This is a genomic window from Azospirillum sp. UENF 112521, assembly GCF_058780665.1.
The window spans coordinates 600,336-657,319 of record NZ_JBSNCI010000005.1; the positions used below are offsets into that span (position 1 = coordinate 600,336).

At 68.7% G+C, this 56,984-nt stretch carries 47 protein-coding genes and 2 pseudogenes (2 of these 49 cut by a window edge); 19 read left to right on the forward strand and 30 right to left on the reverse strand.

The features are described from left to right. Positions 1-1,274, reverse strand: the start of a protein-coding gene (locus ACWPN8_RS27620) for a chemotaxis protein CheB (RefSeq protein WP_492243078.1). 1,756 nt of this gene lie to the left of the window's left edge; 1,274 of the gene's 3,030 nt are visible here — the first part of the coding sequence; it begins with the start codon at positions 1,272-1,274; the stop codon falls past the left edge of the window. 359 nt (positions 1,275-1,633) lie between these two features. Here ACWPN8_RS27620 and ACWPN8_RS27625 point away from each other — a divergent pair, with 359 nt between their 5' ends. Beyond that, entirely contained in the window at positions 1,634-3,679 is a 2,046-nt protein-coding gene (locus tag ACWPN8_RS27625; protein ID WP_492243079.1) for an NAD(+) synthase, read from the forward strand. 81 nt (positions 3,680-3,760) lie between these two features. Here the strand turns inward: ACWPN8_RS27625 and ACWPN8_RS27630 are convergent, their stop codons facing one another. From ACWPN8_RS27630 to lptF, 3 genes are all read right to left on the reverse strand, one after another. Next, positions 3,761-4,312, reverse strand: coding sequence for a flagellar biosynthesis regulator FlaF (locus ACWPN8_RS27630; protein WP_109095706.1), 552 nt, complete (start codon positions 4,310-4,312; stop codon positions 3,761-3,763). Between the two features lie 88 nt (positions 4,313-4,400). Beyond that, positions 4,401-5,411 (reverse strand): glycosyltransferase family 9 protein, encoded by a 1,011-nt coding sequence (locus ACWPN8_RS27635; RefSeq protein WP_492243080.1) that lies wholly within the window; start codon positions 5,409-5,411, stop codon positions 4,401-4,403. Beyond that, entirely contained in the window at positions 5,408-6,586 is a 1,179-nt protein-coding gene (gene lptF, locus ACWPN8_RS27640; protein WP_492243081.1) for an LPS export ABC transporter permease LptF, read from the reverse strand. The genes ACWPN8_RS27635 and lptF overlap by 4 nt, the downstream gene beginning before the upstream one ends. 150 nt (positions 6,587-6,736) lie before the next feature. On the opposite strand from lptF, the gene ACWPN8_RS27645 reads away from it, so the two are divergent. From ACWPN8_RS27645 to ACWPN8_RS27665, 5 genes are all read left to right on the forward strand, one after another. After that, positions 6,737-8,914 (forward strand): O-linked N-acetylglucosamine transferase, SPINDLY family protein, encoded by a 2,178-nt coding sequence (locus tag ACWPN8_RS27645; protein ID WP_492243082.1) that lies wholly within the window; start codon positions 6,737-6,739, stop codon positions 8,912-8,914. An 81-nt stretch (positions 8,915-8,995) separates the two neighbouring features. Beyond that, positions 8,996-9,880 carry a PQQ-dependent sugar dehydrogenase gene (locus tag ACWPN8_RS27650; protein WP_492243083.1) on the forward strand — a complete coding sequence of 295 codons (885 nt, stop codon included), beginning with the start codon at positions 8,996-8,998 and terminating at the stop codon, positions 9,878-9,880. Position 9,881: 1 nt separating this feature from the next. Further along, positions 9,882-10,361, forward strand: coding sequence for a PQQ-dependent sugar dehydrogenase (locus ACWPN8_RS27655; protein WP_492243084.1), 480 nt, complete (start codon positions 9,882-9,884; stop codon positions 10,359-10,361). Positions 10,362-10,423: 62 nt separating this feature from the next. After that, positions 10,424-11,566, forward strand: coding sequence for a cysteine desulfurase family protein (locus ACWPN8_RS27660; RefSeq protein WP_492243085.1), 1,143 nt, complete (start codon positions 10,424-10,426; stop codon positions 11,564-11,566). Positions 11,567-11,654: 88 nt separating this feature from the next. Continuing rightward, positions 11,655-12,326 carry a hypothetical protein gene (locus ACWPN8_RS27665; protein WP_492243086.1) on the forward strand — a complete coding sequence of 224 codons (672 nt, stop codon included), beginning with the start codon at positions 11,655-11,657 and terminating at the stop codon, positions 12,324-12,326. A 63-nt stretch (positions 12,327-12,389) separates the two neighbouring features. On the opposite strand, the gene ACWPN8_RS27670 is transcribed toward ACWPN8_RS27665, so the two are convergent. The 17 genes from ACWPN8_RS27670 to ACWPN8_RS27750 all read right to left on the reverse strand — a co-directional run bounded on the left by ACWPN8_RS27670 (position 12,390) and on the right by ACWPN8_RS27750 (position 28,343). Next, on the reverse strand, positions 12,390-13,154 hold the full coding sequence (locus tag ACWPN8_RS27670; RefSeq protein WP_492243087.1) for a porin: 765 nt from the start codon (positions 13,152-13,154) through the stop codon (positions 12,390-12,392). A 208-nt stretch (positions 13,155-13,362) separates the two neighbouring features. Then, a complete protein-coding gene (locus ACWPN8_RS27675; RefSeq protein ID WP_492243088.1) occupies positions 13,363-14,124 on the reverse strand; it encodes a LamB/YcsF family protein in 762 nt (253 codons plus the stop codon). 42 nt (positions 14,125-14,166) lie between these two features. Continuing rightward, positions 14,167-15,741, reverse strand: coding sequence for a methyl-accepting chemotaxis protein (locus ACWPN8_RS27680; RefSeq protein WP_492243089.1), 1,575 nt, complete (start codon positions 15,739-15,741; stop codon positions 14,167-14,169). Positions 15,742-15,787: 46 nt separating this feature from the next. Further along, positions 15,788-16,810, reverse strand: coding sequence for a 5-oxoprolinase subunit C family protein (locus ACWPN8_RS27685; protein ID WP_492243090.1), 1,023 nt, complete (start codon positions 16,808-16,810; stop codon positions 15,788-15,790). Then, positions 16,807-17,574: a 5-oxoprolinase subunit PxpB gene (gene pxpB / locus ACWPN8_RS27690; RefSeq protein ID WP_492243091.1), complete on the reverse strand. Its 768-nt coding sequence runs from the start codon at positions 17,572-17,574 to the stop codon at positions 16,807-16,809. The genes ACWPN8_RS27685 and pxpB overlap by 4 nt, the downstream gene beginning before the upstream one ends. A gap of 57 nt (positions 17,575-17,631) precedes the next feature. Beyond that, the gene (locus tag ACWPN8_RS27695) at positions 17,632-18,405 is read right to left on the reverse strand and encodes a substrate-binding periplasmic protein (RefSeq protein WP_492243092.1); all 774 of its coding nucleotides are present in this window, start codon (positions 18,403-18,405) and stop codon (positions 17,632-17,634) included. 87 nt (positions 18,406-18,492) lie between these two features. Beyond that, positions 18,493-19,281 (reverse strand): putative hydro-lyase, encoded by a 789-nt coding sequence (locus ACWPN8_RS27700; RefSeq protein ID WP_109095717.1) that lies wholly within the window; start codon positions 19,279-19,281, stop codon positions 18,493-18,495. Between the two features lie 54 nt (positions 19,282-19,335). Next, on the reverse strand, positions 19,336-20,109 hold the full coding sequence (locus tag ACWPN8_RS27705) for an ABC transporter ATP-binding protein (protein WP_492243093.1): 774 nt from the start codon (positions 20,107-20,109) through the stop codon (positions 19,336-19,338). Positions 20,110-20,113: 4 nt separating this feature from the next. Beyond that, positions 20,114-20,833, reverse strand: coding sequence for an ABC transporter ATP-binding protein (locus tag ACWPN8_RS27710; protein ID WP_247872749.1), 720 nt, complete (start codon positions 20,831-20,833; stop codon positions 20,114-20,116). After that, entirely contained in the window at positions 20,830-21,846 is a 1,017-nt protein-coding gene (locus tag ACWPN8_RS27715) for a branched-chain amino acid ABC transporter permease (protein ID WP_492243094.1), read from the reverse strand. The genes ACWPN8_RS27710 and ACWPN8_RS27715 overlap by 4 nt, the downstream gene beginning before the upstream one ends. Then, entirely contained in the window at positions 21,846-22,712 is an 867-nt protein-coding gene (locus ACWPN8_RS27720) for a branched-chain amino acid ABC transporter permease (RefSeq protein ID WP_109049546.1), read from the reverse strand. The genes ACWPN8_RS27715 and ACWPN8_RS27720 overlap by 1 nt, the downstream gene beginning before the upstream one ends. Positions 22,713-22,924: 212 nt before the next feature. Continuing rightward, positions 22,925-24,265 carry an ABC transporter substrate-binding protein gene (locus tag ACWPN8_RS27725; RefSeq protein ID WP_109095720.1) on the reverse strand — a complete coding sequence of 447 codons (1,341 nt, stop codon included), beginning with the start codon at positions 24,263-24,265 and terminating at the stop codon, positions 22,925-22,927. A gap of 148 nt (positions 24,266-24,413) precedes the next feature. Beyond that, entirely contained in the window at positions 24,414-25,340 is a 927-nt protein-coding gene (locus ACWPN8_RS27730; RefSeq protein WP_109095721.1) for a LysR family transcriptional regulator, read from the reverse strand. Between the two features lie 55 nt (positions 25,341-25,395). Beyond that, entirely contained in the window at positions 25,396-25,965 is a 570-nt protein-coding gene (locus ACWPN8_RS27735; RefSeq protein ID WP_109095722.1) for a hypothetical protein, read from the reverse strand. Beyond that, positions 25,962-26,624, reverse strand: coding sequence for a ParA family protein (locus tag ACWPN8_RS27740; RefSeq protein WP_098738091.1), 663 nt, complete (start codon positions 26,622-26,624; stop codon positions 25,962-25,964). The genes ACWPN8_RS27735 and ACWPN8_RS27740 overlap by 4 nt, the downstream gene beginning before the upstream one ends. A 148-nt stretch (positions 26,625-26,772) precedes the next feature. After that, entirely contained in the window at positions 26,773-27,423 is a 651-nt protein-coding gene (locus ACWPN8_RS27745; RefSeq protein WP_492243095.1) for a hypothetical protein, read from the reverse strand. Further along, positions 27,420-28,343, reverse strand: coding sequence for a helix-turn-helix domain-containing protein (locus ACWPN8_RS27750; protein WP_492243096.1), 924 nt, complete (start codon positions 28,341-28,343; stop codon positions 27,420-27,422). Before ACWPN8_RS27750 ends, ACWPN8_RS27745 begins: the two co-directional genes overlap by 4 nt. Before the next feature lie 681 nt (positions 28,344-29,024). Here ACWPN8_RS27750 and ACWPN8_RS27755 point away from each other — a divergent pair. After that, positions 29,025-30,257 (forward strand): plasmid replication protein, encoded by a 1,233-nt coding sequence (locus tag ACWPN8_RS27755; protein WP_109095725.1) that lies wholly within the window; start codon positions 29,025-29,027, stop codon positions 30,255-30,257. 4 nt (positions 30,258-30,261) lie between these two features. On the opposite strand, the gene ACWPN8_RS27760 is transcribed toward ACWPN8_RS27755, so the two are convergent. From ACWPN8_RS27760 to ACWPN8_RS27775, 4 genes are all read right to left on the reverse strand, one after another. After that, positions 30,262-30,897, reverse strand: coding sequence for a phosphatase PAP2 family protein (locus ACWPN8_RS27760; protein ID WP_492243097.1), 636 nt, complete (start codon positions 30,895-30,897; stop codon positions 30,262-30,264). 99 nt (positions 30,898-30,996) lie between these two features. After that, on the reverse strand, positions 30,997-31,812 hold the full coding sequence (gene hutG / locus ACWPN8_RS27765) for an N-formylglutamate deformylase (RefSeq protein WP_492243098.1): 816 nt from the start codon (positions 31,810-31,812) through the stop codon (positions 30,997-30,999). Then, the gene (gene hutH, locus ACWPN8_RS27770) at positions 31,809-33,347 is read right to left on the reverse strand and encodes a histidine ammonia-lyase (RefSeq protein WP_109095727.1); all 1,539 of its coding nucleotides are present in this window, start codon (positions 33,345-33,347) and stop codon (positions 31,809-31,811) included. Before hutH ends, hutG begins: the two co-directional genes overlap by 4 nt. Then, entirely contained in the window at positions 33,344-34,717 is a 1,374-nt protein-coding gene (locus ACWPN8_RS27775; RefSeq protein ID WP_492243099.1) for a formimidoylglutamate deiminase, read from the reverse strand. Before ACWPN8_RS27775 ends, hutH begins: the two co-directional genes overlap by 4 nt. 96 nt (positions 34,718-34,813) lie before the next feature. Here ACWPN8_RS27775 and hutI point away from each other — a divergent pair. From hutI to hutU, 3 genes and pseudogenes are all read left to right on the forward strand, one after another. After that, a pseudogene (gene hutI / locus ACWPN8_RS27780) lies at positions 34,814-36,068 on the forward strand (imidazolonepropionase). Further along, a complete protein-coding gene (gene hutC, locus ACWPN8_RS27785; RefSeq protein WP_109095730.1) occupies positions 36,065-36,793 on the forward strand; it encodes a histidine utilization transcriptional repressor HutC in 729 nt (242 codons plus the stop codon). Before hutI ends, hutC begins: the two are co-directional and overlap by 4 nt. Before the next feature lie 51 nt (positions 36,794-36,844). Next, positions 36,845-38,527, forward strand: coding sequence for a urocanate hydratase (gene hutU, locus ACWPN8_RS27790; RefSeq protein ID WP_492243100.1), 1,683 nt, complete (start codon positions 36,845-36,847; stop codon positions 38,525-38,527). A gap of 17 nt (positions 38,528-38,544) precedes the next feature. Here hutU and ACWPN8_RS27795 read toward each other — a convergent pair whose 3' ends face one another. Continuing rightward, on the reverse strand, positions 38,545-39,873 hold the full coding sequence (locus ACWPN8_RS27795) for a GH1 family beta-glucosidase (RefSeq protein ID WP_109095732.1): 1,329 nt from the start codon (positions 39,871-39,873) through the stop codon (positions 38,545-38,547). A 199-nt stretch (positions 39,874-40,072) separates the two neighbouring features. Between ACWPN8_RS27795 and ACWPN8_RS27800 the strand changes: the two genes are divergently transcribed. Beyond that, positions 40,073-41,098: a hypothetical protein gene (locus ACWPN8_RS27800; RefSeq protein WP_492243101.1), complete on the forward strand. Its 1,026-nt coding sequence runs from the start codon at positions 40,073-40,075 to the stop codon at positions 41,096-41,098. Between the two features lie 31 nt (positions 41,099-41,129). Here the strand turns inward: ACWPN8_RS27800 and ACWPN8_RS27805 are convergent, their stop codons facing one another. Beyond that, a complete protein-coding gene (locus tag ACWPN8_RS27805; protein ID WP_492243102.1) occupies positions 41,130-42,203 on the reverse strand; it encodes a transglycosylase SLT domain-containing protein in 1,074 nt (357 codons plus the stop codon). Between the two features lie 232 nt (positions 42,204-42,435). Further along, complete coding sequence (locus tag ACWPN8_RS27810; protein WP_109095735.1) at positions 42,436-42,897, reverse strand: hypothetical protein; 462 nt, start codon at positions 42,895-42,897, stop codon at positions 42,436-42,438. Between the two features lie 424 nt (positions 42,898-43,321). Between ACWPN8_RS27810 and ACWPN8_RS27815 the strand changes: the two genes are divergently transcribed. After that, positions 43,322-45,289 (forward strand): methyl-accepting chemotaxis protein, encoded by a 1,968-nt coding sequence (locus tag ACWPN8_RS27815; RefSeq protein WP_492243103.1) that lies wholly within the window; start codon positions 43,322-43,324, stop codon positions 45,287-45,289. 198 nt (positions 45,290-45,487) lie between these two features. Here the strand turns inward: ACWPN8_RS27815 and ACWPN8_RS27820 are convergent, their stop codons facing one another. Continuing rightward, a complete protein-coding gene (locus tag ACWPN8_RS27820; RefSeq protein ID WP_492243104.1) occupies positions 45,488-46,939 on the reverse strand; it encodes a catalase in 1,452 nt (483 codons plus the stop codon). 121 nt (positions 46,940-47,060) lie between these two features. On the opposite strand from ACWPN8_RS27820, the gene ACWPN8_RS27825 reads away from it, so the two are divergent. From ACWPN8_RS27825 to ACWPN8_RS27840, 4 genes and pseudogenes are all read left to right on the forward strand, one after another. Next, positions 47,061-48,098, forward strand: coding sequence for a LysR substrate-binding domain-containing protein (locus tag ACWPN8_RS27825; protein WP_492243105.1), 1,038 nt, complete (start codon positions 47,061-47,063; stop codon positions 48,096-48,098). Between the two features lie 41 nt (positions 48,099-48,139). Then, positions 48,140-50,506: a glycogen debranching protein GlgX gene (glgX, locus tag ACWPN8_RS27830; protein ID WP_492243106.1), complete on the forward strand. Its 2,367-nt coding sequence runs from the start codon at positions 48,140-48,142 to the stop codon at positions 50,504-50,506. A gap of 67 nt (positions 50,507-50,573) precedes the next feature. Continuing rightward, a pseudogene (locus tag ACWPN8_RS27835) lies at positions 50,574-51,416 on the forward strand (zinc-binding metallopeptidase family protein); the annotation flags it as partial. 139 nt (positions 51,417-51,555) lie between these two features. Beyond that, positions 51,556-51,645 (forward strand): hypothetical protein, encoded by a 90-nt coding sequence (locus ACWPN8_RS27840; RefSeq protein ID WP_492243107.1) that lies wholly within the window; start codon positions 51,556-51,558, stop codon positions 51,643-51,645. A gap of 14 nt (positions 51,646-51,659) precedes the next feature. Here ACWPN8_RS27840 and ACWPN8_RS27845 read toward each other — a convergent pair whose 3' ends face one another. After that, positions 51,660-53,351, reverse strand: a complete 1,692-nt coding sequence (locus ACWPN8_RS27845; RefSeq protein ID WP_492243108.1) for a diguanylate cyclase domain-containing protein — start codon at positions 53,349-53,351, stop codon at positions 51,660-51,662. A gap of 455 nt (positions 53,352-53,806) precedes the next feature. On the opposite strand from ACWPN8_RS27845, the gene ACWPN8_RS27850 reads away from it, so the two are divergent. The 3 genes from ACWPN8_RS27850 to ACWPN8_RS27860 form a co-directional block, all read left to right on the forward strand. After that, the gene (locus tag ACWPN8_RS27850; protein WP_109095742.1) at positions 53,807-54,913 is read left to right on the forward strand and encodes a TRAP transporter substrate-binding protein; all 1,107 of its coding nucleotides are present in this window, start codon (positions 53,807-53,809) and stop codon (positions 54,911-54,913) included. A gap of 362 nt (positions 54,914-55,275) precedes the next feature. Continuing rightward, positions 55,276-56,385 carry an ABC transporter ATP-binding protein gene (locus ACWPN8_RS27855; protein WP_109095743.1) on the forward strand — a complete coding sequence of 370 codons (1,110 nt, stop codon included), beginning with the start codon at positions 55,276-55,278 and terminating at the stop codon, positions 56,383-56,385. 67 nt (positions 56,386-56,452) lie between these two features. Next, positions 56,453-56,984: the 5' portion of an ABC transporter substrate-binding protein gene (locus tag ACWPN8_RS27860; protein WP_109095744.1), read on the forward strand. It continues 515 nt past the right edge of the window; only the first 532 of its 1,047 coding nucleotides appear in the window; it begins with the start codon at positions 56,453-56,455; its stop codon lies off the right edge, out of view.

Genomic DNA, 56,984 nt, shown 5'->3' on the forward strand with positions numbered 1-56,984 from the left:
TCGCGCGACACCACGTAGCTGTCGCCGCGCGCGGTGAAGAAGCGGCTCAGCCGCTCCTGCGACACGTCCTCGGCAATCGCGCGCGGATACTCGCCCAGGCTGGCGATCTCGATGCTGTCCTGGTCGATGTCGGTGGCGAAGATCTTGACGTCGAAGCTGCGCCCCAGCTTTTCCTGCGCCTCGGCGAACAGGATGGCGATGGAATAGGCCTCCTCCCCGCTGGCGCAGCCGCAGACCCAGACGCGGACCATGTCGGTCGGGCTGCGGTTGGCGAGCAGGCTGGGGATCACCCGGTCGGCCAGGACGCGGAAGGCCGCCTCGTCCCGGAAGAAGCGGGTGACGCCGATCAGCATCTCCTTGTAGAGGTTGACCGTCTCGGCGCTGTTCCGCCGCAGCAGGGCGGCATACTCGTCCATCGACTCCAGGCCGGCGCCCTGCATCCGCCGCTCGATCCGCCGCAGCAGGGTGGCGAGCTTGTAATGCGAGAAATCGACGCCGGTGACGGAGCGGATGACCGCGATGATCTGGGCCAGCGGGTCGTCGCCGTCCTCGCGCCGCTGGCGCGGCGGCATCGGGCGGGCGCGGGCCAGGGTCTTGCGCGCATGCTCGATCAGGCGGGCCGGCAGAGCGTCCGGCGCCAGGGTGGCGTCGATCTGTCCGGTGGCCAGCGCGCTGCGCGGCATGCCGTCGAACTGGGCGGTCTCCGGCTGCTGGACCGCGGTGAAGCCGCCGGCCGACTTGATCGCCATCAGGCCGCGCGTGCCGTCCGATCCGGTCCCCGACAGGATCAGGCCGATGGCGAACGGCCCCTGGTCGCGGGCGAGCGCGGTCAGGAAGATGTCGATCGGCAGGCTCATGCCGCCGCCGGCATCCTTGGCGGTCAGCCGCAGCCGGCCATCCTCGATGCTCAGATGCTTGCCCGGCGGCAGCAGATAGACGGTGTTGCGCTGGACCGGAACGCCGTCGGTCGCCTGCACCACATCCATGGCGGTGTGCTTCGCCAGCAGGTCGACCATCAGGCTCTTGTGCACCGGCGACAGGTGCTGGACCACGACATAGGCGAGGTCGCTGTCGCCGGGCACCGCGTCGAAGAAGCGCTGCAACGCCTCCAGCCCGCCGGCCGAGGCGCCGATGCCGACGATGCAGCAGGCCGGCTCCGGCGGCGCGCCGGTCTCCGCCGGAACGCCCGCTTCCGCCGGAACGCCCCCTGCGTCTGCATCGGGCGATGCGGCGGGCGTCGGGTCAGGATGCGTGGCGGGCGTATCCGTTGGCACGGTGATAAACGAGTCCTTCTGGCGTCGGCCTGCCGGTTGTCTGTGCAAGCCAGACCCTGCCTATATCCAACGCATTTGATTTGGTCAACTTGACTGTCGCAGGCCATCGTTCTTCGACATTGTGCATTTAACTGGAATGTCCATATCTTTCCATCGATTTGACTTTGGTTTTATAACGAATGTATCGTGTCTAAAGCATTGCTCCGGCACGCCGGCTCACCAGTCCGCACCGAATGCCGGAAAGCCGGGGATGGGGTTGGGACGGGGGACCTGACGCGCGCGAAATTCCTGCTATGTTTGCTGCCCCGGGGCGTCGCATCCTGGGGCGTCAATGGCATGCAAGGCAGCGGGAACGGGTCATGAGTTTCACCTCGATCTATCGCCACGGCTTCGCGCGGGTGGCCGCCTGCACCACGCGCAGCACCCCCGCCGACCCGACGGCCAATGCCGCGGCGGTGCTGGAGGCGGCGCGCGCCTGTCACGAAAAGTCGGTGGCGGTGGCGCTGTTCCCCGAACTCGCGCTGTCCGGCTACGCCATCGACGATCTGCTGATGCAGGACCCGCTGATCGACGCGGTGGAGCAGGCGATCCTCGATCTGGTGCAGGCGTCGGCCGGGCTGATGCCGCTGCTGCTGGTGGGGGCGCCGCTGCTGTATGACGGGCGGCTCTACAACACGGCGGTGGCGATCCACCGCGGCGAGCTGCTGGGCGTGGTGCCGAAGCAGCATCTGCCGAACTACCGGGAATTCTACGAACGCCGCCAGTTCGCGTCGGGCGCCGGCACCGAAGGCGGGACCATCCGCATCGGCGACCTGACCGCTCCCTTCGGCCCCGACCTGCTGTTCTCCGCCGAGGACCAGCCCGGTCTGGTCGTCCATGCCGAGATCTGCGAGGACCTGTGGGTTCCGGCCCCGCCCAGCACCATGGCGGCGCTGGCCGGCGCGACGGTCCTCGCCAACCTGTCGGCCAGCAACATCACCATCGGCAAGTCGGACACCCGCCGGCTGCTGGCGAAGTCGCAGTCGGCGCGCTGCCTAGCGGCCTATCTCTATTCCTCGGCCGGGACGGGGGAATCGACCACCGACCTCGCCTGGGACGGCCAGACCTCGATCTTCGAGAATGGCGAGAAGCTGGCGGAAACCGACCGCTTCCCCGACGGCTCCCAGATGGCGGTGGCCGACGTCGATCTCGACCTGCTGCGGCAGGAACGGCTGCGCCAGGGCACCTTCGACGACAACCGACGCCTGTACCCCGGCGCCACCGGCGGCTTCCGCACCGTCGCCTTCCGGCTCGACGCGCCGGAGACCGATGTGGGGCTGCTGCGCGTGGTGCCGCGCCTGCCCTTCGTTCCCGCCGCCGCCGAACGGCTGGAACAGGACTGCTACGAGGCCTACAACATCCAGGTCGCCGGCCTTGTGCAGCGGCTGCGCGCCACCGGGATCAGGACGGTGGTGATCGGCGTGTCGGGCGGGCTGGACAGCACCCATGCCCTGATCGTCGCCGCCCGTGCCATGGACCGGCTCGGCCTGCCGCGCACCGGCATCCTCGGCTACACCATGCCGGGATTCGGCACCAGCGAGGGCACCAAGTCCAACGCCTGGAAACTGATGACGGCGCTGGGGGTGACGGCCAGGGAACTCGACATCCGGCCGGCCGCCAACCAGATGCTCAAGGATATGGACCACCCCTACGCCCACGGCGAGGCGGTGTACGACATCACCTTCGAGAATGTGCAGGCCGGCCTGCGCACCGATTACCTGTTCCGCCTCGCCAACCAGCACAACGGCATCGTGCTCGGCACCGGCGACCTGTCGGAGCTGGCGCTGGGCTGGTGCACCTATGGCGTCGGCGACCAGATGTCCCATTACAACGTCAATGCCGGCGTGCCGAAGACGCTGATCCAGCACCTGATCCGCTGGGTCGGCCGCACCGGCCAGTTCCAGCAGGAGGTCTCGGCGACGCTGGACGCCATCCTGAAGACGGAGATCTCGCCGGAGCTGGTGCCGGCCGGTTCCGACAAGGCGCTGCAGAGCTCCGAATCCGTGATCGGACCGTACGATCTGCAGGATTTCACCCTGTTCTACGTGCTGCGCTACGGCTTCCGCCCGTCGAAGATCGCCTTCCTGGCCCGCCATGCTTGGTCCGATGCCGAAAAGGGCGACTGGCCGGAGGGCTATCCGCTGGAGAAGCGCCGCGCCTACAGCCCGGCCGAAATCCGCGACTGGCTGCGGGTGTTCCTGCGCCGTTTCTTCGGGTTCAGCCAGTTCAAGCGCTCGGCCATGCCGAACGGCCCGAAGGTGACCGCCGGCGGCTCGCTGTCGCCGCGCGGCGACTGGCGCGCCCCGTCGGATGGCAACGCCCGCATCTGGCTGGAGGAGCTGGACCGCGAGGTTCCGGCGGAGTGAGCGGACAAAAAAGGCCGGCGCCCCATCGGAGCGCCGGCCTTTCTCCTGTCGGTGGCGATTCCTGATCGTCCGCGATGGCGGTCAGATCGAGATGCGCAGGGACTCGCGGTTGACCGGGGCGGCGTCCGGGGCGGTCATCGGGCGCGGCGGCACGGCGGGGCGCATGCCGGCCGGCGGCTGTCCCGGCGCCGGCGCGGCCTGCGGGGCCTGGGGCGCTTGCGGAGCTGCCGCCTGCGGCGTGCCCGGATGCGGCTGGGTGGCCTGCTGGGCGGCGATGAACTGGCCCTGGGCGGTCAGGCCGCTGGCGACGTTGCGGTTGATGTTGACCAGCGTGTCGATCTTGCCGAAATCCAGGTCGATCAGACGGTTGGTGGTCTCGCGGTCGACCAGCAGCGACAATGCTGCGATGTTGGTGCGGACCTCCGGCGGATGGCCGCAATCCTCCTCCGTGATCGCCGCCTGGAAGATCGTCCACAGGCGCTGATTCAGCTGAAGAGCCTCGCGGTAGGCCTTTTCGTCCTTGGCATGGCTGGCGGCGATGATACGGCGCGCCGCTTCCGCCAGGGCCCAAGCCTCGACGTCGCGCGGATTGTCCGAGGTCGGCTTGTTGGCGTAGGTGGGAGTCGGCTTCATTCCAAACCCTCGGGGGAAAACCCATCCGGTGGGGGCGGACCTGCCCCTTTGCTTCGTCCCGGAAGTGTCGGTTATCCGACCGGCTTTGTCAACGCAACGGGGGTAGTTCGGCCGGCGCGGAGGACCCTGACGCAAACTGGTCACAAGTTCTATGCGTTTCGGAGAGGAGTGAGGCCGCCGTCTCCGCCACCCGGTCCTCGTCGATGCCGTCCATCAGCCCGCGGGCGTTGGGGTCGGCGGTGACGCAGGCCAGCAATTCCGGCTGCGGGACGCTGCTGACCACCACCCGGCCGCGCGGCCCCCAGGGGCCGTAGATGGCGGGATAGCCGGGACCGAACAGCCCGACCGTCGGCACGCCCGCCGCCGCGGCGATGTGCATCAGCCCGCTGTCGTTGCCGACATAGAGCGCCGCCCGCTCCAGGCAGGCGGCGGCGGCCATCGGGTCGGTGCGGCCGGTCAGGTCGATGGCCCGCGGCCCCAGCGCCGCCAGCACCGGCTGCGCCCGTTCCCGCTCCGGCCCGGCTGCCAGCACCGCCACCCGGGCGCCGGCCAGCGGACCGCCCTCCCCGGTCAGGCACAGGGCCAGCCGGGCGAAGCGCTCCGCCGGCCATTCCTTGCCCAGCCAGTTCGCCGTCGGCCCGATGGCGAGGACCGGCCCGGTCCCGGCGGGGATCAGGGCATCGGCCTGCCGCCTCGCCTCCGCGTCGATCCACAGGCGCGGGGCCGGCGGCGGCGACAGGCCCAGCACGGCGGCATTTTCCTCCACCTTGTGCATCGGGCGCGCCGCTTTGGCGTGGAAGACACGGCGCCGCGCCGGCACCAGCCGCCCGACCGCCGAATTGCGCAAGTCCACCACCAGATCCCAGCGCGTGCCGACGCAGTCCAGCCACAGCCGCAGCCAGTGCCGCGCATAGGAGCGCTTCGCCAGCGGGATCAGCCGCTCCAGCCCCGGCACCGACCGGAACAGCGGCGCCGGCAGCGGCCCGCAGGCGACGGTCAGCCGTGCCGCCGGATAGGCGTCGGTCAGGTGGCCGAGCAGCCCGGTCGACAGCACCGCGTCGCCCAGACGGTTGGAGGTGATGAAGAGGATTCGGCTCATGACGCCGACGACCCGGCCCGGCCGGCATCGGGGCCGGCATCAGGACCGGCATGGGGGTCGGCATCGGGCGCGCCCTGCCGGCGTCCCGGACGCAGGCTGAGGCCGCGCGACATCACCCAGAGCGGCGGCAGCAGCATCGCCAGCGGCATGGCGTACATCAGCGGCACGAAGACGGTCGCCTTGCCGGCAAGGCTGGTCAGACCCAGCGCGCCCGCCTGCAACCCCATCACCGCCAGCACGGCGATGGTGACGCGGGAAGACTGGCCGCGCCGGTTGAATTCCCCCGACAGCAGCGCCGACAGCGCCACCAGCGCATAGGTCAGGGCCAGCAGCGGCGAGGAGAAGCGGTGGTGCAGCTCGGCGATCAGGCCGCGGCGCATGCGGTCGTCCTGGGCGGGGACGTTGCCGTCCATCAGCTCCGCCGTCGTGCGCTCGCGCGCGTCGGGCCAGCGGTCCGCCGCCTGCGGCGCCACCGCCTTCAGGTCGACGGCATAGCGGTCGAAGAACAGCTGCGACAGCCGGTTGGTCTTGCGGTCCAGCTCCTGCCGGTTGCCGTCATAGACGACGAAGCGCGTGCCGTCGGGGCCGGTCTGCATCACCGCGCGGTCGCCCATGATCGTCACCGGCTTGTCCGGCTGGCGCCCGTCATGGATCAGCACCTTGTGCAGGTTGCCGTCGGAATCGCGGTCGCGCAGGAAGACGCTGAAGCGGTCGCCGACCTCGTTGAACACGCCCTCGCGCAGGAACAGCTGCGAATAGTCGCTGCGCACGGTGTATTCCATCCGCACCAGCTCGCGGTGGGCGGCCGGGGTGATCCAGATGTTCAGGGTGAAGACGACGGCCATCACCCCCACCGCCAGCGCCAGCGCCGGGGTCGACAGCGAGAAGGGGCCGACGCCGGCCGCGCGCATCACCACCAGCTCGCTGTCCGTCGCCATCTTGTTGTAGGTGAACAGGATGGCCCCGACCAGCGCCAGCGGCAGCACGATGCCGAGGAAGGTCGGCACGGTCAGCAGCAGCAGCCACAGGAACATGCCCATCGGCGCGCCGGCGCTGACCACGATCTCGATCAGGCGCAGGGACTGGCTGAGCCAGATGGTCAGCGTCAGGCCGGCCGTCGAATAGAGCGTGGCGATCAGCAGGTTGCGGAACAGGTACCGTTGCAGTCGGTTCATCGGGGATCGGCCGGGGGCTGTATACGGCCGGCAAGCTGACCGCCCCGGCCCGCCGGGTCAAGTGTTGAAAACCGCGCGCCCCGACACGGGTGCCCCCTCGGACCGGGAAAGCGCTGGCGCCCGCCCGCGCCAGCCGGTATGACGGTCGTCATGGCGACGATCCAGGAAGCGATGGCTGCCGCGGTGGCGCATCATCAGTCCGGCCGGCTCGGCGAAGCGGCGGCGCTCTATCACGCTGTCCTGGACGCCCTGCCCGGCCATGCCGACGCCGCCCACCTGCTGGGCGTCGTCCATCTGCAATCCGGCCAGCCCGACCGCGCCGTCACCCTGATCCGCGGCGCCATCCAGCACAATCACCGGGTCGCCGACTATCACGACAATCTCGGCAGTGCGCTGAAATCGCTGGGACGGCTGGAGGAAGCGGTGGCCGCCCACCGGCAGGCGGTCCGCCTGCGGCCGGAGTTCGCCCAGGCGCTCTACAATCTCGGCAACGCGCTGGAGGCTCAGGGCCGGCTGGAGGAGGCGGCGACCGCCTTCCGGCAGGCGGCGGCGCGCCGTCCAGGCTATGCCCGCGCCCGCTTCAACCTGGGCAATGTGCTGGCCGCACTAGGCCGGCGGGCGGACGCCGACGATGCCTACCGTGCCGCGCTCGCCGACGAACCGACCTTCGTCGAGGCGCATGCCAACCGCGGCGCCCTGCTGCTGGCGCTGGAGCGCCCGCGGGAGGCGGCGGCTGAACTGGTCCGCGCCCTGGCGCTGCGCCCCGATCACGCTCCTGCTTTGTCCAACCTCGCCGCGGCCCGGCTGGCGCTGGGCGACCGCGACGGCGCCGAGCTTGCGGCCCGCCATGCCGTGGCCGCCCGGCCGGATCTGGCCGACTGCCTGCTTCGGCTGGGCGAGGTGCGCCATCGCGCCGACCGGCTGGGCGCCGCCGCCGCCGCCTACCGGACGGCGCTGGCCTGGGAACCGGCGCTGGCCCAGGCGCTGGCCAACCTCGCCCTTGTCCGCCAGGGCCAGGGGCTGCTCGACGCGGCGGAGGCCGGGAACCGGCGGGCGCTGGTGCTCGATCCGACGTTGGCCGATGTGCGCTCCAACCTCGCCTATCTGCTGCTGTTCCGGCCGGGGGTGACGGCGGCGGCGGTGCTGGAGGCGCATCGCGACTGGGACCGGGTCCATGGTGCCCCCCACCGCGGGCGCTGGGTGAAGCCGGGCAAGGCCGGCGCGCGCCCCGGCACACGCAAGGGGCCGCTGACCGTCGCCATCCTGTCCGGCGACTTCCGCCGCCACCCCGCCGGCCTGTTCGCCCTCCGCACGGTGGAGGCGCTGCCCGGCCACGACATCCGCCTGCTGCTCTACGCCAACCAGAGCGAATCCGACGACGTGACCGACCGCTTCCGCCGGGCGGCGGCGCAGTGGACCCCGGTCGCCGGCCTGACGGATGCGGAGCTGGCGGCGCGGATTCGCCACGACCGGCCCGATGTGCTGATCGACCTCGCCGGCCACAATGCCCGCGGCCGTCCCGGCGTCTTCGCCCGCAAGCCGGCACCGGTGCAGGTGGCGTGGTCGGGCTATATGGCGACGACCGGGCTGGCGGCGATGGATGCGCTGGTCGCCGACCGCCACCATGTGCCCGACGGGATGGAGGCCTTCTATGCCGAGCGTGTGCTGCGCATGCCCGACGCCTTCATCGCCTACGACCCGCCCGGCAGCGACGACGAACTGCCGCTGACGCCGCCGCCCTGCCTGTCGGGCGGGCCGGTCACCTTCGGCAGCTTCAACATCCTGACCAAGCTGAACGACGGCGTGCTGGCGGCCTGGGCGGAAATCCTGCGCCGGGTGCCGGACTCGCGCCTGCTGATGAAGACCAAGGCGCTGTCCTGCCCCGACACCGCCGCGCTGTGGCGCGGCCGGCTGGCCGCCGCCGGCATCGATCCCGGCCGGGTGACGATGGTGGGTGCCACCGGCAGCCTGGATCATATGCGCCATTGCGCGTCGGTCGATGTGGCGCTCGACCCCTTCCCCTTCTCCGGCAGCACCACGACGCTGGAGACGCTGTGGATGGGGGTGCCGGTCGTCACCCTGCCGGGCGAGACTTTCTCCAGCCGCCATTCGCTGGCCTTCCTGTCGGTGGCCGGCGTGGAGGGCTGCATCGCCGCCGATCCGGCCGATTACGTCGAGCGCGCCGTCGCCTGGGCCGCGGACCGGCAGAGGCTGGCGGAGCTGCGCCGCACTTTGCGGACCCGCATGGCCGCCGGGCCGTTGTGCGACGGCGGGACGCTGGCTGCCGCCCTGGCAGCGGACCTGCGGGCCCTGGCCCTGCCGCATTGAGGGCTGTGGCGGAACCAACCCGAATGCACCGGCGTTGAACGTGGGTACCCCCTCAGGCCCACAGACGCGGGATTTCGGCGCATGCACAGCACCACACGGCTCGCCTTCATGCTTTCGGCGACGGTCGCCGTCCTGTCGCTCGCCGGATGCGGCGATCAGGCGTCGCTGCCGGTGTCGGCCGGCACCGGCCCTAACCCGACGCTGCCGGCGCCGAAATCCACGCTGATCCCGACGGTCAACATCGCCGACGCCATCGGCTGGCCGCAGGGCGCGCAGCCGGTCGCGGCCAAGGGGTTGAGCCTCACCGCCTTCGCCACCGGGCTGGACCATCCGCGCTGGATGCTGGCGCTGCCCAACGGCGACATATTGGTGGCGGAGACCAACGCCCCGCCGAAGCCGGAGGATGGCAAGGGCATCAAGGGCTGGGTGATGGGTCTGGTGATGGGCAAGGCCGGCGCCAAGACGCCGAGCGCCAACCGCATCACCCTGCTGCGCGACAGCGACGGCGACGGCAAGGCCGATGTCCGCGAGCCTTTCATCGAAGGGCTGAATTCGCCCTTCGGCATGGCGCTGGTCGGCGGCGACCTCTACATCGCCGACACCGACGCGGTGGTGAAGGTGCCCTACAAGCAGGGCGACACCCGGATCACCGCCAAGCCGGTGAAGGTCGTCGACCTGCCGGGCGGGCCGATCAACCACCATTGGACGAAGAACATCATCGCCAGCCGCGACGGCACCAAGCTCTATGCCACGGTCGGCTCCAACAGCAATGTCGGGGAGAACGGGATGGAGGCGGAGCAGGGCCGCGCCGCCATCTGGGAGATCGACCTGAAGACCGGGGCGCACCGCATCTTCGCGTCCGGCCTGCGCAACCCGAACGGCATGGATTGGGAGCCGACCTCCGGCCTCCTGTGGACCGCCGTCAACGAGCGCGACGAGATCGGCAGCGACCTCGTCCCCGACTGATATGACCTCGGTGAAGGACGGCGCCTTCTATGGCTGGCCCTACAGCTATTACGGCCAGCATGTCGACCAGCGGGTCGAGCCGCAGCGCCCCGACCTCGTCGCCAAGGCGATCCCGCCCGACTATGCGCTGGGGCCGCACACCGCCTCGCTCGGCCTGACCTTCTCCCGCCAGGGCGATCTGCCGCCGAACCTGCAGGAGGGCGTTTTCATCGGCCAGCACGGCTCGTGGAACCGCGACCCGGCCAGCGGCTACAAGGTGATCTTCGTGCCGTTCCGCAACGGCAAGCCGGCGGGCGAGCCGGTGGACGTGCTGACCGGCTTCCTCGACAAGGACGGCAAGGCGCAGGGCCGTCCGGTCGGCGTGATCCTGGACAGCAAGGGCGCCCTGCTGGTCGCCGACGATGTCGGCAACGCGATCTGGCGCGTCGGCGGCACCGCAACCGCACAGTCGGCGGAGCGTCCGGACCAGCCGGCGAAGTGAAGGCAGGGAGGGGAGGCGGCTATCCCCCTCCCCTTCCTCTCGCATCGGCGTGATACTGCGCCATGATCTATCTCGACCATCTGGCCTCGACGCCACTCGATCCGCAGGTGCTGGAGGCGATGCTGCCCTGGATGCGGATTGAGGCGGCCGGCAACCCGCACGCCGCCCATCCGGCCGGCTGGCGCGCCGCCGACGCCATCGAACAGGCACGGGGCGAAGTCGCCACGCTTGTCGGCGCCCAGCCGGGCGAGGTCGTCTTCACCTCCGGCGCCACCGAGGCCAATGCGCTGGCGGTGCTGGGCGGCGTGCCGGCGGGCGGCGGCTGCGTCGTCTCGGCGGTCGAGCATGCCAGCATCCTCGGCTGCCTGCCCGAACTGCGGCGGCGCGGCCATCCAGTGGCCGTTCTGCCGGTCGACGGCAGCGGCCGGGTCGATCCGGCCATCCTGGACAGCGCCCTGGCCGGCCTGCCGACCCCGTCGCTGGTGTCGGTGATGGCCGCCAACAACGAGGTCGGGACGGTCCAGCCCCTGGCGGAGCTGGCCGCGGTCGCCGCACGGCACGGCGCGACGATGCACAGCGACGCCGTGCAGGCGCTGGGCACGCGCACGCTCGACATGGCGGCGCTCGGGCTGCATGGGCTCAGCCTGTCGGGGCACAAGCTGTATGGGCCGATGGGCATCGGCGCGCTGATCGTCCGGCCGCCCCTCCGGCCGGTGCCGGCCTCGGCAGGCGGCGGACAGCAGCGCGGCCTGCGGGCGGGAACGCTGCCGACGCCGCTCTGCGTCGGGCTGGGTGCCGCCTGCCGGCTGGCTCGGACGCGGCGGGAGCAGGACGACAGCCGCATCGGCGCGCTGCGCGACCGGCTTTGGCAGCGCCTGCGGGACCGGCTGCCCGGCATCCGCCGCAACGGGGCGGCGGATGGGCTGGCCGGCTGCCTGAACGTCACCGTCCCCGGCATCGACGCCGCCGACCTGCTGCTGGATCTGCCGGAGCTTGCCGTCGCCACCGGGTCGGCCTGCCACAGCGGCGCTGGCGAGCCGTCGCATGTCCTGCTGGCGCTCGGCCTGTCTGCGGCGGACGCCCATGCCAGCCTGCGCTTCGGGCTGGGCCGTGGCACCACGATCGCGGAGGTGGACGAGGCGGCCGACCGGCTGGCAGCCGCGATAGGGTCCGCCATGCTGAATCCGGCGAAGCCGGGGGAATGAATCGCCGGGCCGGAGCGTCTCCTTCCCACTGGCTCCGCCGGCAAGGGCTGATCCGGCGGGCAATAACAACGGCAAAGGGAGAGAAACCATGATCGGTGCGAGCATCCGGACCGCGGCGGCGGCCGCCTTCCTGCTGGCGATCCCGGCGGTTGCGTCGGCGCAGCAGGCCGGCCCGTCCGCCATGACCTTCTTCGTCACCAGCACCGGCACCGGCAAGGGCGCCGATCTCGGCGGGCTGGCCGGCGCCGACGGGCATTGCCAGCAGCTGGCCCAGGCGGCGGGCGCCGGCAGCCGCACATGGCGGGCCTATCTCAGCACCCAGGCCGCCGACGGCCAGCCGGCGGTCAACGCGCGGGACCGCATCGGCAAGGGCCCCTGGCAGAACGCCAAGGGCGAAATGGTCGCCCGCTCGGTCGAAGAGCTGCACGGCACCAACGCCCTGACCAAGCAGACCGCGCTGAACGAGAAGGGCGAAACGATCAACGGCCGCGGCGACCAGCCCAACACGCACGACATCCTGACCGGGTCGCAGCCCGACGGCACCGCCTTCCCCGCCGGCCAGGACATGACCTGCGGCAACTGGACCAAGAGCGGCACCGAGGGCGCGGCCATGCTCGGCCACCATGACCGCATGGGCCTGGACGAGCAGCCGCCGGCGAAGTCCTGGAACTCCTCGCACGCCTCGCGCGGCGGCTGCAGCCAGGACGCGCTGAAGAGCACCGGCGGCGCCGGGCTGCTCTATTGCTTCGCGGCGAACTGAGCGGTTCGCCACCGGCTGCGGCGGGGGGATGGAGACGTCATTCCCCCGCCCCGTCCGTCGCGCTCAGAACACCAGACGCGCGCCGACCTTGACCACGGCACCCAGGGAGTCGGCCCCGGTGTCGATGTTGGTGTCGGCCATCATCTGCCACTGCGGCGTGATGCGATAGGCCAGATCGGCGAGGTAATGGCCGCTGGCGGCACCATTCTCCGGCAAGGTCCGCCGCGCCTGCAAGGACAAGGTCATGTCGCCGCGCCCATAGGCCAGCGCCGCGTTCAGGCTGCGCACCGACACGCCGTCGGACTCCTGCTGCTGGCGCAGGTCGCCGTCGAGCGTCACGCTCTGCCATGCGAACTGGGTGCCGACGATCCAGGACTGGCGCGGCAGGCGACGGCTGTCGCTGCGCACCCGCGCCCGGCTGGTCCCGGCGGAAAAGCGGGTGCTGATGCCGCCCATGAGGACGGTCTTGCGCACCGCCGCCTCCACCAGATGCATGGCCTCGCGCGGGTCGGGCATGTCGCCGGCACCGCGCGGCATCGGGGTGTAGCTGGCGCCCAGCTCGAAGCCGCGCAGCGGCGGGGTGTAATAGCTGAGCTTCGCCGTCCGGCTTCCGGCCCCGGTGGAGGCCGGAACGGCCGCCGCCCCGACCAGCCGGTTGCGGGCGCTGTCGGCCTGCCCGATCTCCAGCTCCCCCCACGAGACATCGACAGCCAAGAAATGGCGCTGATCTGAAAAACTACCCTTTTGGTATAGGATATCCGCAGATGCGCCGCTTGCCGATAAAATCGCCATTGCCGCCAGAATAGGCATGGAAATGTTTCGTTTCATTTGACAAGCCCTGTGCTGTTCGGCCGATGGTCGACTGTCCGTTTGGTAGGTACGGCTCTATGTATCCTTTCCGGTTTGAGGGATGTTCGTCTAAAATTCTGACAAAACTGTGACCCGCTCTTTGCATGCTGCGATGCAAAAAGTTCGAGTGACTCGCGTCATGCGGGAAGCGTCAGATCGGGACGGCTGCCCTGGCAAGCAGCAGTGGCTAGACCACCGCGCTCACCGTCACCCCTGCCGCCTCCAGCGCGCGGCGGACGGTCGCCGCCATGGCGACGGCGGTCGGCGTGTCGCCATGCACGCAGATGGTGTCGGCCACGATGGGCAGCCGGGTGCCGTGGCGGCTCTCCACCGCCCCGTCCAGCACCATCCGCACCACACGGGCCGCCGCCAGTTCCGGGTCGTGGATCACCGATCCGGCCACCGTGCGCGGCGTCAGGGTGCCGTCATCCTCATAGGTGCGGTCGGCGAAGGCCTCGCGCGCCACGCGCAGGCCCAGATCCTGGCCGGCACGCTCCATGGCACTCAGCGGCGGGACGACGAACAGCAGGGCGGGATCCACCGCCTTGACGGCGCGGGCGATGGCGCCGGCCAGATCCGGCTCCACCGCCGCCATGTTGTAGAGGGCGCCGTGCGGCTTCACATGGGTCACCTGCCGGCCCGACAGCGCGGCACAGGCCTGGAGCGCGCCGACCTGATAGGCGACCAGCCGTTCGACCTCCGTCGCCGTGATGCCGCGCATGACGCGGCGGCCGAAGCCGGAGCGGTCTTCGAAACCGGGATGGGCGCCGATGCGGACCCCCTTCTCCCCCGCCAGCCGGGCGGTGTCGGCCATGATGGTGGGATCGCCGGCATGGAAGCCGCAGGCGATGTTGGCGGAGGTGACGATGTCCAGCATCGCCCGGTCGTCGCCCATGGTCCAGGCGCCGTACCCTTCCCCCATGTCGCAGTTCAGATCGATGCTCGGCATGGCGTTTCTCGCTCGTTCAATCGTCGGAAGACCCCGGCGTTCTCACGCCGCATCCGACTGTCGCAGGGAATGGATGAAGCCGGCAACCTCGCTGCGCATCGCCCCCATCTGGTCGGTCAGCATGCCGGCGGCAGTGTCGAGTTGCGCAGAGGCGTCGCCGGTCTGTCCGGCCACCTCGGAGGTGGCATTCACGTCGCCCAGCAGGGCGCGCACGCCCTGGGCGGCTTCGCTGACGCCGCGGCCGATCTCCGCCGTCGCGGCGTTCTGCTCCTCGACCGCCGCGGCGATGGAGGCGCTGATCTGGCTGAGGCTCTCCACCACGCGGGCGATCTCGACGATCTCGGCGGCGGCGGAGCCGGTGGAGCCCTGGATGGCGCGGATCTGCGTCTCGATGTCCTCGGTCGCCTTGGCGGTCTGGGTCGCCAGCGCCTTCACCTCGCCGGCTACCACGGCGAAGCCCTTGCCGGCCTCTCCGGCGCGTGCCGCCTCGATGGTGGCGTTCAAGGCCAGCAGATTGGTCTGCTTGGCGATGGCGTGGATCAGCGTCACCACCGCCGACACCCGGTCCGACGCCTGGACCAGCCCGGCCACCTGATCGGTGGCGCGGCCGGCGCGGCGCGACGCCTCGTCGGCGATGGATTGCGAATGCTGGGCCTGGGCCGAGATCTCGCGGATGGAGGCGACAAGCTCGTCCACCGCCGCGGCCATGCCGTCGACCGAGGCATTCACCGCCGCGGCGTTGCCGGCGGCCTGCCGGCTGACCTGCCCGTTGTGGTCCGCCACCCCGGCAAGGCTGCGGGTGGCGAGCCCCATGCCGTCGGTCGTGCGCATCACCTCGCCCAGCCTGCTGCCGACGCGCCGCTCGAAATCGTCGGCGACCGCGGCGATGGCGGCATGCCGCTCCGCCTCGGCCTGCCGGCGCAGTTCAACCTGTTCGGTCTCAAGCCTCTGCTTGGCGGCGCCCTGCTCCTTGAAGACCTGGACGGCTGCGGCCATGCGGCCGATCTCGTCGCGGCGGTCGAGCGACGGCACATCGACCGCGCCCTCGCCGGCGGCCAGCCGGGTCATCACCCCGGTCAGGCGGACGATGGGCCGGGTGGCGCCGCGCACCATCAGGAAGAGCACGCCGCACAGCGCGACCAGCGCCGCCAGCCCGCCGCCGGCCAGCAGCCACGCCCGCTCCGCCGCCTGACGTTCGGCCCGGCGGGGCGACAGGTGGATTTCCACGGTGCCGAGCTTGTCCATCCGGCTGCCGGCCTTGCGCAGAATGTCGGCATTGCGGACCAGCACCGACGGGTCGCCGTCCGACACGGTGCCGCTCTTGGCGAAGACCTGTCCCTTGGGATCGAGCACCCGGCTGCCGAGATAGTCGGGATCGTTGGTGAGTGCCGCCAGCTGTGCCGCGGCGGATTCGGCATCGACGTTCCACAGCGGCTCCGCCAGCCCGCCGGCGATGACGCGGACGGTGACCGCCGCCTTGTCCTGCAGTGCGCTGCGGGCATCCTCGCGGTTGACGGTGACGACGGCGGCTATGCCGGTCGCGCTGATGACCGTAACCATCAGGGCGATGGGAACGACGACACGCATGGCAAGGGTACGGCCCACACGCTGCAGCATCAGGTCCACTCCATCTGTGGGTTTTGGGGCGTTGGAAAGCGAAAGATCAGTCCCAGCCGGTGACAGCGCCGCCGATCAGGTTGAAGCCGAGCAGCCGGCCGCTGTCGTAGAGCGCGAAGCCGCCGGCCGATTGCAGGAGTGCCGGCAAGCCGTCCACCAACTCGCGATGGCGGGCCTGGATGCGCCCGGCCTCCGCCGCGTCGACGGCGGCGAAGCGCAGCCGCTCGCCGGGCCGCATCTGCGCCAGCGCCGCGACGTCCGGCCCGACGACGCAGGCGATCTTGGGATAGCCGCCGGTGGTCTGGCGGTCGGCCAGCAGCACGATGGGCCGCCCGGTGCCGGGAACCTGCACGGCGCCCAGCGGGATGCCGTCCGACGTGATGTTGAAGCCGCGGGCATGCTCGATGACGGGGCCGTCCAGCCGGCAGCCCATGCGGTCGGCCTCATGGCTGACGGTGTAATCCTCTTCAAGGAAGGCTTCGATACCGGCAGGGGTGAAATACTCCTGCTGCGGACCCAGCATGACGCGCAGCCGCCCTCCCCGCGCCGGCAGCAGGGAGGGGTCGAGGCAATGCTCGCCCCGGTCCGCCGCCTGGTCGAGGGCCAGCGGCAGCCGGTCGCCGGCCTTCAGCGCGCCACCTTCCAGACCACCCATACGGCTGCGTATGTGGGTGGCGACGCTGCCCAGCACCGGCTGGAGCGCGAAGCCGCCTTCCACCGCCCAATAGCCGCGCATGCCGCTGCGCAAGTGCCCGATGCGCAGGGTCTGGCCGTCGGTCAGACGCAGGCTGGTCCAGCCCGGCACCGGGTCGCCGTCCACCGTCAGCTCCGCATCGGCGGCGACGGCGATGCGCACCGGCCCGCCCTCGACCGTTACGCTGTCGCCGGCCAGGGTGAACTCCACCGCCCCCTCCCCCGGCCGATTGCCGAGCAGGGCGTTGGCAGCGGCATGCAGCAGCGGATCGGCCGCCCCGGCGACCGAGACGCCGTAGCGCTGATAGCCGACCCGGCCGCGGTCTTGGATGGTGGAGCTGGGACCGGCGGCCGCGACGCGCAGATGGGTGGTCATGCGGCAGCTCCCTGCATCAGGGCGATGGACGGCGTTACTGTTTCGCAGTCCGGCAGATAGCCGCTGATGCCGTCCAGCCGGTCATATTCGGCAGCACTGATCGCGGTGAAGCGGATGCGGTCGCCAGGGGCCAGCAGGAAGGGCGGTTCCCTCTTGAGATCGAATGTCCGGGCCGGGGTGCGGCCGAGCAGATGCCAGCCGCTGGGCATGGCGATGGGGGAGATCGCCGCCTGTGCCCCGCCCTGCATGACGCTGCCCGCCGGTGTGACCATGCGCGGGTTCTCGCGCCGGGGCTGGTGCAGCATCTCCGGCAACCCGCCGAGATAGGCGAAGCCGGGCGAGAAGCCCAGCATGTAGACCCGGTAGTCGGCGGTGCAGTGCAGCCGCACCACCTCCTCCGTGCCGAGGCCGCAGCGGCGGGCCACCTCGTCCAGATCCTCGCCATGGGCACCGCCGAAGCAGACCGGCACAATCCAGCGCAGCTGCGGTTCCGCCGCCGCCTGCGTCATCTCTGTCGCCAGCCCGAGCAGGGCTTGGCCCAGCGGTTCCGCCGCCGTCACCGCCGGATCGAACTGCACAAGGATCGAGCGGTATGTCGGTACCGTCTCAACGATGCCCGGCAGCCGGGCGTCGGCGATGCGGCGGTCGAGCCGGTGGACGGCGGCATTCGAATCCGGGGCGATGCCGTCGCCCAGTTCGACGATCAGGGCACTGTCCCCGGCCGCCCGCAGAACGGGGGCCGGGACCGGGGTGGTCACGCTCATGGCGGATTCTCGAAAGCTGGTCGAAGGGGAAGGCGACCGCCGGTCAGCGGGCGTTTTTCAGCGGGCGTACTTGTCCAAAATCTGCTGGTAGGCGCCGCTGGCCTTCATCGCCGCGACCCCGGCGTCGAATTCGTCGCGCAGCTTTGCGGTGTCGCGCGCCTTGGTGAAGGCGATGTAGCTGGGGATGTCCTGCACCGCCGGGGTCAGTTCCTTGACCTTGTCCAGGGCGCCGGCCTGCTTCAGGAAATACTGCGCGACATAGCGGTTGCTGGGCATCACCTCGAACCGGCCGGAGACCAGTTTCTTCACGTTGCTGTCGCTGTCGTTCGACTTCTCCACCGCCGGCAGCACGCCGGTCTTGATGGCGTCGTCGACGATGGAGCCGTAGCTGATCTGGTTGACCACGCCGAACTTGTGGTCGGCCAGCTTGGACAGGTCGCCGTCGAAGCTGACGGCGCTGTCCTTCGCCACGAACAGCGAGACCACCTGCGGCACCAGCACCTGGGTCGAGTAATTCAGGAACTGCTCGCGCTCCGGCGTCTTGTAGGCGGTGAAGACGGCGTCCGCCCCGCCGTCGCGCACGGTGTCGAGCGCGCGGGCCCAGGGCATGATCTCCACCGTCACGCTATGGCCGGCGGCCTTCATCGCCTCGGTCACGATGTCGTAGGCGATGCCGGCCGGCTTGCCGCCATCGTCATAGATCAGCGGCGGGAAGCTGAGCGCCACCATGCGCAGCTGGTCGGCCGAGGCCGGCGCCGCGGCGGCGGTCAGCAGGAGAACGGAGCCCAGAACGCTGGAAGAGAGCAGGCGGACGGAAAACGGGGTCTGCATCGGGCAAGCCTCCACCGTGTCCGCAAGGGGGCGGAATGCCCGCGCGGCGGCCGGTATCGCAGGGGATGAAGCGGGGGAGAGGAGCGGTCAGAGCACCGACAGGTGCGTGTTCAGCAGATCGGTGATCAGCATCGCGCCGGGGCTGTGGGTGATGGCGATGGGCGGGCGGGCGGTGCGGATCGCGACCTGTGGCGTCACCCCGCAGGCCCAGAAGACCGGCACCTCGCCGGGCTCGATGGGGACCGCCTCGCCATGTTCCGGGTGGGCGATGTCGCGGATGCCGATGGCGGCCGGGTCGCCGAAATGCACCGGCGCGCCATGCACCGACGGGAAGCGCGACGTGATCTGGATGGCGCGGATGGCGTCCTTCGGCACCATCGGCCGCATCGACACCACCATGTTGCCGCTGAAGCGGCCGGCCGGGGTGCAGGGGATGTTGGTCTCGTACATCGGCACATTGCGGTTCATCGCGATGTGGCGCACCGGCAGCCCGTCGGCCAGCAGGGCCTCCTCGAAGGAGAAGGAGCAGCCGATCAGGAAGGCGACGAAATCGTCCTGCCACAGGTCGCCGATGTCGGTCGGCTCGGCTGACAGCACGCCGTCGCGATAGACGCGGTAGCGCGGCACGTCGGTGCGGATGTCGATGTCATGGCCCAGCGTCGGCAGGCGCGGGTCGCCGACCTCCGACACCGCCAGCAGCGGACAGGGCCGCGGGTTCGCCTGGCAGAAGCGCAGGAAGTCGCCGGCCCAGTCGGCCGGCAGGATGGCGAGGTTGGCCTGGACATGGCCGGGGGCGAGGCCGGCGGTCTGGCCGCTGTTGGCGCCGCTGCGGATGCGCAGGCGTTCGGCGGCGGCGGTGAGCGGAGTGGTCGTCATGGGGATGGTCCGGAAAAGGAGTCGGGAGGATGGCGTTCGTCGATGGAAAGACTCTCACATGCCCAGATACGCCTGCCGCACCTCGTCGTTGCCGAGCAGGTCCTGGCCGCTGCCTTCCATCACGACGCGGCCGGTCTGGATGACATAGCCGCGGTCGGCGATCTCCAGCGCGCGGTGGACGTTCTGTTCGACCAGCAGCACGGTGATGCCACGCTGGCGGATCAGCTGGATGGTCTCGAAGATGCGGGTCACCAGCTTGGGCGCGACGCCCCAGGAGGGTTCGTCGAGCATCAGCAGGTCGGGCTGGCTCATCAGGCCGCGGCACATCGCCAGCATCTGCTGTTCGCCGCCCGACAGGGTGCCGGCCTGCTGGCGGCGGCGTTCGCCGAGCACGGTGAAGGTGTCGTAGGCGAATTGGAGCGTTTGCTCGCGTTTGGCCGCATCGCCGGTGGTGAAGCCGCCCAGCATCAGGTTCTGTTCCACCGTCAGGCGGGGGAACAGGCGGCGGCCTTCCGGCACCAGCACCAGCCCGCGCTTCACCCGCTCGTGGGCGGGAACGGACGAAATGTCCTGGCCCTTCAGCAGGATCGAGCCGCCGTCGAGCGCGTTCAGCCCGGCGACGGCACGGAGCGTGGTCGACTTGCCGTTGCCGTTGCCGCCGACGAGTGCCACGATCTCGCCCCGGTTCAGGGTCAGGCTGATGTCGCGGATGGCGGGGACGCGGCGGTAGCTGGACTGGATGTTGCGGACCTGCAGCATCGCCTCGCCTGCGGGTGCGACAGAGACGGCGACGGGGCGGACCGGTTGGGACAGCGTCGGTTGCAGCATCGTCTCATTCCCCCAGATAGGCGGCGATGACCGCCGGGTTCTCGGCGATCTCGGCCGGCGTGCCGTCGGCGATCTTGGCACCGTAATCGAGAACGAGCATCCGGTGGGCGATGGGCATGATGCCCTCCATCACATGTTCGACGATGATGCTGGCGATGCCGCGCTGGTGGATGCGGTGGACCAGGGCAGAGGCCTCGCGCACCTCGGTCGGGTTGAGACCGGCCATCACCTCGTCCAGCAGGATCAGCTTCGGTTCGGTGGCGAGCGCACGGGCGACCTCCAGCCGCTTCTGTTCCGACACCGTCAGGTCCGACGCCGGGGTGTCCGCCCGGTGCGACAGGCCGACGAAGGCCAGCTCGTCCTCCGCCCGCTCGCGCGCCTCGGACACCCGCTTGTTGCGCAGCATGGCGCCGACCATGACATTTTCCAGCGCCGTCATCGACTGGAAGACGCGGACGATCTGGAAGGTGCGGGCGATGCCGAGTGCTGCCGCCGATTCCGGTGTCGAGCCGGTGATGTCGTGGCCTTCGAAGGCGATGCGGCCGGTGGTCGGGGTGTGGAAGCCGGCGAGGCAGTTGAACAGGGTGGTCTTGCCGGCGCCGTTCGGACCGATCAGCCCGATGATCTCGCCATGATGGACGACGAAGCTGATGTCGCGGTTGGCGACCAGACCGTCGAAGGCCTTGCCCAGGCCGTCCACGGCAAGCAGGGGGGCGGTGTTCACGGGCGGATCTCCTTGGCGCTGGTTTCGACCTCGGCCGGCTTTGCTCCCGGCAGGTGGCGCCGCAGGTCGCCCAGAAGCCCCAGCACGCCGGACGGGCTGAACACGGCGACCAGGATGATCATGGCGGCGTAGATGATCATGTCGGTGCCGGAACCGGTGCTGCCGAACAGGGTGCGGCTGTATTCCTCGATGGTGATCAGGATGACCGCGCCCAGCACCGGGCCGGTCAGCCGGCCCACCCCGCCCAGGATGGCGATCAGCGCAATCTTGATCGAGATCGTCCCGGCGAACACCGAACCCGGATCGATGAACATCTCCTTCTGGGCGTAGAAGCTACCGCCCATCGCGGTCAGGAAGGCCGACACCGTCAGCGCGATCAGCTTGTAGCGGGTCAGGCTGACGCCCAGCGCGCGGGCCGCTTCCGGCTCGTCCTTGATGGCGCGGAAATAATAGCCGATGTGGCTGCGCTCGATGGCCCAGGACACCAGCACCGTCAGCACCAGCAGGCCGAGGATGACGTAGTAGTAGGGAAGCTTCGACAGGAAGATCAGCACGCCCCAGCCGCTCTGGTCCATCGGCAGGTAGAGGCCGACGGCCCCTTCGAGGGCGTCGCTGTTGGTGACCAGGATCTGCATGATCTCCGCCACCGCGATCGTCGCCATGGCGAAATAATGCCCCTTCAGCCGGAAGCAGGGCCAGCCCATGACGAGCGCGAAGGCCGCCGCCACCAGCCCGCCGGCGAGCGCGCCGATCCAGGGCGTCAGCCCCAGCGTCAGCAGCAGCATGGTCGAGGTGTAGGCGCCGATGCCGTAGAACACCGCATGGCCGAGCGAGACCTGTCCGGCATAGCCGCCGACGATGTTCCAGGCGACGCCCATCTGGGCGCCCATCAGGATCAGGATCAGGAAGTTCTGCTGCGACGGCTCGGTGACCGCCAGCGGCAGGACGGCGGCGAGCGCCAGCAGGGCGGCGGTGCCGGCCATCTTACGGGAAACATTGGTTCCGGTCGTCATCAGGCTTTCCCCAGCAGGCCGCGCGGACGCACCAGCAGTACGATCAGCAGCAGCGACAGCACGATGGCGGTCTTGTATTCCGGGCCGACCAGAAAGCCGCCCAGCACCTCGATCAGCCCGACGATGATGCCGGCCAGGAAGGCGCCGGTGACGCTGCCGAAGCCGCCCAGCACGACCACCACGAAGGCGATCAGGATGAAGTTCGACCCCACCTCCGGGAAGATCGGGAAGAAGGTGGCGATCAGCCCGCCGGCCAGACCGGCGCAGGCCGCGCCGATGCCCCAGGCGAGCGCGAACATCTTCTGGCCGTCGATGCCCATCAGGGTGGCCGCCTCACGGTCGATGGCGGTGGCCTCCAGCGCGGTGCCGAGCCGGGTGCGGTGCAGGAACATCCACAAGGCACCGGTGACGCCGACGGCCCCGAGCGCGGCGACGAACTGGGGCAGGCCGAACTGCACCGGACCGAAGGCGACGTTGCCGCTGACGAGGCTGTGCGGGATCAGCCGGTGGTCCGGCTTCCAGAAGAACTGCGCCAGACCGCGCAGCAGGATCATCAAGCCGAAGGTCGCGAAGATCTGCGACAGCATCGGCGCCTTCAGGATGCGGCGGATCACCGTCTGGTAGACGATGACGCCGACCGCGAACAGCAGCAGCGCCGTCAGGGGAAGCGCCACGATGGGGTCGATGGCGAAGAGGGCGAAGGCCCAGAAGCTGGCATACATGCCCAGCATCAGGAATTCGCCATGGGCGAAATTGACGATGTCCATCACGCCGAAGATCAGCGTCAGACCGACCGCGACCAGGGCGTAGATCAGCCCGATCAGGAGGCCCGAGACGAGCACTTGGAAGAGAATGTCTGCGGTCATTGCAGCACCCTTTTTGCGGTCAGGGTGGGCCGGAAGAGATTTGACAAGCGGCATATCCCCCTCTCCCCCGGGGAGAGGGCCGGGGTGAGGGGGACGCGCGGCGTGGCGATCCCGAAGGTCCCGCCATGCATCCCCCTCACCCTAACCCTCTCCCCGGGGGGAGAGGGGATTGCGGGCGCGCTGATCAAAGCCCCAATTGAAAGAATGCAACCTCAGCGGCCGTCCCAGGCGGGCATCGGGTAGACGACCGGCTTGGTCGCCACGTCGAACGGCCACACCGTCACATACTGGCCGCCCTGGACCTGGACGATGATGCCGGTGCCCAACTCGTTCTGGCCGCTGGCGTCGAACTTGACGCCCTTCCACGGCATGATCAGGCCGCTGGCCGGGATGTCGGTCTTCTGGAGCGCCTCGCGGATCGCGTCGGGCTTGGTCGAGCCGGCACGGTCCAGCGCGTCGGCCAGCACGGCGATGCCGGTGAAGGCGCGGGCCGAGTTGCCGTTGAAGTTCACGCCCGACCGCTTCTGCATCAGCTCGTTGACCTGTTTGATCAGCGGGTTGCGCTCGGCCTGATCGAGCGCCCAGACCTCGCGGCTGATGACGAACTCGCCATCCTTGCCCATGGTCTTCAGGAACTCGCTGTCGTTGAAGCCGGCATCGTTGGCCAGCAGCATCTTCGGCAGGAAGCCCAGCTCCTTGTAGGTCTTCATCGACAGGATGGCGTCGCCGAGATAGCTGGACTGCATGATGACCGCCGGGGCGGCGGCCTTGATGCGCTGCACCTCCGACGTCATCTGCGTCGTCTTCGCCGGATAGAGGATCTTCTCGGCGATGGTGAACTTCTGCTCCTCCGACAGCTTCACCTGAAGCTTGGTCGTCTCGTTGCCCCACAGCGTGTTCTCATTGAACAGCGCGACGCTGCGCAGCGTGTCGCCGGTCTTCTTCTCCATGTCGCCGAGGAAGGTGAAGAAGTTGCCGACGAACAGGTCGTCATGCGGCGTGGTGCGGAAGAACCATTTGAACTTGCGCTGGGTCAGCGAGGCCGAGGAGGATTCGCCGTTCAGGAAGGGCACGCCATAGCGTTCGGCGACCTGGCTGGCGGTGGCGGTGACGTTGGAGAAATAGGCGCCGGTCAGCGCCACGACCTTCTCGCTGGTGATCAGGCGCTCGGCCTCGGTGGCGCCGACCTGCGGGTTGCCCTGGTGGTCGCCGAAGATCAGCTTGATTTTCGCACCCTTCAGGTTCGGCAGGCCAATGCCGGCGACCAGACCCGGCGGGGCCGGGATTTCCTTGTTGACGATGGCCGCGGCCAGTTCGGCGGCGGCCTTCAGCTCGACGCCGGTGGAGGCGGCGGCACCGGTCAGCGGATAGATCACGCCGATGCGGATCTCGTCCTCGGCATGGGCCGGAGCGATGTCGAGGCCGATGCCGGTCAGCGCGGTCGTGGTCAGCAGGGCCGCCGCGGCAAGCAGGCGCTTGATCGTCTGGCGGCGGCTGGGGAGGCTGCCTTTGGGCAGGCGGGTGGGTTCGGTGATCGCTGGCGCGAACCGCATCGTGAAATCTCCTCTGTTCGGTGCCTTGGTGGCTTGCGGCGCCTGCCTTTGCGGCTGGTCGTTTGCGCCTTCTGAACAGGATGATGCCACGAACAGTCTTGGGTCCGTCCAATCGTAAGTTTTGATCTGGATTGATAAGCGGAGACGATCAATCGTCTGCTGATATGCGGGGCGCCTCGTTGCCGGTGGCCGCCTCGTATTCGGCAGCCACCGCGGCGGCCAGATCCGCGACCACCGACGCCATGTGGTTCTCCGCCGTGGCGGAATGGGCGGCGCAGAAGGTCATTCCGGGCAAGGGCGCCTGCGAGCGGATCAGGCGCAACCGGCCTTCCGCCAGTTCCCGCTGGACGATCACCGTCGGGATGACGCTGACGCCCACCGCGTCCACCGCCATGCGGACGACGCTGGCGAGCGAGCTGTTTCCGAACATCCGCACCTGCAATCCGACGGAGGAGAACATCTCGCGGATCACGCCATAGGGCTGGGTGGTGCGGGAAAATGTGATGATCGGCCAGGCCGCCAGATCGCGCAGCGACACCGGCTCCTCCGGCAGGGGCAGGGACGGGCTGACCACCCAGCCCAGCGGATAACTGCCGACCGGGACCGACCGGAACCGCACGTCGGTGTAGGAGGCCAGCATCACCGCCACGTCCAGCTCGTGCCGGGCGAGCGCATCGCGCATGCTGGGCGAGGTTTCGACCTCGATCTCCAGCGACACCGCAGGGTAGAGGGCGTTCAACCGTTCGATCAGCTGGCTGAGCCAGGTGTGGACCACCGTCTCCGCCACGCCCAGCCGGATGACGCCGCGGATGGCGCTGCGGTCGGCCACCGCGGTCAGCAGCTCCGATTTGAGCGCCATCATCTTCTCGGCATAGGTCAACAGCACCATCGCCTGCGGCGTCGGCGCCACCCGCCGGCCGACGCGGTCGAACAGGACGACGCCCAATTCGTCCTGCAGCTGGGCGATGCGGGCGGAGATGGCGGGCTGTGTGGTGTTCAGCCGCTCCGCCGCCCGGCGGAACCCGCCGAGCCGCATCGTCCAGATGAAGATCTCCAGCGACTTCAGGTCCAGCATGCCTCACCCATCCCCGTCCCGGATCATCGCACGCCGTACAATCGCCGCAGCCCTGTCAGTCCCGCTCGTCCAGCGCCGCCAGTTCAACCTCGATCACCGCCAGCCGTTCCCGCAGCCGGTCGCGTTCGGCCTCCAGCGCCTCGCGGCGGCTGACATGGTCGAGGGCGCGGTTCCGCAGGTCGCGCTTGAACCGGACAATCTCCGGCCGGGTCACGTCGGGCCGGATCAGGTTGCTCTGGTCGGCCAGCCGCAGCTGCTCGCCGGTCAGGGTGGCAAGCTGGTAGACGGTGGCGTAGCTGGGCGGCAGCTTCGCCCCCGGCAGCCGACCGCTGTCCACCGCCTCCGCCACCATGCGCAGCTGGTAGGCGACCTGATAGCCGAAGGGCAGCTCGTTCTCGACCATCGCCTGGAACTCGCCATGCGGCAGCCGCGCCCGCGCCTGGACCAGATAGCGGCCGATCAGCAGGAACTTCTCCTGCGCGCTGCGCCAGAGGGTGGAGATTTCCTGGACGAACTCCTCGCGCCGGACGAGGTCGACCGTCGCCTCCGACATGCGCTCGATCCGCTCGTCCACCGCGATGTGGCGACGGGCCTGGGCCTTGGAAACCTGCTTGAACCCGCTCATTGCGCCAGCTCCAGTTCATGGCGGACAAAGGCCCAGACACCGGCGACATGCTCGGCCCCCTTGCCCCCCTTCAGCTCCAGCAGGCCGAGACCGCGGCCGGCGGTGAACTGGATGTCCTCGTAGTCGGGAACCTCGACCGGGCAGATCCGGCCGTCGCCCAGCAGCTTGCGCTGCGCCTCGGTGAAGCCGCGGGTGCGCGGCTTGACGCGGTTCATCACGAAAGCCGCGTTCTTGCCATAGCGGCGGACGAAGCGCATCCAGGGCCGGACGGAGTCCAGATCGTCGTCGCTCTGGCCGGTCGGCACGACGATCAAGTCGGACGACAGGGCCAGCAGCTTGAATTCCTCCGGGTGGTCCTCGATCGACGGCGGCGTGTCGATGACCAGCAGGTCGAACCCCGCGATGCCGTCCAGGGCCGCCCGGATGTCGAGCGGCGTCATGCCCGCCTCAAAATGGGTGATGGACGCCATGCCGTCCGGCCGCTTGGCGAACCATTTGGTCAGACTGCGCTGCGGATCGAGGTCGAGCGTCGCCACCGCGCATCCGTCGAGCGCCGCCGCAACCGCGATGTTGCGGCTGAGCGTCGTCTTGCCGATCCCGCCCTTCGGACCATTGACCAGCAAGCGCTTCACCGGCACGTGTCCCGTGTCGTTGCTCATTCCCGTGCCCCTTATCGCCATCGGCTGATGGCCCCTTTTACCAAAGCCAGGCCGTGGCGCAAATCTAAGACATGTCTTAACTTCGCAGCATCCGGACAGGGTGTCGCCCCGGCCACAGGCGGAACACCTAAGACAGAAAACCGCACCATCATCGCATACGGCGCATGGCCGACGCCAGCACCGGACGCACCGCACCGGTCGCGCAGCCGGTCTCCCCGGCCCGTTCGCCCGCCATGGCAATGGCGCGCAGCCGGGCGGCAAGGGCATTTTCCTCGGCACAGGCCTCCTCGCACAAGGCGCGGATCTCGGCAATGCTCGGCCGCCATTTGCGGGTACGCCGCCACCGGCGTGCCGCCTGATCGATGGCCCAGGCCGGGAACTCGCCCAAATCGTCGGCCCAGTCCATCGCGAGCAATTGCTCCACCTCCGGGCTGGTCGCCTTTGCCGGAAAATGGCTCAGCAGAGCCAGCACCCGCCCCAGCAAATGGTTGGCCGATGCCGGAGCCAGGATGGTATCGGCGATCTCCGACAGAGCGTGGCGGGCCAGTGCGGCATGGCGCGGCGTCACCCCGTCCGGTGGCGTCCAGTCCTCAACGACATCGGCGAAGCCGTCTTCGGTGAAACGGCTGTGGCGTCCGACCTGTCCGCGGTCGAGAAGGCGCTGCAACGGTTCCGGCAAGGCTTCGCGGAGCATCCGGTTGCGCAGGGCCGGCGCCATCGCCGGGTCGAAGGGCAGCGGCAGGCCGGGCGGTGCGGCAGCCGCAGAGGAGGTGGTGGGGAACTGGTGCAGGTTGCTCATGCGATCCCCCAGGGGGTGGCGGGTGTGTTCGACCCTGTGTTCGGCGGCGTGTGGTTCAGGCGGGCGGCAACGCTGGCCCAGGCCGACAGGCGTTGTTCGGCGTTGGCGGCGGAATTCGGCCCGGAGGCGGCAGTGCGGGGCGTGGTCCGCGCTGTGCGCTCGTCCGGCCCGCGGCTGTTCGGTCCGCGGGCGCTTGCCGCGGGCTGTTGCGCCATACGGCCGGCGTCCTGCAGCAGCCAGGATCGCCACGCCGCGGCCGGATCCCGGTAGCGGTAGCCATGGGCCCGGCATTGCAGGACGAAGCGTTCGGCATGGCTGTCGATGTCGAGGTCGGGAAAGCGCTCTGCCGCCCATTGCCGGTCGGCCGGGGGAGGCGCCCAATCGGGGACAACCGGCTTGGCGGCGACCGGTTCGGCGGCATCGGCAGGGATGCACGACGTGCCCTTGTCCGCACGCCGGTGGAGCGTGTCAGGAATCTGTTCTGGTTCAGGCTGTTCCTGACTCGTGGCTGAACAGGGGGAGTCCGTGGACGAGTCAGCGGGGATGTCCACCCCTGCACCGTCCTGCGCCCCGCCCGACGCGATCAGCGCCAGCCGGTAGCGGCAGCTGAGACGCCCGCCATTGGCCGAGCGGCGGTGTTCGATGCCGACCAGCCCGAGCGCCTCCAGCCGGCCCAGGATCCGGTTGACGGTCGGCCGGCTGCGTTTCAGCTTGTCGGCCAGCGTCGCCTGCGACGGCCAGCACACCCCCGCCTCGTCGGCGTAGGTGCTGAGCGCCGCCAGCACGGCGAGGCCATCGGCGTCGAGGTCGGGGTGGTCGAGCCACCAGGCCGGGATCCGGCCCCAGCGATTCTGTCCGGTGTGCGTTTGCCGGGTGGGGTTTTGCCCGCCGGGGTGCAGGCTTGCGGTCCTGTTTGTCATCTGTGGCGATACTCCTCCGCGCCCCTGGACGCGAGATTGGCGCAAGATTGGCCGCATGATCGGCCGTCGCGATTGGTGCGGAGGATTCGGAGCGGTCGGCGGAAGAGTCGAATCGCGGGCTCGCACTCCATGAAGCCGCAGCCCGCGGATGGTCAGCGACAGCCCGCGACCGTAAAGCCCCTGCCCGCGACCATGGAGCATCGGCCCGCGATTGGCCGGCGATGCCGCGCCGAATCGGGATCCTGGCGCCTTTGGCCGCGGATGTGGAGCGATTGCCCGCGATTGCCGGCGGCCCGCAGCCCGCGAACCTGGAGCAACAGCCCGCGATTGGCCGGCGATGCCGTGGCGATGGTGTGAATCGCGGGCAATCCGGTGCCGAAGCGATCCGCATCCGCCCCCTATGGAGCGGCAGCCCGCGGTTCGCCTCGCCGCGATTCCCGGCCGGCGGGGCCGATTCTCCCCGATTCTTCAAGGGCTCGCGGAGTTCGGCCCCGGCGATGCCGCGTCCGGGCGGCAATCGCGGGCTATCGCTCCATGACCGCGGGCCGTTGCTCCATCATCGCGGGGTGCCACACCATATCCGCGGGCTGTCGCTCCATCCCGGATGCGGTAAACTCACTGCGTTCTGTTGCACCGGCGGGTCCGCCGCGCCATGGTTACTCCCGACATCCGGAGACGTTCATGACCAAGATGGCCCCGACCAGCGCCGCACAGCTCATCCTGTTCGAGCTGGAAGACCGTTCGCAATCGCACCTGATCGCGCTCTACGATCTGGCGCCGCGCTTCGTCTTCGTCTCCCGCGACAACGACAAGGAAAAGGCCGCCAAGGACAAGGGCGAGCTGGTCACCAAGGACAACTTCATCAAGTCGGTGCGGCGCGAGTTCGCCTTCCGCGGCCGCAATTACCGCCTGACCGTCCAGCCCGCCCGTATCGACCGGCTCAGCACCGCCAAGAAGGACGACCGCGCCCCCGGCGCCGGTCCGGATCTGGTCGAAGTGGAGATCTTCCCGTCGGAGCGCGAACAGGTGGTGGAGCAGGTCGTCCGCCGCCTCGCCATGGACCGCTCGCGCCTGTCTCTGACCGGCGAGAACCGCGACAAGGTGCAGATGCGCTTCAGCCTCTACGAGATCCAGCGGGAGCTGCGGGCGGTCAACCACACCCTGTCGATCCAGGACATCCGCGAATCCCTGACCATTCTGGCCCGTTCGCGCATCATCATCTCAACCGGCGGCAGCGCCGAGCCGGGCAAGAAGAGCCGCGGGCAGAACCTGCTGGAATCGACCGCCTTCCCGGTGCTGGCGATCCGCTCGCGCCCCGATCTGGTCGATGAGGACGGTGGGGTCGAGGAGACCTATCTGGAGTTCAACCCGCTGGTCTCCGCCGCCATCCGCGACCTGGAGTTCAAGCCGGTCTCCTACGCCTGGCTGATGAAGCTGAAGTCGCCGGTGTCGCGCTGGCTCTACAACCGCCTGTCCATCGAGTACGACACCGCCGACGACGAGGCGAAGCCGGTGTCGATCAGCGCCGACGAGATCATCAAGAACAGCGGCATGAACGAGTGGTCGCGCCGCCGCGACACCTTGCGCGTGGTGACCTCCGCGGTAGACGCCCTGGTGGACGAGGGCATCCTCGACATCGCCGACAAGGAATACACCAAGGTCGGCAAGCGCATCGACGCCATCGACTATGTGCTGACGCCGTCGCAGAAGTTCCTCGATCAGGTCCGCCGCGGCCGCCGGGTGCAGATCACCAACATCGACCTGCTCAAGCAGATCGTCGGCAACGCCATGCGGCCCGACGGCTTCGTGCCGTTGAAGGCCGGCGAGGTGGCGGAAATGCGCAACAAGCGCGCCAAGCGGCTGGCCGATCCGGCGAAGGCCGAACAGGCCAGCCTGCCGCTGCCGAAGAAATAGCCGCTCAGCGTGCCAGCAGGCGGCGCGCCACCAGCGTGATGGCGGTCCCCAGCAGGGCGCCGGCCAGCACGTCGGACGCCCAATGGCGGTGCTTGACCACCCGGCCGCTGGCCATCGCCGCAGCGGCGCCGTAGATCATCAGGCTTTGTGCCGGCGACCGGCTGACCGTGGCGAGCGCGGTCGCGGCGGCGAAGGCGCTTCCCGCATGGCCGGACGGTAGCGAGCGGGCGCTGATCTTCTTGCCCGGCCGCTGCCGCGGCTCGCATTCGTCGGGACGGCGGCGCTTGACGTAGCGCTTGATGGAGCGGCTGGCCGTCGCCGTCGCCACCAGCCCGAGGACGCCGACACTGCCGGCGCGGCGCAGATCCTCCTGTCCGGTCAGCAGTCCGACAAGTCCGGCGATGGCGAAGCTGGGGATCAGGACCGGCCGCTTTATGACGTAATGGCCCGCGCTTGCCAGCACCCGGCTCATCGGTCCCGGATCGCAGGTGACGATGTCGTGGACCTGGGCGTCGAGCGCATCGACCGCCGTCAGAGCCGGCTGAAGCACCGCCGGTGCGGGCCGCCCGCCATAGCCGATGCCGCCGCCCGGATTCTCGATGCCGCCCTGCTCAACATTCTGTTGGATGATGTCGCTCAACGCCGGTCCCCTGCATGCCGCGCCGCGAAAACCGGCGCAGCAGGGGAACGCGGCGGATGCGGGGGCGGTTCCCCGCCCCCACGTGCCTGTCGGCTTCTGTCAGCCCTGTGCTGGCCGCCAGCCGGCGAAGGCGTTCAGCAGTGCGGTCAGCACCCGCTGCAGGCTTGAAGCCCGGTCCGGGCGATAGGCGAAGGGCGGCGCCTCCTCGTCCATGTAGCGGTCCTGCGCCAGTTCCATCTGGATGGCGTGGACGCCGTTCGCCGGCTGGCCATAAGCGCGGGTGATGTGGCCGCCGACGAAGCGGCCGTTGGTGACGCAGGTCAAGCCTTCCGCCGCCGCGGCGCTCTCCATCGCCGCGACGACCTGGGCGGCCAGCTGCGGATCGATGCTGGCGCCGCGCGCCGTTCCCAGATTGAGGTCGGGCAGGCGTCCGTCGAACAGCCGCGGCACATGGCTGCGGATCGAATGGGCGTCATAGAGCAGGGCGAAGCCATGCCGTGCCTTCACCCGCTCCAGCTCCGCCGCCAGCGCATCGTGGTAGGGGTGCCAATAGGCCTCGACCCGCTGCGCCACTTCGGCCTCGTCGGGGGCTTGGCCGTCGCGGTAGAGCGGCGTGCCGTCGAACATCACGTCCGGGCAGAGGCCGGTGGTCGCCTGTCCGGGATAGAGGCTCTCGCCGGTCGAGGCGCGGTTGAGGTCGACGACATAGCGGGAATAGCGGGCGCTGAGCAGCGTGGCGCCCATGTCCTTGGCGAAGCCGTACAGGCGCGGGATGTGCCAGTCGGTGTCGCGCAGGGTCAGCGCCTCGTCCGTCAGCCGCTCGGCCAGACCTGGGAAAAGGTCCGTGCCGCAATGGGGCATGCTGATGACCAGCGGCCCGTCGCCTCGCTCCAGATCGAAGATGGTGTCGGTCATTGTGCGGTCTCCAGGGATACCGGCATCAGATGGTCGAGCGACCCGTCGCGCACCAGGGTACCGATGGCGGCCAGATCCGGGGCGAAGTAACGGTCGACCTCGTAACGCGGCACCTGGGCACGGATGGTGGCGATGGCCTGCTCCAGCCGCTCCGTGGTCTTCAGCGGGCGATGGAACTCCAGACCCTGAATCGCGGCCAAAAGCTCTATACCGACGATGTCGGCGACATTGCCGGCGATGTCGCCCAGCCGGCGCGCCGCGAAGGTCGCCATGCTGACATGGTCCTCCTGGTTGGCGGAGGTCGGCAGGCTGTCGACGCTTGCCGGGTGGGCGAGCGTCTTGTTCTCCGACGCCAGCGCGGCGGCGGTGACATGGGCGATCATGAAGCCGGAGTTCAGCCCCGGTTCGGCGACCAGGAAGGGCGGCAGGCCGCTGATGGTGGTGTCGATCAGCATGGCGATGCGGCGTTCGGCGAGCGCACCGATCTCCGACGCGGCGATGGCGAGCTGGTCGGCGGCCATCGCCACAGGTTCCGCATGGAAGTTGCCGCCGGACAGCACCTCGTCGGTGTCGACCAGCACCAGCGGGTTGTCGGTGACGCCGTTGGCCTCGATCACCAGGGTGCGCGCGGCCTGCCGCATCTGGTCGAGCACGGCGCCCATCACCTGCGGCTGGCAGCGCAGGCTGTAGGGATCCTGTACCCGGTGGCAGTCGGGGCCCTGGTGGCTGGCGTTCAGCTCGCTGCCGGCCAGCATGTCGCGGAAGGCGGCGGCAACGGCGATCTGGCCGGGCTGGCCGCGCAGCGCGCTGATGCGGGCGTCGAACGGACGATGGCTGCCCATCACGGCCTCGACCGATAGGGAGCCGGCGACCAGCGCCGCCTTGAAGGTGCGCTCGATCTCGAACAGGCCGGCGAGCGCCAGACCGGTCGAGACCTGTGTGCCATTGATAAGGGCGAGACCCTCCTTGGCCTTCAGGTCGAAGACCGGCAGCCCGGCGATGCGCAGACCCTCTTCCGCCGGCAGCGTCTCGCCCTTCACCCGGACATGGCCGATGCCGAGCAGCACGCCGCAGAGATGGGCCAGCGGCGCCAGATCGCCCGAGGCGCCGACGGAGCCCTTGCCCGGCACCACCGGCAGCACGTCGGCCTCATAGAGCTTCAGCAGCGCGTCGACCAGCGCCGGCCGGACGCCCGAGGCGCCGACGGCGAGGCTGACCGCCTTGATGACCAGGATCAGCCGCACCACGCCATCGGCCAGCGGGGCACCGACGCCGGTGGCATGCGACAGGATCAGGTTGCGTTGGAGCTTTTCCAGATCGCTGGCCGCGATGTGGGTGTGGGCGAGCTTGCCGAAGCCGGTGTTGACGCCGTAGACCGCCTCGTCGCCGCCGGCGATCCGGTCGATCAGGGCGCGCGAGCGTTCCATCCGCGGATAGGCCGCCGGGTCGAGCGTCAGGGCCGGACGGTCGCGGTAGATGCTGCGCAGCGTGTCGAGCGACAGCGCGCCCGGAACCAGAGTGATGGTCTCGCTCATCCCAGAAGTCTCCCAAGTGTCTTTTTGAAGCGTTCGGCGATTTCGTCCTCGCGCGGGTGGCGGCGGTCGCGGACGACGGCGCGTCCGGCGATCAGCACGTCCCGGACGAGGGGAGTGTTTCCGGCGAAAATCCAGCCATCCAGCAGCGCGTCGCCGCCGGATACCATTTGCGCCGCCAGTAGCGGGTGGTCGGTGTCGAGCACGACGATGTCGGCGCGCAAGCCCGCGGCGATGCGCCCGGCCTCGAAGCCGGTCGCCTGCGCGCCGCCGGCCTGGGCATCCTCGACCAGCCGGCGGGCGGTGGAGCGGCGGGGGCCGCCGGCCAGCACGGTGCGCCGTTCGCTGGTCAGCCGCGCGCCGTACTCCAGCCAGCGCAGTTCCTCCACCGGGCTGACGGAGATGTGGCTGTCGGAGCCGATGCCCCAGCGCCCGCCCTGGGCCATATAGGATTGGGCGGCGAAGAAGCCGTCGCCGAGATTGGCCTCGGTTGTCAGGCACAGACCGGCGATGGCGCCGCTGGCGGCGACGCCCGCCACCTCGGCGTCATTCATGTGGGTGGCGTGGATCAGGCACCAGCGGCCATCGACCGGCTGGGTGTCGAGCAGATGCTCCACCGGGCGTCGGCTGCGGTAGGCGACGCAGTCCTCGACCTCCCGGCGCTGCTCGGCGATGTGGATGTGGATCGGGCCTTGCGGGTTGGCGGCGACGGTCTCGGTCAGGAGTTCGTCGGGGACGGCGCGCAGCGAATGCGGGGCGATGCCGAGTTGCACGTCGTCAGCGTCGCCATAGCTGCGGCGCAGGGCCGTGGTCAGCCGGTCGAACCCTGCCCCGTCATGGATGAAGCGGCGTTGCCCGGAGGTCGGCGGCGTGCCGCCGAAGCCCGACGCGTTGTAGAGCACCGGCAGCAGCGCAATCGGCAGACCGGCGGTCCTTGCGGCGGCGATGGCGCGGTGGCTCATCTCCGCCGGGTCGGCATAGGCGCTGCCGTCGCGGTCGTGGTGCAGGTAATGGAATTCGGCGATGGCGGTGAAGCCGGCCTTCAGCGTCTCCACATAGAGCTGGGCGGCGACCGCCTCGAAATCCTCCGGCTCCATGCGGTCGAGCGCCCGGTACATCACATCGCGCCAGCTCCAGAAGCTGTCCGAGCCCTCGCCGGAGGATTCGCCCATCCCGGCGATGGCGCGCTGGTGGGCGTGGGAGTGCAAATTGGCGATGCCGGCGACCGCCGCCCCGGCAAAGCGCTCCGCATCGGCCGGGCAGGCGGAACCGGGCGTCGCCGTAACGATCCGGCCCCGGCCGTCCACCGTGACCAGCACATCCTCCGCCCAGCCGTCCGGCAGCAGCGCCGAGGCAAAAAACAGGTTGCTCATGAGGGCGCCCTCGCTATTATAGACAACACTATACAAGTATAGGCAACCTGATGCCAAGAGGGTTGCTGCACGAACTTGTAGGAAGGAGCCGAACCGATGCCGACCAGTGCGCCGTGGGATTCCCTGTGGATCGACCTGTCCGTTGCGACGATGAACGACGGGGAAGGCTATGGCGCCATCGCCGACGCGGCGGTGGGCATCAAGGACGGCCGCATCGCTTATGTTGGGCCGCGCACCGAGCTGACCGGCGCACCGGAGGATTCTGGCGACCGAGGTGCAGTCGGGGCAGGGCGGCTGGATGACACCCGGCCTGATCGACTGCCACACCCACCTCGTCTATGGCGGCAACCGCGCCCGCGAGTTCGAGATGCGGCTGAACGGCGCCAGCTATGAGGAGATCGCGCGGGCCGGCGGCGGCATCCTGTCCACCGTCACCGCCACCCGCGCCGCCAGCGAGGACCAGCTTCTCGCCGCCAGCCTGCCGCGGCTGGACAGCCTGCTGGCCGAGGGCGTGACGACGGTGGAGGTCAAGTCCGGCTATGGCCTCGACACCGAAACCGAGACGCGCATGCTGTGCGTCGCCCGCCGGCTGGCCCAGGTCCGCCCGGTGGAGGTGCGGACGACATATCTCGGCGCCCACGCCCTGCCGCCGGAATTCAAGGGGAATGCGGACGGCTACATCGACCGCATCTGCACCGAGACGCTGCCGGCTATCGCCGAAGCGGGCCTCGCCGATGCGGTGGACGCCTTCTGCGAAGGGATCGGCTTCTCCGTCGCCCAGACGCGCCGGGTGTTCGAGACGGCGAAGCGGCTCGGCCTGCCGGTGAAGCTGCATGCCGAGCAGCTCAGCAATCTCGGCGGCGCCCGGCTGGTGGCGGAGTTCGGCGGGCTGTCGGCCGACCACATCGAACATCTCGATGAAGAGGGCGTCGCCGCGATGGCCAAGGCCGGCACGGTCGCGGTTCTGCTGCCCGGCGCCTTCTACGCTCTGCGCGAGACCAAGATGCCGCCCATCGAGCTGCTGCGCCGCCATGGCGTGCCGATGGCGCTGTCCACCGACAACAACCCCGGCACCTCGCCGGTGACCTCGCTGCTGCTGATGCTGTCGATGGGCTGCACCTTCTTCCGCCTGACCCCGGCGGAGGCGCTGGCCGGCATCACCCGTCATGCGGCCAAGGCGCTGGGGCTGGACGACCGTGGGGTGATCGCGCCGGGCAAACGCGCCGATCTGGCGGTCTGGCGCATCGAGCATCCGGCGGAACTGGCCTATGCCATCGGCCTCAACCCCTGCATGGCGGTGGTCAATGGCGGGGTGGTCCGCAAGCCGCACGTCGAAGCGGGGGCCGCATGAGCGACACCATCTCCACCGCCCAGCCGCGCTATGCCCAGATCAAGGAGGCCATCCGCCGCCGGATCAGCTCCGGTGACTGGCCCGAAGGCTTCCAGATCCCGTCGGAGCATAAGCTGCTGGAGGAATTCTCGGTCAGCCGCATGACGGTCCATCGCGCGCTGCGCGACCTGACCGACGAGGGGTTGCTGACCCGCGTCCAGGGGCTTGGCACCTTCGTCGCCGAACGGCCGCCCAGCACCGACGTGGTGGAGCTGCGCAGCATCGCCGACGAGATCGCCGAACGCGGCAACGTCCATGCCTGCCGGGTGGAGCGATTGCTCGCGGTTGCCGCCGATGCCGGGCTGGCGCGCCGCTTCAACCTGCCGGTCGGGGCGAGGCTGTTCCATTCCATCGTCGTCCACAGCGAAAGCGACGTGCCGGTCCAACTGGAGGAACGCTGGGTCAACCCGGCGGTGGCACCCGACTATATCGACCAGGACTTCACCCGCCAGACGCCGGGCGAGTACCTGATCCGGCTGGAATCCTCGCCCCAGGTGGAACACGTCATCGAAGCGGTGTCGCCGACGGCGGAGATCGCCCGCCTGCTCGACATCCCCGTCACCGAGCCCTGCCTGCGCGTGACCCGCCGCACCTGGGTCCAGGGTCGGGTGGTGACGGTGGCGATGCTGGTCCATCCCGGCAGCCGGTACCGGCTGGGGGCGCGGTTCCAGCTGCCGCCCCATTAGCAAGAACCGACCCTAGAAACGCACATCCCTCCCACCAGGAGCCATCCACCGATGTCATCCCGCCTCGACAACCAGCGCGTCATCCGTGCCCCGCACGGCCCCGAACTGAGCTGCAAGAGCTGGCTCGCCGAGGCGCCGATGCGCATGCTGATGAACAACCTCGACCCCGACGTGGCGGAACGGCCGCAGGAGCTGGTCGTCTATGGCGGCATCGGCCGCGCCGCCCGCGATTGGGAGAGCTTCGACCGCATCGTCTCGGCGCTGAAGACGCTGAACGACGACGAGACCCTGCTGGTCCAGTCGGGCAAGCCGGTCGGCGTCTTCCGCACCCATGCCGACGCGCCGCGCGTGCTGATCGCCAACTCCAACCTCGTGCCGCGCTGGGCGACCTGGGAGCATTTCAACGAGCTGGACCGCAAGGGTCTGGCGATGTACGGCCAGATGACCGCCGGCAGCTGGATTTACATCGGCAGCCAGGGCATCGTGCAGGGCACCTACGAGACCTTCGTCGAGGCCGGGCGCCAGCACTACAACGGCGACCTGAAGGGCAAATGGATCCTGACCGGCGGCCTGGGCGGCATGGGCGGGGCGCAGCCGCTGGCCGCCACCATGGCCGGCGCCTGCATGCTGGCGGTCGAATGCCGCCCCAGCAGCATCGAGATGCGCATCCGCACCGGCTATCTCGACCGCCACACCGCCGACCTGGACGAGGCGCTGGCCTGGATCAACGAGGCCTGTGCCAAGGGCGAGGCGATCTCCGTCGGCCTGCTCGGCAACGCCGCCGACGTCTTCCCGGAACTGGCGCGCCGCGCCGGCACCGACATCAAGGCCCGGCCGCACATCGTCACCGACCAGACCTCCGCCCATGATCCGGTGAACGGCTACCTGCCGCAGGGCTGGACGCTGGAGGAGTGGGAGAGCGCCCGCGAAAGCCAGCCCACCGCCGTCGCCGCTGCCGCCCGCAAGTCGATGCGGGTGCAGGTGGAAGCCATGCTGGCCTTCCACGCCATGGGCATCCCGACCGTCGATTACGGCAACAACATCCGCCAGATGGCGAAGGAGGAGGGGCTGGAGAACGCCTTCGACTTCCCCGGCTTCGTCCCCGCCTACATCCGTCCGCTGTTCTGCCGCGGCATCGGTCCCTTCCGCTGGGCGGCCCTGTCGGGCGATCCGGAGGACATCCGCAAGACCGACGCCAAGGTGAAGGAGCTGATCCCCGACGATCCGCACCTGCACAACTGGCTCGACATGGCGGCCAAGCGCATCCAGTTCCAGGGCCTGCCGGCGCGCATCTGCTGGGTGGGGCTCGGGCAGCGCCACCGCCTCGGCCTCGCCTTCAACGAGATGGTGAAGTCGGGCGAGCTGAAGGCCCCCATCGTCATCGGCCGCGACCATCTCGACAGCGGCTCGGTCGCCAGCCCGAACCGCGAGACCGAGGCGATGAAGGACGGCACCGACGCCGTGTCGGACTGGCCGCTGCTGAACGCCCTGCTGAACACCGCCAGCGGGGCGACCTGGGTCAGCCTGCACCATGGCGGCGGCGTTGGCATGGGCTTCTCGCAGCATTCGGGCATGGTCATCGTCTGCGACGGCAGCGACGCGGCGGCCAAGCGGGTCGAGCGCGTGTTGTGGAACGACCCGGCCACCGGCGTGATGCGCCATGCCGACGCCGGCTATGACATCGCCATCGAGTGCGCCAAGGAGCAGGGGCTGAACCTGCCGTTTCTGAAGTAAGGCGGGGAGGGGGGCGGTCACGCCCCCCGGATCAAATCCGAATACCAGCGCGCGGATTCCTTCGGGATCCGCGCCTGGGTTTCGAAATCGACCCGGACGATGCCGAACCGCGTGCCGTAGCCACCGCCCCATTCGAAATTGTCCAGCAGCGACCAGACGAAATATCCCTGCACATCGGCGCCCCGCCGCTTCGCCTCCGCCATCGCCGCGATGTAGGCCTGGAGGTAGGACAGCCGCTCGGTATCGACCACGCGGCCCTCGGCGTCGGGTGTCTCCGCCGCCTTGGTGCCGTAGCCGTTCTCCGTCACATAGATCGGCAGCCGGTAGCGCCGCGTCAGGTCGAGCAGCGTGTCGCGGAAACAGCCGGGGTCAAAGGGCCAGTCGATGGCCGTCCGCTTCATTCCCGTCGGCGGCGAGCCGAAGCCGAAACCCCAGATCAGGCTGTCGTCCCGCCGGCCGTAAACCGGTGCATAGTGGTTCAGCCCGAACCAGTCCACCGGCCGGGCGATGCGCGCCATGTCGCCGGGCTGCACGTACGGTTCGATGGCGTCGGCGATGCGGCGTGGGTAATGGGCCAGCAGCTGCGCGTCGGGGAAGGCGCGGTTCCAATGCTCGTCGAACAGGGCCGCCGCCTCGACATCCTCCGGCCGGTCGGTCTCCGGCCGCATCGGCTGGACGCTGTGCACCGCGCCGATGGAGGCATCCGGCACCAGCGTCCGCAGCACGTCGACCCCGGCGCCGTGGGCGAGGTTGACGTGGTGGATCACCTTCAGATGGGTGGCGCGGTCGGCGATGCTGGGCGCCCCCCAGCCGAAGGCCCAACCGAACAGGGTGAAGACCGAGAACTCGTTGAAGGTGGCCCAGCGCTTGACCCGGTCGCCGTAGCGCCGGGCGCAGAGCGCCGCATAATCCTCGAACCAGCCGATGCTGTCGCGGCTGGCCCAGCCGCCCATGTCCTGCAAGGCCTGCGGCAGATCCCAGTGGTAGAGGCAGAGCCAGGGCTCGATGCCCCTGTCCAGCAGCCGGTCGATCAGCCGGTCGTAGAACTCCAGCCCCTTGCCGTTCGGCGCCCCGCGCCCGCGCGGCAGCACCCGCGGCCAGGAGACGGAGAAACGGTAGGCCTGCAAGCCCAGCTCCGCCATCAGATCGACGTCCTGCGGCATCCGGTGGTAATGGTCGCAGGCGACATCGCCGCTGTCGCCGTTGTCGACCCGGCCCTTCAGCTTGCAGAAACTGTCCCAGATGCTGGGTGCCCGCCCGTCGGCCTCGGCCCCGCCTTCGATCTGGTAGGCGGAGGTGGAGGCGCCCCACAGGAAATCTTTGGGAAAAACCGGACGTTCGGCCATGGCGGATCACCCGAATGGAGAGTGCCGGAATCCTACCCCTTTCCCGTCGGCGGGGAAGGGGCCAATCGTCGCTGGGGCGATGTCGGGGGCACCACCCTCCGCCGGGTATTCCGTCACCATATCGCGGTCGACAGGACGGCGCGGCGCTCCTATGGTCTCGCCGACCGGACGAGTGAATTCAGAAAGGAACGGGCGCATCATGGCGAAAAAGGACGGAGTCAACGGCAAGGGCGGCCAGTTCAGCGGGACGCCGGCCGACCGGCTGGTCCGGCTGTGGCGCAACAACGACGAGCGCTTCGGCGCGCTGCTGGACGAGGTTCTGGACGGCAACCGCCAGGGCGTGATCGAGGCCGCGGTGGGCAAGCTGCGCGAGGAGGAGAGCTACGACTTCATGGACGAGGTCGAGGCCTTCTCGGAAACGGCGCAGAGCACCGACGAGCAGGGCGACCCGACCCTGTCGACCCTGTTCTGGCTGGCGCTGGAGGTCGATGGCCGGCTGGACGAGCCGCCGTCGGTCGACACCATCGAACGCGCGCTGGATTCGGCCGGGCTGCTGGAGAAGGCGTCCGACATGCGCCTGCTGCCGCTGTGGCTCGACCCGGAACCGCTCTCCTACCTTGAGGCCGCCGACCGCCGCACCCTGCTGCGCCGCCTGATCGATTCGACGGAGGCGGCGGAGGCCTTCGTGCGCGAACAGGATCTGGTGGCATCTCCCGATGACGCCGGCGTCCGCCTCGTCGGCGTGGTCGGTCTGGTGATCGAGGAGGATGCCGTGCAGGATGGCGAGGCGATGCCCGACCCGCTCAACCTCGGCTTCACCGGCGAGGGCCAGGAGATGGAGATCGATCCCATCGAGCAGGAGCGCATCCGTCAGTCGATGGCCGCCTTCGCCGAGGCGGTCGGCGCCGCCGACCCGCGGGTCAAGCGCTGCGAGCCGGTCGGCGGTCTGAACGACCTGCTGGACTTCACCGCCGAAGGCGTCTGGCCGGACGATGTGGATGCCAACTTCGACGAGGTCAACGACTTCCTCGACATCGCCGGCAACGAGACCGGCGACGGCGTCCTCGACGTGACGGTGAGCGAGGGGCCGGACGGCCTGCAACTGCGCGCCTACAACTCCGACGGCGTGCTGCTGGACGAACGGTCGTTCGACCTGAGCGGCGACCGTGCGGACGAGGCGCTGGCCCTGATCAAGCGACGCTGCCGCCGCGTCAGCGAAGGCTGAGCGGCAACAGGGCCGAGGGGGCGGGGGCCGGTCAGGCCCCCGGCGCCACCACGAAGCAGGCCATGCCCTGGTTGACCAGCCCGTTGCAGGCGTTGGCCGCGTCCTGCTGCGACAGGCCGGACAGGCGGGCGCGGTAGAGCGGCCCGGTCTGGGTGTCCACCGCCTGCACGATCCGCTGCGAGCGCGACAGCGCCGGCACCGAGCTGCGGGCGCGGTCGATCACGCGCTGGCTGTCGTCGGGCGAGCGGAAGGCGCCGAGCTGCACCGTCCACACCCCACCGCCGGCGGTTGCCGCCCCCGCCATCGTCGCCACCGGCCGCGGTGCCGGAGCATCGGGGGTGGAGGTGTCGGGTGCCACCACGCGGACTGTCGGTGCCGGTGCCGGAGCGGGCAGGGCCGCCACCGCGATCGGTGGGCGGCTGGCTGCCGGCCGGCTGCTGGCGGGCGGCGTGTAGGATGGCGCCGGATTGACGGGCGCCGAATAGGAGGAGGACGGCCGGGCGTAGGGCGAGCCGTAATCCGGCGGCGAATCGGACGAGGTGACCGGCGGCGCGCTGACCAGCACGATGTCGGCGCCGTTGGGGGCCGGGGTGCGGTTCAGCCGCGGCCCGACCGACGCGATGTAGCGCTTGGTCTCGCCCGGCAAGGTGCGCTTGCCGGCCAGATAGTCGCCGTAGCAGCCGGGACCGCAATTGTAGGCGCCGAGGAAGCCCGGTGCGCCGAACAGATTGTACATCTCGCGCAGGTAGGCGGTGCCGGCGATGATGTTGTCATGCGGATCGAAGGGGTCGGAGCCCAGATTGTGCTTGCGCCGCATCTCGTCATAGGTCGCGGGCATCACCTGCATCAGGCCCATGGCGCCGGCCTTGCTGACGATGGGTTTGCCGTTGACGGTGGTGCGCCCGCCGCTCTCCTGGCGGATCACCTCGCGGATCCACAGCTCCGGCATGTCGAACCGCTTGGAGGCTTCCGCGACATGGGCGTCGACTTCCTCCGGAGAGGCAACGCGATGCGAGCCGCCCCCGCTGGCGCAGGCGCTCAGCAGCGCGGTCAGGGCGGCACAGGTCAGCAACGGCTTCAGGCGACGCACGGAACCCCCGGTCATCGTTCAGTTCAATCTTTTGGATAAGCCCGATTTGGAGGTAAGGACATTTGCACATTCCCGGCCCGCCGTAAACCGTCCCAGCTGTGACCTTCGACGCGGCCGGAGAGCGCGGAGGGGGAGGGGCATTCCAGTCCTTCGGACGCGCAAGCGGCCGTCCGGGCATCTGCCGTCCGGTGCGGCCTATGGCGGGATTTCCATCACCGGATTTTCAGGCCATCAACTCTCGCGGCCCTCAGCTTTCGCGATCGTCGTCCGGATCGCGGCGGGTGGCGAGTTCGCGCATCAGCCGCTCCTTGGCGGTCTTCCGGCTCGGCCGGCCGCCGCCGCGCCCGAACAGCCCGCCCAGCAGCCCGCCGGGCTTCGGCGCGTCCTCCGGCTCCTCGGTCATCTGGGCGCGCTCCGCCTCGCGCCGGGCCAGCATGGCGGCGCGGTCGACCAGCGGGTTGCGCAGCCGGCGCGGCAGCGCCTTGAAGGCGAGGTTGGCGCGTTCCAGGTCGGCGATGTCCTCGGTGGAGCGGGCGATGCGCAGCGCCACCCGCAGCAGGTCGAGCCGCCACGCATCTTCCGGCGCATGCGGCAGCGTCTCCGCCGCCGCCAGCAGGGTGTCCAGCCCCTTGCCGGTCAAGGCGCTGGTGGATCGTTCCCCGCCGGATTGCTCCCCATTGGGTCTGTCGGTGTCGCGGTCCCGTCCCATTCCGTCATCGAAGCTGTCGCGCCGAAGGCGGACTTTAGGACGCCGACCGCCGCTTTGTCTGCCCCCAAGCGGGGGCCACACCGTTTGGGTGGGGGAGGGCAGGGCATTTGGCTTTCCCGGGAGAGGCAAGACGTCGGGTGGTCCGCCAGAGGAACTCGGGATAGGGGCATGGTTTCCGGCGTCGCTTTGGGCACAAGTGCTGAAGATCTGTGCACATGATGCGCCACTAATACTGCCTCTGATCAAGATGTTGCCGGAGCAGGACCGAGCGTTCCTGTGAAGCTGTGGTCACTCCCCAAATACAGTTAGGGCTTTCTTCATTATTTCCGGCCGTAGCATACTATTATGGTATGCAGAGACGGTATGGCCGGGCGAAGGCCAGGGCAGCTCTACCCGATCCTGCGGTACACCCAGGAGAGCGACCATGTTCCGCGGAATGAAGATCGGTGCCCGTTTGGCGGTTGCTCTGGCGGGAAGCGTCGTGCTGGCGGTCGGTGCGACCACACTCAGCAACTTGTGGCTCAGCCGCCTGCTCGTCGAACATGCCGCCGACAATCAACTGAAGACGTTGCAGGAATTCCTGGATGCAAATGTCGCGAGCGAGGCCCGGCGTGCCCTGACCCTTGCCCAGGCGCTGGCGGGGAACGGGGAAATCCAGGCTGCGTTCGCCGCTCAGGACCGCAACCGTCTTGCGGGCATGCTCGTGCAGGGGTTCAAGGATCTCAAGGAACAGCACGGCATCACCCAGATGCAGTTCCACACACCGGCATCGGTATCGTTCCTGCGGGTTCATCGACCGGAGAAATTCGGCGATGACCTGTCCTCGTTCCGCTTCACCGTGGTCGAGGTGAACAGGACCCACAAGCCGGTCTTCGGGCTGGAGAACGGCGTGGAAGGCCTTGGCATCCGCGGCGTCGTGCCGATGGTCAGCCAGGGTGCCCAGATCGGCTCCTTCGAGGTCGGCCTTTCCTTCGGCAAGCCGTTTTTCGAGGCGTTCCACAAGGAGACCGGTGCCGAGGTCGCGTTCCATACCGTGAAGGACGGAGGCTTCGAAACCTTCGCCTCGACCTTCCGCGAGGCGCTCGCCCTCGGCCAGGACCGGATGAAGGACGCGCTGATCCGGGAATCGGAAGTGCAAACCTACCAGCTCGGCGGCGCCAATTATGCCGTCCGGCTCGCTCCCGTCCGCGACTATCGCGGAACCGCCATCGGTTTCTACACCATCGCGATGGACCGGAGCGCGTTCGACACGGAAATTGTGGAAGCGCGGACCTCGGCGATCCTGATCGGATTGGCGGTGCTCGCGGTGGCGCTCGGCGTTGCCTGGCTGGTGAACCGGGGTATTGCGCGTCCCATCCAGGGGATGACCGAGTTGATGGGCGACCTCGCCAGGGGGAACACCGATATCCGCGTTTCCGGGATCGGGCGCCGCGACGAGATCGGCGCCATGGCGGACGCGCTCGAGGTTTTCCGCCGCGGCATGATCGAGACCGAGGCGCTGCGGGCCGAGCAGGAGATTCTGAAGCAGCGGGCGCAGGAGGACCGGCGGGCGGCGATGCTCGACCTTGCCGACCGTTTCGAGGAGAGGGTCGGCCGTCTGGTCGGGGCCGTATCCTCGGCGGCGACGGAAATGGAGGCGTCCGCAGGGTCGATGTCAACCACCGCGGAGCAGACGAACCGGCAATCCGCCGCGGTGGCCGCGGCCTCTGAGCAGACGTCCGCCAATGTCCAGACGGTGGCGGCGGCGACCGAGGAGCTTGCCGCCTCCATCACCGAAATCGGCAGCCAGGCGTCGCAGTCGCAAAGCGTGGCGGGCAATGCCGTGACCGATGCGAGGCAGACCGACGAAGCCGTGCGCAAGCTGGCCGACAGCGCGAAGCGGATCGGGCAGGTCGTGGATCTGATCCAGGATATCGCGAGCCAGACCAATCTCCTGGCCTTGAACGCGACCATCGAGGCGGCAAGGGCCGGTGAAGCCGGGAAGGGCTTCGCCGTGGTGGCTTCCGAAGTCAAGGCGCTCGCCACCCAGACCGCGCGGGCGACGGAGGAGATCAGGCAGCAGATTTCCCAGATGCAGCAGGATTCGGATGGCGCCGTCGACGCCATCAAGGGGATCGGCGGGGTGATCGGCGAGATCAGTGAGATCGCCTCGGCGATCGCTGCGGCGGTTGAGGAACAAGGCACCGCCACGCAGGAAATCTCGCGCAATGTCCAGCAGGCGGCCGTCGGAACGCAGGAGGTGTCCTCGCACATCGTCAGTGTTCGCGAGGCTGCCAATGAAACCGGGGCGGCGGCGGCACAGGTCCTCGGTGCAGCCCAGGAACTGTCGCATCAGGCGGAGGTCCTGGCGGCCGAGGTCAAGGGCTTCCTCGACAATGTCCGGGCGGCATAGCGCACAGCCGGTCGGCGGGCGGTCTTCACAGAAAAAGCTCCCTCCCGGTCGCCGGGAAGAGGGCTGCAAGTCAGTCGGGGGAAATTCGCGGCAGGATGCCGGCAATCATGCCGGCGCCCGCGGGGGCAGGCGCGGCATCTCGAAGCCGGCCCTTGCGCGACGCAGCGAAAGGGCCGGGAAACTCACCTTACAATCGGGTTATTCGGCGGACTGCGCCACGGTCAGGCCCAGCCGCTTGGCCACGCCCTCGCCATAAGCGGGGTCGGCGGCCAGGAAATGGTTCAGCTGGCGCTGCTGGATGTTCAGCGGGGCGTTGCGCAGGCTGCCGGCGATGTTGTCCATCAGACGGTCCTGCGCTTGCCCGCCGATCAGGCGGAACAGGGCTCCTGCCTGGGCATAGTCGTCGTTGCCCTCGCGGTGGTCGTAGTGGGCGGCGTCGCCGCTGATGCGCAGCGGCGGCTCGCTCGCCACGCCGGTCTGGGTCGGACCGCCGAAGCTGTTCGGCTCGTAGTTCGGCCGGCCGCCGCCGTTGCCGTCGGTGCGCATGGCGCCGTCGCGCTGGTAGTTGTGGACCGGGCAGCCCTGCGGCTTGTTCACCGGGATGGTGGCATAGTTGCCGCCCAGCCGGTAGCGATGGGCGTCGGCATAGGCGAACAGCCGGCCCTGCAGCATCTTGTCCGGGCTGAAGGAGATGCCGGGCACCACGCTGGCCGGGCTGAAAGCCGACTGCTCGGTCTCGGCGAAGAAATTCTCCGGGTTGCGGTTCAGCACCAGCTCGCCGATTTCGACCAGCGGGTAGTCGGCATGCGGCCACACCTTGGTCAGGTCGAACGGGTTGATGCGGTAGGCGTCGGCCTCGACCTCCGGCATGATCTGCACCGATACGGTCCAGGCCGGGAAGTCGCCGTCCTCGATGGCGGCGTACAGGTCGCGGGTGGCGTGGTCGGGGTCGATGCCGCTCATGGTCTCCGCCTGCCCGGCGGTCAGGTTCTGGATGCCCTGGCGGGTCTTGAAGTGGTACTTGACCCAGAAGCGTTCGTTCGCCGCGTTGATCCACGAGAAGGTGTGGCTGCCGAAGCCGTCCATGTGGCGATAGCCGCGTGGGGTGCCGCGGTCGCTGAACAGGATGGTCAACTGGTGCATGGTCTCCGGCGACAGGGAGAAGAAGTCCCACATCGCGGTGGGATCCTTCAGGTTGGTGGCCGGGTTGCGCTTCTGGGTGTGGATGAAGTCCGGGAACTTCAGCGGATCGCGCAGGAAGAAGACCGGCGTGTTGTTGCCGACCAGATCGTAATTGCCCTCTTCCGTATAGAACTTCACCGCGAAGCCGCGCGGGTCGCGGGCGGCTTCGGCGGACCCCTTCTCGCCGCCGACGGTGGAGAAGCGCAGGAAGACGCCCGTCTCCTTGCCCACGCCCGACAGGAAGGCGGCCTTGGTCCACGCCGTCACGTCGCGGGTGACGCGGAAGGTGCCGTAGGCGCCGGCGCCCTTGGCATGCACCACGCGCTCCGGAATGCGTTCGCGGTTGAAGTGGGCCAGCTTCTCGATCAGGTGGAAGTCCTGGAGCAGCAGCGGACCGCGCGGCCCGGCGCTCAGCGAATTCTGGTTGTCGGGAACGGGCTGGCCGAAGCTGGTGGTCAGGGTGCTCATCCGGGTCATCCTCGTTGGGGCGGTGTTGCCTGAAGCGGCATCATTGTCTCGCCCCTGGTTATCCGGCGTCTTGAACGATATATCCAAGACATAGAAGGAAATGCACCAATAGGCATCGTCTATGAATGTCTCCGGCAATCTCTCCGGCCTGTCCCTGCGTGACCTGGAATATGTGGTCGCCGTCGCCGAGCTGCGCCATTTCGGCCGGGCCGCCGAACGCTGCGCTGTCAGCCAGCCGTCGCTGAGCGCCCAGATCCGCAAGCTGGAGGAGTTGCTCGGCCTCTCCCTGTTCGAGCGGACCAGCCGCAAGGTCCTGCTGACCCCGCGCGGCGAGGCCATCGTCGCCCAGGCCCGCGTCGTGCTGGAAGAGGCGCGGCGCCTGCTGGCGCTGGCCGACGGGTCGGACGGGGCGCTGACCGGCCGGCTGCGGCTGGCGGCGATCCACACGCTCGGCCCCTATCTGTTCCCGCATATCCTGCCGCAACTGCGCGACGCATGGCCCGACCTGACGCTGATCCTGTCGGAGGGCCGCACCGAAACTCTGCTGGAGGAGGTGCGCGACGGCCGGCTCGACGCCGTGCTGCTGGCCCTGCCGGTGGACGGCGACGGGCTGGCCGCCGAAGCGCTGTTCTTCGAGCCTTTCCTGCTCGCCCACCCCGCCGGCCATCGCCTGTGCGGCGCTCCCCACCTGTCGCTGGGCGATCTCGATCCGGCGGAGCTGCTGCTGCTGGAGGAGGGGCATTGCCTGCGCGATCAGGCGCTGGCCGCCTGCGGCCTCAGCGCGCGGGGCGGCGGCGTGCATGCGACCGGGCTGGAAACCCTGCGCCACATGGTGGCGGCCGGGGCGGGCTGCACGCTGATGCCGTTGCTGGCGACCAGGGGGAGGAGGGCCGGACCGCGACCGTCGGCGGGCTGGTCGATTACCGTCCCTTCGACGGGGCATCCGCAGGGGGGCGGCCGCCCGGCCGCGTCATCGGTCTGGTCTGGCGCAGCAGCGATCCGCGCGACCGCGGCCTGCATGATCTGGCGGCCTTGCTGCGCCGCACTCTGCCGCCGGGCACGGAATCCGTTCTATCCCGAAGAGATGACTGAGGCCGGAAGGAACAAGCGCCCATCGGCTGGGTTGAAGGCTCGGCCCGCGCCTCTCACTGTCCAGTGACGCGGGAATGACTTTCGATCCAGGCGGAGAAACGGGCGATCATGGCAAATATCCTGAAACAGGCAACGCGGCTCGGTGAAGGATTGCCCTTTCCTCTGGGCGCGACATGGGACGGGCTTGGCGTCAACTTCGCCTTGTTTTCCGCGAACGCGACCAAGGTCGAACTGTGTCTGTTCGATGAAAGCGGCGAGGAGGAGCTTGAGCGCATCGAGCTTCCCGAATTCACCAACGAGATCTGGCACGGCTATCTGCCCGACGCCCGCCCCGGCCTGCTTTACGGCTACCGCGTGCATGGCCCCTACGAGCCGGAGAACGGCCACCGCTTCAACGCGAACAAGCTGCTGCTGGACCCCTATGCCAAGGAGCTGGTCGGCGAGATCCGCTGGAACCCGGCCCATTTCGGCTATGTGATGGAATCGGGCGACGACCTGACCTTCGACGAGCGCGACAGCGCGCCCTTCATGCCCAAGTGCAAGGTGATCGACCCCGCCTTCACCTGGGGCCGCGACCTGAAGCCCGGCACCGCCTGGGACCGCACCATCTTCTACGAAACCCATGTGAAGGGCTTCACCAAGCTGCATCCGGCGGTGCCCGACAGCCTGCGCGGCACCTATGGCGGCATGGCGGTGAAGGAGGTCGTCGACTACATCAAGTCGCTCGGCGTCACCTCGGTTGAGCTGCTGCCGGTCCATGCCTTCGTCCAGGACCAGCATCTGGTCGACAAGAATCTCGCCAACTACTGGGGCTACAACTCCATCGGCTTCTTCGCGCCGGAGCCGCGCTATGCCGCGTCGGGCAACACCATCAAGGAATTCAAGGAGATGGTCGCCCATCTCCACAATGCCGGGCTGGAGGTGATCCTCGACGTCGTCTACAACCACACGGCCGAGGGCAACGAGCGCGGGCCCACCCTGTCCTTCAAGGGCATCGACAACGCCTCCTACTACCGCCTGCTCCCGGACCAGAAGCGCTACTACATCAACGAGACGGGGACAGGGAACACCGTCAATCTCAGCCACCCGCGCGTGTTGCAGATGGTGACCGACAGCCTCCGCTACTGGGCGACGGAGATGCATGTCGACGGTTTCCGCTTCGACCTCGCCACGATCCTCGGCCGCGAACCGTATGGCTTCGACGAGGGCGGCGGCTTCCTCGACAGCTGTTTGCAGGACCCGATCCTCAACAGCGTCAAGTTGATCGCCGAACCGTGGGACTGCGGTCCCGGCGGCTATCAGGTCGGCAACTTCCCGCCGGGCTGGGCGGAGTGGAACGACAAGTTCCGCGACACCGTCCGCGCCTTCTGGAAGGGCGACGAGGGCAAGCTGCCGGAGGTGGCGCCGCGGCTCTGCGGTTCGGGCGACGTCTTCAACAAGCGTGGGCGCAAGCCCTGGGCCAGTGTGAACTTCATCACCGCCCATGACGGCTACACGCTGAACGACCTCGTCTCCTACAACGACAAGCACAACGAGGCGAACGGCGAGGACAACAACGACGGCCACTCCCACAATCTGTCCTGGAACCATGGGGCGGAAGGGCCGACCGACGATCCGGAGATCAGGTCGCTCCGCGAACGGCAGAAGCGCAACCTGCTGGCGACGCTGCTGCTGTCGCAGGGTTCGCCGATGCTGCTGGCCGGCGACGAGTTCGGCAACACCCAGCACGGCAACAACAACGCCTACTGCCAGGACAACGAAACGGCCTGGCTGAACTGGGACGACATCGACGAGGACGGCCAGTCGCTGATCGAGTTCGTCCGCCGCGTCATCGCGATCCGCCAGTCCTTCCCCATGCTGCGCCGCGGCCGTTTCCTGTCGGGCGAATACAATGCAGAGTTCGACGTCAAGGACGTCACCTGGCTGACCCCCGCCGGCGACGAGATGGACGAGAGCCATTGGCACGACGGCAACGCCCGCTGCCTCGGCATGCTGCTGGACGGCCGCGGCCAAGCCAGCGGCATCAAGCGCCCGGCGATGGACGCCACCCTGCTGCTGGTCATCAACTCCCACCATGACGTGGTGGAGTTCACCCTGCCGGAGGTGACCGGTGGCAGCGTCTGGCGTTGCCTGCTCGACACCAACCTGCCCGACCCGGACGAGGTGCCGCGCGTCAACACCGGCGAGGGCTATATGGTGACCGGCCGCTCGCTGCTGCTGCTGGCGCTGGAGCCGGACGGCAAGACCTCCTTCGCGCTCCGCCGCGCCGCCCGTGCCCTGCGCAACGTCGCCGAAAGCCCGACCCTGTCCTTCGGCGAGGAGAGCGCGGAGACGGCGAAGCCGTCGGAGACCATTGAGACGGCGAAGCCGTCGGAGGCCGTGGAGCCTGCGGAGACGAAGGAACCGGCCGAGGCAGAAGCGGTTGCGGAGCCCGCACCGGCGACGGGCGAAGCCCCCGCGAAGACATCCACCTGACCCATCGCCTTGTTTCCCCCTCTCCTTGCAAGGGAGAGGGGGCCTCCCGGACCCCGGACAGCCCGCCATGAAACTCTACGAATGCCAGAACTGCCACCAGCCTCTCTATTTCGAGAACACGCTGTGCGAACGCTGCGGCTACCGGCTCGGCTATCTGCCGGATGTCGGAACCCTGTCGGCCATCGACCCCACCGACCATGACGGGGTGTGGAGTGCGCTCGCCACCAGCGAACCGCTCTACAAATTCTGCGCGAACGCCGAACTGGACGCCTGCAACTGGATGCTGCCGGCCGATTCGGCCGACACCCACTGCGCCGCCTGCCGGCACAACCACATCATTCCCGACCTGTCCGACACCGACAACCTGACGCGCTGGCGCAAGCTGGAGCTGGCCAAGCACCACCTGTTCTACACCCTGACCAACCTGAAGCTGCCCTTGCAGACCCGGATCGAGAATCCGGAGGAGGGGCTGGCCTTCGACTTCCTGTCCGACACGGTGGCGCCCGACGGCACGGTGACGCCGGTGCTGACCGGCCATGCCAACGGCCTGATCACCATCAATGTCGCCGAGGCCGACGACGCCGAGCGCGAGAAGCGCCGCACCGACATGGGCGAGCCCTACCGCACTCTGCTCGGCCATTTCCGGCACGAGATCGGCCATTACATCTGGGACCGTCTGGTGCGCGACGATCCGGCGCTGCTGGAGCGGTTCCGCGCCCTGTTCGGCGACGAGCGGGAGGATTACGGTGAGGCGCTGAAGCGCCATTACGCCAACGGCGCGCCGACCGACTGGCAGGCCAACTTCGTCAGCACCTATGCCACCGCCCACCCGTGGGAGGATTTTGCCGAGACCTGGGCGCACTACCTGCACATCGTCGACACGCTGGAGACCGCCCGCGCCTTCGGGCTGAAGATCCGGCCGCGCATCACCGAGGGGGCGGAACTGGAGGCGGAGGTCGACTTCAACCCGCACCGGGCCCGGCGGATCGAGGATTCTGATCGACCCCTGGCTGCCGCTGACCTATGCGGTCAACAGCCTGAACCGCAGCATGGGCCAGCCGGACCTCTACCCCTTCATCCTGTCGCCCACGGTGATCGAGAAGCTGGGCTTCATGAACGGGATGGTGCGGGGGCTGTAACGGATGCCGGCTCCCTAACCCTGCGCCCCCATCACCGACCGAAGCCAGCGCACCGCGCGGTTGCGCCCGTCGCGCTTCGCTTTGTAAAGCGCGGCGTCGGCGTGGCGCATCACCGTCGCCATGTCGCGGTCGTCCTCCGGCCACGAGGCGATGCCGATGGAGCAGCCGACCCTGATTCGCTCGCCGTTGAACGACACCGGCTCGTTGACGGCGGCGATGATCCGGGCGGCCAGCTCCGTGGTGTCCGGGGCCGGCCGGCCGGCGCGGCGGGGAAGCACGGCGGCGAACTCGTCGCCGCCCAGCCGGGCGACCACGTCGTCGTCGCGGAAGATGCTGGCCAGCCGGCCGCCGATCTGGCGCAGCACGACATCGCCGGCATCGTGGCCCAGCCGGTCGTTCACCGGCTTGAAACCGTCGAGATCGATGTACATCACCGTCGCCGAGCCGCCGCCGGTGCCGGTGGAGGCCTCGACATACTGCTCGAAATAGCGCCGGTTCGGCAGAGCCGTCAGCCGGTCCTCGTAGGCGATGTCCTCCAGCCGCATCAGCGCGGCATCCTTGTTGGTCAGACTGTCGATCATGTCGCGCAGCGCCGCCGAAAGCCGGCGGATCTCCGCCGCACCGCCGACATCGGGGATGGCGACGCCGCGCTCGCCCTTGCCGATCTGCTCGGCGGCATCGGCGATGGCACCCAGCGGCCGGGCGATGCGGCCGGCGGCGATCCAGCCGATCCCGCTGAACAGCAGGGCCAGCAGCGCGCCCGACCCGATGATCATCGCCCGCAGGCGGTCGGTCTCGGCATTGACGATGTCGGCCGGCTGGCTGGCGACGACGGTCCAGCCCAGCCCGGCGTAATCGTGCAGCCCCCTGCCATGGGCGACGCCGGTCACATAGGTGATGCCGTCGGGCCAGACCTCGCTGCGCCAGCCGTCGCGCAGCCTGGAGTTCAGCGTCGCCACCGGCAGGGGCTTGCCGACGGCCGAATCGGGCCCGATCAGCACGGTTCCGTCGGCCGACAGGATGTAGAGCGTCAGCCCCTTGTGGTCGGCGAGCGGCTCGACCAGCTGACGGATCAGGGCATGCGCCCACTCCCAGCTGTAATGGGTCGCCAGCACGCCCACGGTGCTGCCGTCCGCCTTCTGAAGCGGGGCGGACACGTCGACGAATTTCGGCGTCTCGCCTTCCAGGTAAGGCACCTTGCCGCGCAGCGCCACCGCCTCGTGCACGTCGCCGACATAGAGACCCTTCATGCCTTCCTGGTGGACCGGCCGGGTGGAAATGTCGGCCCCCATCAGCAACCCGTTGGACGCGGCGACCACCCGTCCGTTCACATCGGTCATGCCGATCCAGGCGATGGTCGGGTCGCGGCGCTTCAGCTCGTCGATGGTCGATTGCGCCACCGCCGGGTCCTTCAGCGCGTCGATGCGCGACAGCGCGGCGATCTGGTTGGCGCGCGCCCACATGGTCGAATCGAGCTGCCGGGCCAGCGACTGCGCCAGCCCGGTCATCGAGTTGCCGACCTCCTTCGCCAGCGCATCCGCCGCACCGTTGCCGACCACCAGCCCCTTCACCAGCGTCGAGCCGAGCAGCAGGACGGCCACGGTGACCGCAACGGTCGTTCGCAGGCCGATGGCGTGGCCCGGCTTGCGGGCCGGTCTGCTGCTCTCTCCGGCAGCGCTGGCGCTCGGCTGTCCAATGGCCGTCATCGTGGCATGATCCTTTCGGGCGATCTCGGCCCAGGCCGGATGAGGAACGGTCTGTAGCGACGCTCTATCATCCCAGCCCTTTATAAAGGGTCAAGCGGAACCATGACTTTGCTGTGCAATCTGCGGGCGTATCCGGTCGCGCTGCGGACCCGTTTCGAGCGCATGGCGATCAAAAAAGTTCGCAAAGCTGACTTTCAGCATATTGCGTAAAAAGGAAAAGGCCGCTAGCAATACAGCCGCGGCCCGAGTTTAGGGAGGAAACGCCTGAAAGGCGATAGAAACAACAAATAATGCTGCGTCGCCGAAAATCCAGCCCGATGAGGCTGGATTTTTCGTTTGCGCCGCAAGAATCTTCCTCCAAACCACGCCGCCCCGTCAATGGAGGGATTCCCCGAAGGGTTGGTTGCGCTATCATGGTGGCCCAACGAACCATAAGATCGGGAAGAGTCCTCATCATGAAACGGCGTGCGTTTCTCACCAGCGCCGGCGTCGGCCTTGCCGCCGCCGGGACCGCCGGGACTGTCGCGGCTCCGGCCATCGCGCAATCCTCCCAGCCCGAAATCAAGTGGCGCATGGCGTCGAGCTATCCCAAGAGCCTCGACACCATCTATGGCGCGGCCGAATTCATCGCCAAGCGGGTGTCCGACGCCACCGACGGCAAGTTCCAGATCCGCACCTTCGCGGCCGGTGAGATCGTGCCGGCGTTGCAGGTGCTGGACGCCGTGCAGAACGGCACGGTCGAGTGCGGCCAGTCGGCGGCCTATTTCTATGTCGGCAAGGATCCGACCTTCTGCTTCGACACCGCCATGCCCTTCGGCCTGAACACCCGCCAGCACATCGCCTGGATGATGCATGGCGGCGGGCTGGAGCTGATGCGGGAGGTGTTCAAGGATTACAACATCCACCACATCCCCGCCGGCAACACCGGCGCCCAGATGGGCGGCTGGTTCCGCAAGGAGATCAAGAGCCTGGACGACCTGAAGGGCCTGAAGATGCGCATCGGCGGTCTGGTCGGCCAGATCCTGACGCCCTTCGGCCTCGTGCCCCAGCAACTCGGCGGCGGCGACATCTATCCGGCGCTGGAACGCGGCACCATCGACGCGGCGGAGTTCGTCGGTCCCTATGACGACGAGAAGCTCGGCTTCCACAAGGTCGCCAAATACTACTACTACCCCGGCTGGTGGGAAGGCTCGGCCCAGATCCCGCTGATGTTCAACATGCAGGCCTGGGAACAGCTGCCGAAATCCTACCAGACCATCCTGGAGCAGGCCTGCTGGGAGGCGAACAGCTGGATGATCGCCAAGTATGACACGCTGAACGCCGCGGCGCTGAAGCGTCTGGTCGGTGCCGGCGCCATCCTGCGTCCCTTCCCGCGCGACATGATGCAGGCCTGCGAGAAGGCGGCGTTCGAATTCTACGACAAGCTGGCCGCCAGCAATCCCCGCTTCAAGAAGGTCTATGACGGCTGGAAGCCGTTCCTGGAGCAGGAGCGCCTGTGGTTCCGCGTCGCCGAGAACGGCTTCGACAGCTTCGTCTACAGCCAGGCGGCGCAGCAGCGCTGACCGCATTGCCCGAAGGCGCCGGCCACCGGTCGGTACCTTCGGGCAACGATATGAAGGCAGGGGCGGGTCGCCTGCGGCGATTCGCCCCTGCCTTCATGGCAAACACTGATTTTCACGCCGCCGTATGTCCGCTATCTCGATCATCGGTCTTCTCAATCGCACGCGGATGGAGCACACTGCCGGTCTAAGCGTGGGCATCGCCTTCGCATTTGCACAAAAAATCGGCAAACTGTTGAATTGATCAAGACATAGTCATTCCTCTTGTCTATTTTCTTAAACGCGTGTTACCGTCAGGGCCACAAAGACGGACCGGGCCGGGGTGGCGTACCCGGCCGCAGGTCGCCTGTGACGGGAGCGGACGGATGGACGGCGGGATGATCGCGACGACAGATACCCTGGTGCGCTTCACCGGGGTGCAGAAGACCTACGATGGCGAGCATCTCGTGGTGAAAAGCCTCGATCTCGACATCCGCAAGGGCGAGTTCCTGACGCTGCTCGGGCCGTCGGGGTCGGGCAAGACCACCACGCTGATGATGCTGGCCGGGTTCGAGGTGCCGACCCATGGCGACATCTTCATCGGCGACCGGCCGATCAAGAACGTGCCGCCGCACAAGCGCGACATCGGCATGGTCTTCCAGAACTACGCCCTGTTTCCCCACCTGACCATCGAGGAAAACGTCGCCTTTCCGCTGTCGGTCCGCGGCATTTCCAAGGCGGAAACCAAGGACCGGGTTCGGGCCGCGCTCGACATGATCAAGCTCGGCAACCTCGCCGGCCGCCGTCCCGGCCAGCTGTCGGGCGGCCAGCAGCAGCGCGTGGCGCTCGCCCGCGCCCTGGTCTTCAACCCGGCGCTTGTGCTGATGGACGAGCCGCTGGGTGCCTTGGACAAGCGCCTGCGCGAGCATATGCAGCTGGAGATCAAGCGCCTGCACGAGACGATGGGCCTGACCGTCGTCTACGTCACCCACGACCAGGGCGAGGCGCTGACGATGTCCGACCGCATCGCGGTCTTCAACGACGGCATCGTCCAGCAGATCGACCGGCCGGATGCGCTGTACGAGCGGCCGGTGAACAGCTTCGTCGCCAACTTCATCGGCGAGAACAATGTTCTGAGCGGGGTTGTCGAAAATATCGAACAGGGCTGGGCGCGGGTCGCGCTGGATGCCGGCGGTTCGGTGGTGGCGCAGGCGGTGAACATCGGCGGCGCCGGCAACCGCACCTCGCTGTCGCTCCGCCCGGAACGCGTGGCGATCGAGACCGGCGACAGCGGCGACAGCACGATGAACCGTCTGCCGGCGACGCTGACCGACCTGATCTATCTCGGCGACCACACGCTGGCGGTGCTGAGCACCCCGGCCAACCCGGAATTCATGGTCAAGCTGCCGGCCGGCTCCTATGCCGGCCTGGCGCCGGGCCAGGACGTCTACATCGCTTTCCGCCCGGAGGACTGCCGGGCGCTCGATCCGGTCTGAGGACGTGGTTCCTCAGCACCAGGGTGCCTTCCAGCAACAACAACCACGACGAATAAGGACGGGGATCATGTCGAAGATTAAGGTGGCTCTCGGTTTCGCTGCGACCTTCACCGCCCTCACGGCCCTGTCATCGGCGGCCAGCGCCCGCGACCTCACCGTCGTGTCGTGGGGCGGCGCCTATCAGGACGTCCAGAAGAAGGTGTATTTCGAGCCGTTCAAGGCCACCGGCACGGCGATGAACGACGAGTCCTGGGACGGCGGCGTCGGCGTCCTGCGCGCCAAGGTCCAGGGCGGCGCCTCGACCTGGGACGTGGTGCAGGTCGAGAGCGAGGAGCTGGCGCTCGGCTGCGACGAGGGCCTGTACGAGAAGATGAACTTCTCCAAGATCGGCGGCGAGGATTCCTATCTGCCGTCGACCGTCAACGCCTGCGGCGTCGGCGCCATCGTCTATGACTTCGTCCTGGGCTACGACAAGGACAAGCTGAAGGACGCGCCGAAGAGCTGGGCCGATTTCTTCGACACCAAGAAGTATCCGGGCAAGCGCGGCCTGCGCCAGGGTGCCAAGACCACGCTTGAAATCGCGCTGATGGCCGACGGCG

Bases quoted from the DNA above. Each gene is read 5' to 3' on its own strand.
- ACWPN8_RS27720 (WP_109049546.1), bottom strand. From the start codon at position 22,712: ATGACCGCAGACATTCTCTTCCAAGTGCTCGTCTCGGGCCTCCTGATC.
- ACWPN8_RS27840 (WP_492243107.1), top strand. From the start codon at position 51,556: ATGGGCCAGCCGGACCTCTACCCCTTCATCCTGTCGCCCACGGTGATC.
- hutG (WP_492243098.1), bottom strand. From the start codon at position 31,812: ATGACCGACACCATCTTCGATCTGGAGCGAGGCGACGGGCCGCTGGTC.
- ACWPN8_RS27815 (WP_492243103.1), top strand. From the start codon at position 43,322: ATGTTCCGCGGAATGAAGATCGGTGCCCGTTTGGCGGTTGCTCTGGCG.
- ACWPN8_RS27725 (WP_109095720.1), bottom strand. From the start codon at position 24,265: ATGCGGTTCGCGCCAGCGATCACCGAACCCACCCGCCTGCCCAAAGGC.
- ACWPN8_RS27855 (WP_109095743.1), top strand. From the start codon at position 55,276: ATGGACGGCGGGATGATCGCGACGACAGATACCCTGGTGCGCTTCACC.
- ACWPN8_RS27700 (WP_109095717.1), bottom strand. From the start codon at position 19,281: ATGACGACCACTCCGCTCACCGCCGCCGCCGAACGCCTGCGCATCCGC.
- ACWPN8_RS27635 (WP_492243080.1), bottom strand. From the start codon at position 5,411: ATGAGCCGAATCCTCTTCATCACCTCCAACCGTCTGGGCGACGCGGTG.
- ACWPN8_RS27730 (WP_109095721.1), bottom strand. From the start codon at position 25,340: ATGCTGGACCTGAAGTCGCTGGAGATCTTCATCTGGACGATGCGGCTC.
- ACWPN8_RS27695 (WP_492243092.1), bottom strand. From the start codon at position 18,405: ATGCAGACCCCGTTTTCCGTCCGCCTGCTCTCTTCCAGCGTTCTGGGC.
- ACWPN8_RS27845 (WP_492243108.1), bottom strand. From the start codon at position 53,351: ATGACGGCCATTGGACAGCCGAGCGCCAGCGCTGCCGGAGAGAGCAGC.
- glgX (WP_492243106.1), top strand. From the start codon at position 48,140: ATGGCAAATATCCTGAAACAGGCAACGCGGCTCGGTGAAGGATTGCCC.
- ACWPN8_RS27685 (WP_492243090.1), bottom strand. From the start codon at position 16,810: ATGACCACCCATCTGCGCGTCGCGGCCGCCGGTCCCAGCTCCACCATC.
- ACWPN8_RS27705 (WP_492243093.1), bottom strand. From the start codon at position 20,109: ATGCTGCAACCGACGCTGTCCCAACCGGTCCGCCCCGTCGCCGTCTCT.
- ACWPN8_RS27805 (WP_492243102.1), bottom strand. From the start codon at position 42,203: ATGACCGGGGGTTCCGTGCGTCGCCTGAAGCCGTTGCTGACCTGTGCC.
- ACWPN8_RS27665 (WP_492243086.1), top strand. From the start codon at position 11,655: ATGATCGGTGCGAGCATCCGGACCGCGGCGGCGGCCGCCTTCCTGCTG.
- ACWPN8_RS27675 (WP_492243088.1), bottom strand. From the start codon at position 14,124: ATGCCGAGCATCGATCTGAACTGCGACATGGGGGAAGGGTACGGCGCC.
- ACWPN8_RS27745 (WP_492243095.1), bottom strand. From the start codon at position 27,423: ATGAGCAACCTGCACCAGTTCCCCACCACCTCCTCTGCGGCTGCCGCA.
- ACWPN8_RS27645 (WP_492243082.1), top strand. From the start codon at position 6,737: ATGGCGACGATCCAGGAAGCGATGGCTGCCGCGGTGGCGCATCATCAG.
- pxpB (WP_492243091.1), bottom strand. From the start codon at position 17,574: ATGAGCGTGACCACCCCGGTCCCGGCCCCCGTTCTGCGGGCGGCCGGG.
- hutC (WP_109095730.1), top strand. From the start codon at position 36,065: ATGAGCGACACCATCTCCACCGCCCAGCCGCGCTATGCCCAGATCAAG.
- ACWPN8_RS27820 (WP_492243104.1), bottom strand. From the start codon at position 46,939: ATGAGCACCCTGACCACCAGCTTCGGCCAGCCCGTTCCCGACAACCAG.
- ACWPN8_RS27655 (WP_492243084.1), top strand. From the start codon at position 9,882: ATGACCTCGGTGAAGGACGGCGCCTTCTATGGCTGGCCCTACAGCTAT.
- ACWPN8_RS27775 (WP_492243099.1), bottom strand. From the start codon at position 34,717: ATGAGCAACCTGTTTTTTGCCTCGGCGCTGCTGCCGGACGGCTGGGCG.
- ACWPN8_RS27850 (WP_109095742.1), top strand. From the start codon at position 53,807: ATGAAACGGCGTGCGTTTCTCACCAGCGCCGGCGTCGGCCTTGCCGCC.
- ACWPN8_RS27660 (WP_492243085.1), top strand. From the start codon at position 10,424: ATGATCTATCTCGACCATCTGGCCTCGACGCCACTCGATCCGCAGGTG.
- ACWPN8_RS27810 (WP_109095735.1), bottom strand. From the start codon at position 42,897: ATGGGACGGGACCGCGACACCGACAGACCCAATGGGGAGCAATCCGGC.
- ACWPN8_RS27795 (WP_109095732.1), bottom strand. From the start codon at position 39,873: ATGGCCGAACGTCCGGTTTTTCCCAAAGATTTCCTGTGGGGCGCCTCC.
- ACWPN8_RS27825 (WP_492243105.1), top strand. From the start codon at position 47,061: ATGAATGTCTCCGGCAATCTCTCCGGCCTGTCCCTGCGTGACCTGGAA.
- ACWPN8_RS27755 (WP_109095725.1), top strand. From the start codon at position 29,025: ATGACCAAGATGGCCCCGACCAGCGCCGCACAGCTCATCCTGTTCGAG.
- ACWPN8_RS27735 (WP_109095722.1), bottom strand. From the start codon at position 25,965: ATGAGCGGGTTCAAGCAGGTTTCCAAGGCCCAGGCCCGTCGCCACATC.
- ACWPN8_RS27650 (WP_492243083.1), top strand. From the start codon at position 8,996: ATGCACAGCACCACACGGCTCGCCTTCATGCTTTCGGCGACGGTCGCC.
- ACWPN8_RS27670 (WP_492243087.1), bottom strand. From the start codon at position 13,154: ATGAAACGAAACATTTCCATGCCTATTCTGGCGGCAATGGCGATTTTA.
- ACWPN8_RS27630 (WP_109095706.1), bottom strand. From the start codon at position 4,312: ATGAAGCCGACTCCCACCTACGCCAACAAGCCGACCTCGGACAATCCG.
- ACWPN8_RS27750 (WP_492243096.1), bottom strand. From the start codon at position 28,343: ATGACAAACAGGACCGCAAGCCTGCACCCCGGCGGGCAAAACCCCACC.
- hutH (WP_109095727.1), bottom strand. From the start codon at position 33,347: ATGAGCGAGACCATCACTCTGGTTCCGGGCGCGCTGTCGCTCGACACG.
- ACWPN8_RS27625 (WP_492243079.1), top strand. From the start codon at position 1,634: ATGAGTTTCACCTCGATCTATCGCCACGGCTTCGCGCGGGTGGCCGCC.
- ACWPN8_RS27740 (WP_098738091.1), bottom strand. From the start codon at position 26,624: ATGAGCAACGACACGGGACACGTGCCGGTGAAGCGCTTGCTGGTCAAT.
- hutU (WP_492243100.1), top strand. From the start codon at position 36,845: ATGTCATCCCGCCTCGACAACCAGCGCGTCATCCGTGCCCCGCACGGC.
- ACWPN8_RS27715 (WP_492243094.1), bottom strand. From the start codon at position 21,846: ATGACGACCGGAACCAATGTTTCCCGTAAGATGGCCGGCACCGCCGCC.
- lptF (WP_492243081.1), bottom strand. From the start codon at position 6,586: ATGAACCGACTGCAACGGTACCTGTTCCGCAACCTGCTGATCGCCACG.
- ACWPN8_RS27680 (WP_492243089.1), bottom strand. From the start codon at position 15,741: ATGCTGCAGCGTGTGGGCCGTACCCTTGCCATGCGTGTCGTCGTTCCC.
- ACWPN8_RS27800 (WP_492243101.1), top strand. From the start codon at position 40,073: ATGGCGAAAAAGGACGGAGTCAACGGCAAGGGCGGCCAGTTCAGCGGG.